The following is a 48,987-nucleotide window of genomic DNA, read 5'->3' as shown; positions in this document are numbered from 1 at the left end:
CAACCCACAAGCATTTCAAAAATGTAGATCTTACATATAATTATTATTATCCAACGTCTAATAACAATGTAATCAATTAAATAATAAATCGTTTTTAACTTGTTCCAGATTGTTAAAGAACTGAAAACACATTTAATATTACTTTATTATTCTCATTTAATTTTAGCGTCCCCTAGGGGATTCGGACCCCTGTTGCCGCCGTGAAAGGGCGATGTCCTAGGCCTCTAGACGAAGGGGACATAATTAATAATTCTTCTTCAAGAATTAATTGCAATATATTTATGTTTTCTAATTTTTTGTATGTTATCCTTTATTTATATAAGTAGTCAAGTGTTTATTTAATTAATATTAATTATTGTTTAAATGATAATTTTATTTAGATTAAATTAGATTTTAATTCCTTAAAATAATTAACAAAATTTTTTACTTGTTCCCAATCAGTATATTCAATATCGCACTTATGATTTGTTTCTCCACCTGTTAAATACATAATAAATTTAATGATATTTTTGTTAAACCAATTATAATTTGAGTATTGTAGTGAGCCTGCAAAAACAGCACAACAATTAGGTTTCCAAGGAGAATTTTTTAAGAATTTTTTAGTATAAGAATTAGTAACCGGTGAATTTTTACCAATCTTACGTGCTGTAAGATTAACAGCGAAAAACCCTGTAATTAATGTTTTTAAAATAAAAATATTTTGTTGTATGAATTTATAAACAATGGGATTAAAATTACCGTAGTAGATGGAAGCTCCTATCAAAACACGATCGTACGCTTTCCAATCTAAATCTCGACTGATAGCATCTGTTATATTTATTACATCACATATTTGTTTCATTCTAATATTGTCAGCTATATATGAAGAAATTTTTTTTGTTTGTCCGTTCCGACTATAAAAAATAATTAATGCTTTCATGAAATTATAATCCTTAATTATAAATTACTATATTTTTTTATATCATCAATTAAAGTACTAAATTGTAGATTTTATAGTTAGATAATAAATCATTTAATAATTACAAATGTTTGAAAACAAATTTTGAGTATTATAATAATTATATAATTAAATTTTATTTTTAATTAATTATTATGTAGTCATTTAATTTATGGAATTAATTGTTTTGTTTAACGATTGATTTTTTTTAAATAATTATGTGAAAAGAACAAACCAATTTCAAATAAAAAATATAAAGAAATAGCAAGTATAGTTTGAGATAAAACATCTGGTGTTAATAACATCCCGATAATAAATGTACCAACAAAAACATATGGGCGGTTATTTTTAATTTTTTCACTATTAGTCACACCAATCCAGCATAAAAACATAATAGCTATAGGTATTTCAAAAGAAATACCACATACCATAAACAACCATATTACGAAATCAAGATAATGAGTAATATCAGTAGCAATAGTTACTCCTTTTGGTAAGGCTTTAATAAAAAACTTAAATGCCATAGGTAAAATAAAATAATATGCAAATATTACTCCAATATAAAACAATAAAGTTCCACAAATAGCCATAGGTATCAATAGATTACGCTCACACTTATGAAGTGCCGGTGCAATAAATGCCCATACTTGATAGGTAATTATGGGAACTGCAATAAAAATAGATAAAATAAAAGTAAGCTTTATTGGAATAATAAAAGGAGCTGCAACTTCTGTGGCAATCATTGTTGCACCTGATGGCATTTGATGTATTAATGGTAATGCCACTAAACTGTAAATATCATTTGCAAAATATACAAGCATTAAAAAAATAATGAAAACTGTGATAATGCAATTTAATATACGTTTTCTTAATTCAATCAAATGATCTATAAATAATTGATTATTTTCAATAATCATTATTGTGGATCACTTTTAGAAGAATATCTGTTATTATCACATAAATAATGTGATCTTTTAACTTTATGTAATATATCTTTATCTGGATATATTTTTTTATTTATATTGAATAGAATACAAGTAAATTGATTAATATCATTAAGCAATATTGTTAATATATCAATATTAGATTTATTTTCCTTTCTATTTGTATAAGGGTTAGCTTCCAGATTAGTTATATTATTAATTACTTGTGTTGTTCTGTTATTTAAGTCTTGTAATCTATTGGAATCTATCATTATTATATTTTTTTTGAAAACTTTTGATTTAAGTAAAAAAATAATTTCATATTGTATAATTGACTTTAGATAATTGAATAATTTAAAACATTGTTTAACTATTTTTAAAGCAATCGCCAATTGCAAGGGACTTAGCACAATTAATCCAATTATAAATACTAATATAAATTCTCCTAAACTAAATTGTAACACAATTTATACCTTATCTTTATCTTTTATTTCTTCACTAAATGATTTTTTTAATTTATCGTCTATAATATTTTTACCAATATCATTAAGCTCTTCTTGTTGTACATCATCATTCATTGCTTTTTTAAATCCTCTAATAGAAGAACCTAAATCTGAACCGAAATTACGTAACTTATCAGTGCCAAATAACAGTACAACAATCATAGCAACAATTAATAATTGCCAAACGCTTATGCCATCCATTAAACACCTACCAATTTTGTAAAAAAAAGATTTTATTGATTATTTTAATATTACTCAATATTTATAATTAACAAATAATTGATTTTGTATTGATTATTAATAAGATATTGTTCTCGGCTTAATAATATCTATTAATAATAAATTATAAAAACTAAAAAATATAATAAATATATGTTATATTTAATCATTAAAATTATATGAAATATTAATTACAATTATTTTAGTTCATGGAAACATATAAATTTAAATAACCAATATTATTGTATAAGTTCAATATAGTCATTTTCTATACTAATTATTATTAAATAATATCAGTTATTTTTTAATAAATTTATATTGATATACTATAAATATAGTAACATGTATAATAAAAATTATATTTTAGTTAAAGTATTTTATATTTTTCTGAAATTAATTTTATGTATATAATATTAATTATTATTAATAAATATGGATTATAAATAAGTTAATATATAACAAATAAATTGATAATTTTAATCGTTCATGTTATACAATTATAAATCAATATCAAATAATATTGATTATATTATTTATATTAGTTGTTTATTCTTGAGAATTATATTTACGGTGATTCGATTTTTTTGAAATATTACAATCAATAGAACATTTAACATTAACTCCTAATTCACGAAATTTTTCAGCTTGTTTGATAATATTACCCCTACCTTCTGCAAGTTTTTTCATTGCTTCCTTATAGCTATTGTAAGTTTTGTCTAAATTATCACCAATACTATTCATATCATCAACAAACAACCTCATTTTATCATATATCTTTGCTGCACTATCTGCTATGTGTTGAACATTTTGATTTTGATGTTCATGATTCCATAAGTTATTTATTGTGCGTAAAGCTACTAATAAAGTAGTAGGGCTTACTAACATAATATTTTGTTGCAAAGCTTCAGATAACAAATTGGGTTCATGATCTACTGCTAATAAAAATGCTGGTTCTATTGGAATAAACATCAATATGTAATCTAATGAACGCAAATTAGGCAATTGTTGATAATTTTTTTGACTCAATGATCTCATATGAACTCTTATGGCATTGATATGCTCTTTAATAGCTTTTTCACTGTCAATTTGATTTTTCGAGTTGAAATATTTTTCATAAGCTAGTAAAATCATTTTAGAGTCTATTATTATGTTTTTTCCTCTAGGTAGTCTAATGATAACATCTGGTCTTACTTTACTATTTTGGTCAGATTTAATGCTAATTTGTGTTTCATATTCATGACCTTCTCGCAATCCTGCAGATTCTAAAATTCTGCTTAAAATTATTTCTCCTAAATGTCCTCTAAATTTACTGTTACCTCTTAAAGCATTTGTAAGGTTAATAGTTTCTTGTGCCATATTAGAATTAAATTTTTGTAACTGTTTAATTTCATTAGTTAAAATATTTCTTTCTTGTGTTTCAATTTTAATAGTTTCACGTAATTGGTAAATACAGTTGTTTATCTGCTCTCGCAAAGGAAGAATAAATTGGTTAATATTTAAAGCAATTTGTTCATTTATAAAAATTTTGTTTTTTTTCCAAATATTATTTATTAAACTTTCACAGTTTTCATTGACTTCGACATGTTTGGCTTCCTCTTTTATTTCACTAAAATTGGATTTCTGTGATGATTTATCTTTACTATTAATTAGCTTATATAAGTAATTAATTTTAATTCCAAGTGTTTTAAAATTTTGTTGGAGTTGTTTTATATCTTTTTCTAATTTGTTTGTTTTAACTAAAATACTAATAATTTTATTATTACATCTAAATATTGCAATTAGAAAACCTATCATAAAACCAATTAATAATAGATATAAATTTATAAAGTATTGACTTATGAATTTAATTAGTTGTTCCATAAAATATATTACTTTATTGATGAATTTATTTGTTTTCTAAAAAATCAAAATGGATATTAATAATAATTATTTATTAGAATTTCTAGAATAGAAATTCTAATGTCTTCAATAAATATCATAGATAATTTATCATTATTTTAATAATATTAAACATGGTATCATGTTAAATTTATTATTGCATCATAATAAATTTAATATTATTATAAATTATTCAACAATGTATATTGATCATTATATAATATTGTAAATATAGTTTATCTATCAGAAAAACCAACTATTATAATAGTTCATTTTGATATACTAAAAATATATTAATATAATAATTTATCTAATATCTTTTTTCATATGTTCATTACGTAAATGCATTGCTGCTTCAACCATATTCTTTAAAGCTTGACGTACTTCTATCCAATCGCGAGTTTTTAAACCACAATCAGGATTAACCCATAAACGTTCTTTCGGAATGTACTGAGCAGCTTTTTTTAATAAAGTTGTTATAGACTTTATACTAGGTATGTTAGGAGAATGAATATCATATACTCCGGGTCCAATTCCATTAGGATACTCAAACGATTCAAAAGATTGCAGTAATTTCATATTCGAACGCGCAGTTTCAATAGTAATTACGTCTGCATCTAATTCTACTATAGAATCTATAATATCATTGAACTCACAATAACACATATGTGTATGTATTTGTGTGTTATCTTTTACAACTGAAGAAGATATATGAAAGGAATCGATAGCCCATTTTAAATAATTTTGCCAATTTGATTTATGTAGAGGTAAACCTTCACGCAATGCCGGTTCATCAATTTGAATAATTCCAATTCCAATTTTTTCAAGAGATTCTACTTCATCTCTTAAGGCTAGAGCTATTTGTTTAGCTACTGTAGCTCGAGGTATATCTTCTCTTACAAAAGACCAACATAAAATAGTTATTGGACCGGTTATCATGCCTTTTACCGGTCTTTTGGTCAGTGATTGCGCATATTTTATATATTCTATAGTAATATCTTTTGGACGAGAAACATCCCCTATAATTATCGGAGGTTTTACACAACGTGAACCATAACTTTGTATCCAACCATTTTGTGTAAATATAAAACCATCTAAATGTTCACTAAAATACTCAACCATATCATTTCTTTCTGATTCACCATGAACTAATACGTCTATATTTAATCTTTCTTGTTCAAGAATGGTGTTTTTTATATTTTTAAAAATATTTTTTTGATAATCTTCATTATTTAATTTTCCCTTTTTAAGGTTTAGACGCAAATTGCGAATGTTATCAGTTTGAGGGAAAGAACCTATTGTAGTAGTTGGCCAGTTTGGTAAATTAAATCTTTTATGTTGTAATTTAACACGATCTTGATATGGCATAATGCGTTTCATAGTTTTTTCAAGAATGTTTTTAACACGTTTTTGTACAATGTGATTACTAACTTTCGTTGAAAAAGGATGGGAAATAATAGGTTTACTCCAAATTTCTAATATTGATTTGTCATTTTTATTGAGAGCATCTCTTAATAGAGTAAGTTCTTTGCATTTTTGTAATCCAAACGCAAACCAATTTCTTACTTCTTCTTCTAAATGTTTTTCATAGCTTAAATCTATTGGGATATGTAATAATGAACATGAAGTTCCAATCCATAAAAACTGACGTTTATCAATTAGACCTTTTAGACGATAGAACCAATTAGTTAAATTAGAACGCCAAATATTACGTCCATTAATGACTCCTAATGATAAAATCCATGATTCAGGAATTATATTATTTAACATTTGAATATCGTCTTTTCCATAAACGACATCAACATGTACACCCTTTACTGGAAGTTGAGTAATTAATTTTATATTTTGACTGATCCCATCAAAATAAGTAGTTAATAATAAATGATCTTTCAAGTATAATTTTTCATAAGTTATTTTAAATGCATTACTCCATTCTTTTGATATTTCCATTGATAATATAGGTTCCTCAATCTGAATCCATTTCACTCCTCTTTTAATAATTTCAGATAAAATACATTGATAAACAGATATAAGATTTTCTAGTAAAGAAAGTTTATTAAAGTTATCAACTTTAGTCTTTCCTAACCACAAATAAGTGATTGGACCTAATAATACAACTTTTATTTGATAATTTAATGATAACGCTTCATCTATTTCTTCAAATAATTGAGTCCAAGTTATTTTAAAATTTTGATCTTTTTCAAATTCTGGTACTATATAATGATAATTAGTGTTAAACCATTTTGTCATTTCGGATGCAATAGAAGATCTTCCATTAGGAGCAACACCACGTGCCATAAAAAACAAAGTATCCAAATCTACAGTGTCATCCGTATTTTTATGCCGTTTCGGTATATTACCCAATAATAAGCTAGTAGTTAACACATGGTCATACCACGCAAAATCACCTACAGGTAATATATCTATACCAGCTTTTTTTTGTTGTTCCCAATGACGTTTACGTAATTCAAATCCTATTTTTAATAATTCTGTTTTATCTATATTTCCTCTCCAATAATTTTCCAGAGCCTTCTTTAGTTCTCGACGCGCACCAATCCTAGGAAAACCAAGAGTATGGTTTAAGATAGCCATTTAAATTTCTCCAAAAATATCTTCATTATCTATTTATATTTAATTGTTCAATTGTTTATATTAATAATTATTTTCACTTAATTTTATTCAATATAAAAAGTGAAATTTTCTGCATTTAGCTAAAATGTATAATTTTAATTACTGTATTACAAAAGTGGTTATGTTTTACATAACATAATTATTAAACAGTAGATTTATATCTAACAAACAAATTTTAAATAACATGCTTGAATTTTACTTAAAAATAATTCTTTTAATTTTGTAATATCGATTTATTATATCAATATATTTTTAATCAACTTGATATAATTTTTTTATTTATATTAATATTTTTAATTTTTTAAAATATTAATATCATATAAACTTTATATGATTTATTTATATCATTTAAATAAATATTATTATTAATTTAGTAAATGACAGTATTATTAAATTATATTTTTATATATTGTAATTAATTTATATTTCATCTAAATGATAAAGGATACAATTAATATAATTTTTTGGATATGAGCTGTTAATTGATATATTAATGTAAGCAATACAATTTTTAAGAAAACAGAAATTTATAACCAATTTTTATGCTTAAAATAAAGATATGGCGCTACACCTACTATAATCATCAAGCAAATTACTGCTGGATAACCAAAACTCCATTTTAATTCTGGCATAAACTCAAAATTCATTCCATAACTTGACGCTAAAAGTGTAGGAGGTAAAAACATTACTGAAACCACAGAAAATATTTTAATAATGCGGTTTTGTTCAATATTAATAAGTCCCATAGCAGCTTGCATTAAAAAATTAACTTTTTGAAATAAAGATTCATTATGAGGTAACAGGGATTCAATATCTCTAAGAATTTCACGAGCTTGTTCTAGCTGATTAGTAGGTAAACGACCTTTCCTTAATAAGAAATTCAATGCCCTCTGAGTATCCATTAGACATAATCTTACTTTCCAGCTAACATCCTCTAGTTCAGCTAAACAAGACAATGATGAATTGTACTCTTCACCTTGTTGTCCTTCCATTACCACGCGACTTAACTTTTCTAATGCGCTATAAATGCTCTCTATTTCATCTGCTAGCTGCTCAATTTTAGTTTCAAACAAATCTAGTAAAAGCTCAAAAGCGTTCCCATCAATGAGTGTTTGGTTTCGAGCTCGCATACGATATAAACGGAAAGCTGGCAATTCTCTTTCACGCAATGTATACAATCGTCCTTCGCGAACAATAAAAGCTACAGTGGAGTTTCCGGCATGATATTCAGCATCTTCATAAAAAAAGAATGAATGTATGTGCAGACCATCTTTATCTTCAAAAAAACGAGCAGATGCTTCAATATCTCCTAATTCAGGACGAGTAGCTAAACTTTGTCCTAGTTCAGATTGTACTAATTGGCGCTCATTTTCTTCTGGTTCAACAAGATCCACCCAAATAGATGATGTTAATTTATCATTGCCTTCTTCAAATTCTAATTTCGTAAGACGACTAGAATCTAATTTAAATGCGTTTAGCATATCAACCCTACACTACAAATTTTGTTGATTAAATTTTATATTTTAGTGAATTAGATAAAATAATTAGACTTATTATGACTTTAATAATTTACAATTATAAAATATTTTTCCACTATATAGTGGACATATATTCACTATGATATGTTTATATTTTATTATGAAATTAACTATAGTTATAAAAATATTAATTATTACAATATTGAACTTAATAATTACTATTTTAATAAATATTGTATAAGTATAAAATATATTATATTTTCTTAAGACTAACAAAAAACATATTTCTAACAAGTAGTTAATTTCTTATATGAGTAAATTTTTTCTATGCAATTAAAAGGTAATTCCTTAATGAAACGCGATGGCTGACAATTTATTTCTTTTCCATATAATCGACGAGTTCTAGCATAAGTTAATGTAAGTTTAAACATTGCTCTGGTGATTCCTACATATGTTAAACGGCGTTCTTCTTCTAACTTGATGTCTTCATGTATGGACATTCTACTTGGTAACATACCTTCTTCCATACCAACTATAAAAACTTGACCAAATTCTAATCCTTTTGCAGAATGAAGTGTCATAAGTTGTACTACATTAGTATTTTTCCTTAATGAGTTAATTTGGTTTTTATCATCTTCTAATACGTAATAAGACAGGAAAGATTGCAAAGGAGTTAAATGTTTATCTGTATGATTGAATTGCTGAGTAGCATTTACTAGTTCTTTAAGGTTTTCAATCCTATCATAGGATTTTCCTGTTTCATTTTCATACATTGACCATAAACCAGATTCTTTAATTACTTTATCTGTTTGCATGTAAAGAGGCAATTCAGAAATGCCATTTACTAAATCATTAATTAATTTAAAAAAACACTCTAATGAAAAAATAATACGCTTTGATAGTAATTTAGATGTTATTAAATTATTAGTAGCTTGCCATAATGTTAATTTTTCTTTCTTAGCAAATTCACGTATTATATTAAGCGTACGCTCTCCTATTCCTCGTTGTGGAGTATTGATTATACGTTCAAAAGCGATATCATCATTATGATTGTTTATAATACGTAAATATGCAATTACATCTTTGATTTCTTGACGTTCAAAAAATCTCATTCCACCATAAACACGATAAGGAATGTTTTTATATAATAATGCTTCTTCTAATATACGTGATTGAGCATTACTACGATAAAGAATTGCACAATCTAAAAAAGTATTGTTTTCTTGGTGGGAATTTTTTATACAATTTGTCACAAAATCAGCTTCATCCAATTCATTAAAAGCAGTATAAATAGAAACAGGTGCTCCTGCTGTCCTATCGGTCCACAATTTTTTACCCATACGTATATTATTGTTAGAAATGAGAGCATTAGCTGTTTGTAAAATTGTGTTAGTAGATCGATAATTTTGTTCAAGTCTGATAATTTCTGTATTAGGATAATCAGATAAAAAGCGCTGAATATTTTTAACTTGTGCACCTCTCCATCCATAAATAGACTGATCATCATCACCTACAATGATCACTTTTCCATGCTTACCTGCTAATATACGAGTCCATTTGTATTGGATATGGTTAGTGTCTTGAAATTCATCAATTAATATATTATTGAAACGATCCTGATAGTGATCAAGAATATCAGGTCTATTAATCCATAGTTCATAACTACGTAAAATAATTTCTGCAAAATCAACTAAACCTATGCGATCACATTCTTTTTGATATTGCTGATAAATATGCAACCAAGTTTTTTCCAATATATTATTGATATTAATATTTTTTGGGCGAATTCCTTCATCTTTTTTGTTGTTGATATACCACATAGCTTTGTTTGCTGACCATTTTTTTTCATCAAAATTCATGTCTTTTATTAAAGATTTTATAAACCTTAATTGATCTTCATGATCTAAAATTTGAAAATTTTGAGGTAAATTAGCTTCTGTATGATTTATTCTAAGTATACGATGTGCTAAACTGTGAAAAGTACCAATCCACATCTTGTTTTTATCTAAATGAATTAACTTATCTATGCGGTTACGTATTTCTCCAACAGCTTTATTGGTAAATGTTACAGCTAAGATCGAACTAGGAGCACACTTGTTTATTAATAGTAACCAAGCAATCCGATGAACTAGTATTCTGGTTTTTCCACTACCTGCACCTGCTAATACTAATAAATTACTTCTAGGGGCTGAAACAGCTGCACGTTGTTTATCATTTAAACCTTCTAGAATTTTAATGGTTTTCATGTTTAATAGTAAATTAGTAAATTTAATAAAAAATTAATTTTGTTATTATTTTAAATAATATCTGTATATAAGGGAAATAAATGCAAATAATTTAAATATTTTTAATAAAATTAGTTATAATAAGTAACATATGATATATAAAATAATAATAAATATTATTGTTTATATATGAATACAACCATCATACACATGTATAGCGGGTCCTGTCATGTGAATTGGTTTACCAATACCTTTCCAAGAAATATATAATGTACCTCCTAGAAGTTCTACTTGTACTTCGGATGATAATAGTCCTTGTATAATACCACAAGCTACAGAAGCACAGGCACCGCTACCACATGCATATGTTTCTCCTATACCTCTTTCATATACTCGTAAACGAATACGATTAGGATTGATAACTTCCATAAAATTTACATTTGTTGATTGTGGAAAATAATCATGTTTTTCTATTATCGGACCCAATACGTTTACTTGGGTAGTTGTTATATCTTGTACTTGTATGACACAATGAGGGTTTCCAACTGATACCATTCCAAATTTTAAGTTTATTCCATTAACTTTAATTGAGTAAAATTTTTTAAACTTATCCATTCTAATTGGTATTTTACTTGGTTCAAAATTTGGTGCATCCATGTCTACACGTACTAAATTATCTTTAATGATATTCAATATCATGCTTGTGGTTTTCGTACTTACGAAAATACTATTTTTATCTGTTAACCCTTGTAATTTTACAAAAACAGCAAAACAACGAGCACCATTACCACATTGAAATGCTTCGCTTCCATTAGAATTAAAAATTTTATAGTGAAAATCAAATCTCGGATTATGAGATGATTCAACAATTAATAGCTGATCAAATCCTATGCCTAAATGACGATCAGATATTTTTTTAATATTTTCTGATGATAAACTAACATTTTGTCTTGTTGCATCTATAATGACGAAATCATTACCTAAACCATGCATTTTGGAAAATTTAATTTTTTGTAACATCAATATACCAAAGAAATTAATTAGTTAATTTATATTTGTTTCAATATTATATGTTGGTAGACATATTGTGAATATTGATCATTATTAATTTTTAAATAAAATTTATGTTAATAATTATATTATTCAAATAATAGTAGTTTTTATTTAACTGTCTTATTTAGATTATTAATATCAGACATCTTAATTAAATTATTACAACTTTTTATTACTATATTTGATATTTCATTTTGTATTTCATATATATCATTTGATTTCTGATTAATACTTTTATCAAGCTTATTTATTTGTTCTTCCTTCCAACCCCAATCTTGAACTAGCCTAACTAAAATTTTACGACGCCAGTTAACTAGGTAACTGTTTTTTTTAATAGTAAGTTTTTCACATACTTTAAAATAAAAACAACGACGAACCAGATCAAGGCGCGTAATATCTTGTATAGTAATTAAATAATTAGTTATACGATCTAGCATCATACAATATGAATCAAGACCAAAACCAATCATTTTGCCTTTATGTAAACATTCTTTGACATCTATCGATAATAATTTTGTATTTGGATATTCTAAACTATAAGCTTCAATTAAAAATATTTTAAGTAATGATTTATAAGGGGAATTGACACTTTTATAAATTTGCAATTGAATTGCATTCAAATATTCTTCTATTTTCAAGGATCTAAAACCACCCAAATCTAACCATTCTTCAGGAAGCAAAAAACCTTTTTTGTATAATGATATAATATATTCTTCATATTGATGTTCTTGCTTGTTTGGTATTACTAGCCATAGAATTCTTTTACCAGCTATTCGAACTGATGTACGATAGAATTCATCTAATAGAAATATATTTTTATTATAATTAAAATTTTCGTTATTAAAATAATTTGTTCTTTTGAATTTAAAATAATTCTCATCAATTAAAAAAAAATTAACTTTTACTCCAACTAAATGACACCAATTCTGTAAAATATTGCATTTACTTTTTAAATTTATAATATCTTGATGATTTAACCAATATTTATGAAATACCCAAATATCCAAATCAGAATTTTTATTCTGACAAATTGAAGAAGTACTTCCCATAGAGTAAACACCTGTAATAGGCATTTCTTTTTTTTGTATGTTTAATTTAATATTGCCTACAAAACTAAGTAATAATTGGTGTTGATTTTTATTTAGTACAAAAGAAGTAATTCCATATGGTACTTTATCTTCTATATAACCTGGTATTAATGGATGCTGATAATGCAAAAAAATAGGTATTAACTGATAAATCTGTTGAAAATTTAATCGTGTATTAGCTAACGTGCGATTAATCCGAAGTTGATATATAGCATCTAATCTTTTTTTTACAGTAAGTATTTTATAAAAGCAAAAATCTTTTTTCACCTGTAATAAAAAACCGAAATTGGTAATTCAATAGTCCTATTATACGATTATAATATTTTCATTGCAAATTAAGGATAAACTATATCCAAATAAGTATATTTTATACTATTCTATCTAAATAGTTAATAATATTTATTCAGCCTATTGATTAATCATTGTAAAATATAACCATATGTTAAAAAATATATTAAAAATTGCAACAAGAAAAAGCCCTTTAGCTCTATGGCAAGCTACATATGTAAAAAACTGTTTAAAAAAGATATATCCCAAATTGAATATAAAATTAATTCCGGTAGTTACTCAAGGTGATATTCTATTAAATCATCTTGTTTTCAAAATAGGAGGCAAAGGCATTTTTGTTAAAGAACTTGAGCAATTAATAATAAAACATAAAGCTGATTTAGCAGTACATTCGATAAAAGATCTACCTGCTAACCTTCCTGAAGGTTTAGGTTTAGTAACTATTTGTAAGAGAGAAAATCCGTATGATGTAATTGTATCTTATAGTTATCGTTCAATTGAAGATTTACCAAAAGGTGCGGTCATAGGTACTTCAAGCATGCGTAGAGGATCTCAAATAATTTCTTATAGACCAGATTTATTGATACATCCAATAAGAGGTAATATTGGTACCAGAATTAATAGATTACATATAGGAACATATGATGCAATAATTATTGCTGCTGCTGGATTAAATAGATTAGGTATACAATATAAAACTAATCAGATAATTTCTGCTAATATCTTATTACCAGCAGTTGGGCAAGGAGCTATAGGAATTGAATGTCGCCTAGACGATAATAATTTAATTAATCTTCTTGAAGCGTTACATGACGAGGATACAGCTGTATGCATAAAAGCAGAACGTGCAATGAATAAACACCTCAAAGGAGGTTGTGCTCTACCTATTGCTAGTTTTGGTGTTCTGGAAGGTGATAATATATGGTTACGTGGATTAATAGGAAATCCTGATGGAAGCATTATCATTAAGAATGAAATTCGTGGTCCCAGATATAAATATAAAGAAATAGGTATTTTATTAGCAGAAAAGCTACTTAGTAGTGGTGGCAAAAAAATATTAAATACATTACATAAAAACAATTAGATGAAAATTTTAATTACTCGTCCAGAACCTGATTCTCAAGAACTCATTTTACATTTACGTCAATTAGGAAAACAGGCATGGAGCTTACCTTTAATTGAATTCTTTCCTGGAAGTGATTTATGCTGTTTGCCTTATTATATAACTAATTTATTATACGCTACTGACTTAGTATTTATACTATCAAAACAAGCTGTATATTTTGCTGACTATACACTTAAAAAAGCTAATATACCATGGCCAGATTACTTAAATTATTACGCAATTGGTTATACAACAGCTTTAGCTTTCAAGAAAGCTAGTAATTTAAATATAAATTATCCTAAAAACAAAGAAAACAGTGAAGAATTAATTATATTAACTAAATTATATGAAATAAAAAATAAAAGAGCTATAATATGTGGCGGAAATTCTAGTAGAGAGCTTTTAAAAAAAACACTTTTAGATCTAGACATTAAGGTATGCTTTATTGAATGTTATAAATCAGTTAGAAAAAAATATGATGGAGAAATTGAGGGCAAGAGACTGCGCAAATTAGGCATTAATACTTTAGTAGTAACCAGTGGTGATATGTTAGAACAAATATTTTATTTATTTCCAAAAAATGATAGAGAAGAATGGTTACTTAAATGTAAATTGCTAGTTGTTAGTGAAAGACTATTTAAAATAGCTAGAAGGTTAGGTTGGAAAGATATACATATCACTGAAAAAGCTAATAATAAACACATACTAAAAGTATTACTATATTCTTAATGATTGATTTTAAATTGATCGGCGAGAGAGGATTTGAACCTCCGACCCACTGGTCCCAAACCAGTTGCGCTACCAAACTGCGCTACCCGCCGTAATGTTTGGGGTGACTAGTGGGACTTGAACCCACGACTACTGGAATCACAATCCAGGACTCTACCAACTGAGCTATAGCCACCAATAATCAACTTATTATTATATCATGTTTATATCATATTGTATACTCATTCATAAAACATCATGGTGCGCCCGACAGGATTTGAACCCGAGTCTTCTGTCTTCGGAGGACAGCGCTCTATCCAACTGAGCTACAGGCGCATAGAAAAATTATTTCAAATATTTGCTATTAATTGCCAATTATGACAAATTAATAACTTAGAATATCAAATTACAATTATAATAACATAAAATATGTTTATTAATAATGATTATATGTCAATAAACTTATTGAGATATATATGATATCCAATAATATGACTAATTTATAATAAATATCTTTAACAATATTGGTTAATAAAAATATTGTTTATGATTTTTAAGAACGTTTCATCATATCAAAAAAATCATCGTTAGTTTTAGTCATAGCTAATTTATTAATTAAGAATTCCATTGCATCTATTTCCCCCATAGGATGCATGATTTTGCGTAAAATCCACATTTTTTGCAATTCTTCTTGTAAAGTTAACAGTTCTTCTTTACGTGTACCTGAACGATTATAGTCAATTGCTGGAAATACTCTTTTTTCAGCAATTTTTCTCGATAGATGTAATTCCATGTTTCCTGTTCCTTTAAATTCCTCATAAATTACTTCATCCATTTTGGAACCAGTATCCACTAAAGCAGTTGCAATGATAGTTAAACTGCCACCTTCTTCTACATTCCTTGCTGCTCCAAAGAATCTTTTAGGGCGGTGTAATGCATTTGCATCTACACCGCCAGTTAACACTTTGCCAGAAGCTGGCACTACTGTATTATAAGCACGAGCAAGACGAGTAATAGAATCAAGTAATACAACCACATCTTTTTTATGTTCCACTAAGCGTTTAGCTTTTTCAATAACCATTTCAGCAACTTGAACATGTCTAGAGGCTGGTTCATCAAAAGTGGATGCTATTACTTCACCTTTAACTAATCTTTGCATCTCAGTGACTTCTTCTGGTCTTTCATCTATAAGAAGTACCATTAACACACAACTAGGATAATTATGGGCTAAACTCTGAGCAATATTTTGTAATAACATTGTTTTACCTGCCTTAGGAGGAGCGACTATTAATCCACGTTGACCTAAACCAATCGGTGAAGCTAAATCGAGCACACGAGTTGTCAGGTCTTCCGTAGAACCGTTTCCACGTTCCATCCTCAAACGGTGATTAGCATGTAGTGGTGTAAGGTTTTCGAACAAAATTTTATTACGTGAATTTTCAGGTTTATCATAATTAACTTCATTAACTTTTAATAATGCAAAATAACGCTCTCCTTCTTTAGGAGGACGAATTTTACCAGAAATCGTATCTCCTGTACGTAGATTAAACCTACGTATTTGACTGGGAGAAACATAAATATCATCTGGACCAGCCAAATAAGAACTATCTCCAGAACGTAAAAATCCAAATCCATCTTGTAATATTTCTAACACTCCGTTACCAAAAATATCTTCACCACTTTTTGAATGTTGTTTTAAAATTGAAAAAATGATGTCTTGTTTCCGCATTCGAGCCTGGTTATCTAGACCCATTTTTTCCACTAACTTTATTAATTCAGAAACGGGTGTGTTTTTTAATTTGGTAAGATTCATATTGATGGGTTCTTAAAATCAGAGGAGGGCTACAATATTACTCGAAATAATATTCGAGATCAATATAACAAATAACCTATTACACCTTATGGCCATTACTTATATAATAATCCTAAAACAATAATCATCCGGGAATATAAATATTAAAAATAACGACACTGAAATAGGAAAATACTAATTTATCAAATAATTTATCATTGGATAAAAACTATCAATTAAAGTTAAATATTATTTTGAATAAGTTATGTTTATCATGATAATAAATCTCTTATACATTATTTTTAATTATTTTATCAACTTTTTATCTAAAAAGTCTTTTAATTGAGATTTAGATAGAGAACCTACTTTTGTTGCTATAGTTTTACCATTTTTGAACAACTGCAATGTTGGAATACCACGAATTCCATACTTTTGTGCTTTTTCAGGATTTTCATCAACATTAAGTTTGGCAACAATTAAGCTATCTTTGTATTCTTCTGCGATTTCATCGATAATTAGCGACATAGTTTTACACGGTCCACACCAATCAGCCCAAAAATCAACTAACGCGGTAACGCCATCTTTTAAAATAGTTTCATCAAAATTACTATCGTTTAGATTTATAATTCTATCGCTACTCATTTACAACTCCAAATATAATAGTAATGTTTTGTATATAAGAAAAAAAGAAATACTGCCAAAAAAATATTACCAATAATTATATTCCAAATATTAATATAAAAACAACCAATTTGAAATTAATTTGATTAAAAATTAGATAATACTTGAATATTAATTAACTCTTCTTAAGTCTTAACATATAGTTGAACAGTGTGTAATTTCGTTGAACAATGTTATCTTATATATATCCCAATATCTGAGATATGTCTGATAGATTATAATAAATTAATTAAAAAAAATCAATACTAAATTTATATTTATTACCTATCAACAAAACTAATTAAGTATAATTTCTTAATTAGAAAACGATTATAATATAATTTTGTAATGATAATTTATCATACAATAAAAATACAAATCGTTATTTAATAATAAAATAAAACAGCTTTATTTAAGTAATAATTATTATATAACTAAACTAAACAATTAGTACCACAAATTATTACAATAACATATTACAGATAAGTAATTTGCGTTGTTTTAAAATGTGGTACATTATTTTTTTATAATAACTTTATATGTTTTAAATTAATTATTAATTTTATCGATTATGTTGCTTTATATTATTTCTACTCTTAATATCTTGTTTTAACTGTAATATTAATCAATATTTAAATTAGGAAAAAAACTACATTATTACTCATTAAGATCAACGCTATCAAAATGGTGTTTACCTAGTGGATCAACTAAGTAACCTACAACTTTTTTATTCACTGGTTCAAATGTTTGTGCATGTGCGATTATAAAGATAGGTGTTTGACTATTCATAATCATTTGTGCATGTCTATAAAAATCAATGCGTTTTTTAATATTAGTTGTAGAACGAGCTAAATCAATTTTTTCAATAAAAGGTCTATAGCACCAATAACAATAATTATAATGTGATTCTCTAGATAAATCACAATTAAATATTGAACTAAATAAATGGTCAGGATCTCCATTACTACCATTCCAACCCATTATCATTGCATGGTGTTCACCGTCTTGTGCACGTTTCAAATATTCATTTAATTTATAATTAACTATTTTAGTTTTAACTCCAATTTTTGCCCAATCCGCTTTGATCATGTCAGCCATGCGATTTATATCATAAGAAGTATTTTTTTGTTCTTCAGGTATTGTCCATAAATTAATTGATAAACCATTTTTTAATCCTGATTGTTTTAACATCTTTTTAGCTTTTACAGGATCATATTCATTATTTTTAATTGATTTGTTATAACCCAAAATCATTGATGGTACAATATTTTCTGAAATTTCTCCATTATTTTTGTAGATAGAATGTAAAATTGCTTCTCTATTTATAGCAATAGATAAAGCTTTACGTACCTCCACTTTATTAAGCGGTTTTTTCACAGTGTTAAATGCAATAAAATCAACATTTAATCTATTTTGTTTCATAATATTTATGTTTTTATCTTTCTTCATACTTTCTAAATCAGATGTCTTTGGATAAGACATAATATGACATTTACCACTTTTAATTTTTTGATAACGAACTGAAGGATCTGGCGTAATAGAAAATATTAAATTATCAATCTTTGGTTTAACTCCCCAATAGTCAGGATTAGCTTTATATATTATATTAACATCCTTTTGATAATCTACTAGTTTAAAAGGTCCTGTTCCTACTGGATTAGTATCCATTTTTTCAGGTTTCCCTTCTTTCAGTAAATATTCTGAATATTCTTTTGAAAGAATAGATGCAAAATCCATAGCTAAATTGGAAATAAAAGATACTTCTGAAGAATTCAGGTAAAATCTTACTTTATTGTCATCAATTTTTTTAATTTTTTTGATTAATCTAGACATTCCAGTTTTTTTGAAATATTTGTAATCACCTCCAGAAATCTTATGATATTTATTTTCTTTATTAAGTTGACGATCAAAGGTAAAAATTACATCATCAGCATTAAATTCTCTAGTTGGCTTAAAATATTCAGTAGATTGCCATTTTACCCCTTTACGTAAAGTAAAAGTATAGATCTTGCCATCTGGACTAATCTCCCATGATTCAGCTAGTCCTGGTTCAAGATCAATAGTACCTTTTTTAAACTCAACTAATCTATTATATATAGGAACAGAACTAGCATCATAAGTAGTATTTGAAGCAAATAATTGCGGGTTAAAACCTTCTGGTGAACCTTCAGAACAATATATTAAAGTTTTTGCTTGAATATTAGGAGATATTATTAAAAAAAATACACCAATAAACTTTAAAATAATTCTAAATTTAATCATATTAAAATGATCATTAATACTGTTGTAATAATTACTATTCTTTTTGCAATGCAATTTTGCGAGCATTAATAGATCTCCATTAGAGATATGTCATTGCTTTAAAAGGAAAAATAAAATATAAAATATAACTTTAATAAGTTATCCTTTCTTCAGCTGCTAATATAAAATAAAATTTATTAAGATATGATTAATAATTTACTTGAATATTATTATCATTAAGATGACATTTAAATTTAAATAAATCATAATGAAAGTAAAGATAATTAACTTCTATTTGTCAAAAAAATATATTTGAAATTTATTGTTGATTAAAATTTTTTAATATTTTTTTGTTTTTAATCACATTAAAGATAGGTTGTTCTTGATTTTTATAGAAAACCGTGAAATTTCTTTCAACGGTTTATATTTTTAATATTTATTTCACTAAATTTGTAATTCAAATCTTTCTCCTGCTTTACTCCAATCAACTATATTCCAAAAAGATTTTATATAATCAATTCTTCTATTCTGATATTTAAGATAATATGCATGTTCCCATACATCTAAACCTATAATTGGATAACCAGAAACACCAGAAATTAATTTTCCCATTAAAGGATTATCTTGATTTGCGGTAGACACAATAGATAATTGATTGTTTTCCTTTATTAACCATACCCATCCAGATCCAAAACGTGATAAAGCAATTTTTTCAAATTCTTCCTGAAATTTCAAAATGTTATTAAATTTATTTTCAATCGCGTGTTTTAAATTTCCTGTTAAAATACTATTTGGTTTTAAAGTATTCCAAAAAAAAGAATGATTAAAATGACCACCAACGTTATTGATTATAGTCCCTCGTATACTAACAGGCAGTTCATGTAATTTAGTAATCAAATCTTCAACTGGTAGTTCAGCAAATTCCGTACCTTGTAATGCAATATTAGCATTGTTTATATAAGTTTGATGGTGTTTAGTATGATGAATTTCCATGGTTTTTTTATCAAAAAATGGTTCTAAAGCATCATATGAATAAGATAATTGCGGAAGCGAATAACTCATATTATTAATCTCCAAATAAATTACTTTTTATATAAAAATATATTTTTTATAACGTTAATAGTAACGTTAAGATATTTTTTATCTTGGTTTAGATCAAATTATATTAATAATCCGATTTAATAAAATTTAACTGTTTTAAATTAAGGAACATTAATTATGTGTTAATAATATTAGTACAATAAATATAATTATATTATCACTTCATCCGTATAGCTATTGTATAATAAGTCTCTGAGGATTAGAATATATAGTATAACATCCAGGTTTAGAAAAACCTACTAGAGTAATATTGTATTTTTCTGCCAGGCTAACTGCCAATGCTGTGGCTGCAGATAAAGCAAATAATATTTCAACACAACACATAGCAGATTTTTGTACTATTTCATAACTAGCTCTACTAGATATTAAAATTGCACCACTTTTACTTTCTGTTTTGCTCATATATCCTAATACTTTATCTAAAGCTACATGACGGCCTATATCTTCATATCCACATATTAATTCACCTATACCATTAATCCATAATGCAACATGAGTGCAATTAGTTACTATTCCTATTGGTTGATGTTTGTTAAGCTTTTTTATTGCAAGATCAATATGTTTAAGATTTATTTTTTGACTAAAAGGTAGGGGTTTAATATTAGAATTAATAACTTGGTCTAATTGTTCAACACCGCATATACCACATCCTGTTCTACCTAGCATTCCTCTTCTTTTTATTTTAAACTCTTCAAAACAACGTGAAGAAATATTAATTTGAATTTCAACTCCATACACATTAAATATAATATCTATACTTAAAATATCAATATAAGAACGAATGATACCTTCTGAAAGAGAAAATCCAATTGCGAACAGATCTAAATTTTGAGGAGTGACCATCATAACAACATAAGATATACCGTTATACACTAACGCAACAAACGTTTCTTCTGCTAGAAAATCAGTTTTCACATTACAGCAGTGATTATTTTGTTTCCAAATTTTTTTTTTACTATTGTTTTAATATTAATTGCATTTATTTTATTATGTGTTTCATTTTTATGCATAGTAAAATTCCAATAAAATAATAATAACATAAAATTATTGTAATTTTTATGATTGTTTCATTTTGATTTTAATAAAGATATATCTGCAATCTGAAGAAAAAGAGATCTTATTTTTGATAATAATGTTAAACGATTAATATGCACATTGTTATCATGTGTATTAATTTTCACTTTATTAAAAAAGTTTTCTATCGTTAATCTTAATTTAGATAATTCTATTAAAGCTTCTATGTATAAACCCTTAGTAAAATATGGTTGTAACCTAACTGTTAATTTTGCTATATAATCTGTCAATTCTATTTCTTCTTTCTGTTTTAGTAGAGACGAATTTATCAAATTGGATGCTAGTCTAGTATTAGATTTTATTAAACAATTAGAGACTCTTTTGTTTATAACTATTAATTCATTAGATTCTTTAAGAAAAAGAAAATTTGATAAAGCTTGCATGCGAAGATCAAAATCTAATGGATATAATGGGCGTACAGATAAAACCGCTTTAAAAATATTGATATCATATCCAGATTCAACATAAAAATTTTGAAGACGCCTAAACATAAAGTCCAAAATGTTATTAACGATGTTATTAACAACAAATTTATCTTGATAAATTGTCACAGATTCTTGAATAAGATCTTGTAAATTTAAAGGCAATTTTTTGTCTATTATAATACGTAGTACTCCAAATGCAGCACGACGAAGAGCTAAAGGATCTTTGCTTCCTTTTGGAGGTTGTTGAATCCCAAACATTCCTACTAAAGTATCTATTTTATCAGCAATTGATAATGTACATCCTATTACACTAGAAGGTATCTCATCCTTAGAAAAAGATGGTCTATATTGTTCGCTGATTGCAAATGCAACATCTTTATGTTCACCATTACAAAGTGCAAAATGCATACCCATTATCCCTTGCATTTCAGGATATTCAAATACTACTCTAGTGAGCAAATCACATTTTGACAATAAACTAGCACGTAAAGAATATTCTACATTAGCACTTATTTTTATAGCAATCCATTTAGATAATAACATAATTCTTTCCGTTTTATCCTTCAAAGAACCTAATTCTTTATGGAAAACTACCTTTTCTAATAATACTACATTATCTGCTAAGAAATGTTTTCTGTCATGATTGAAAAAAAATTCAGCGTCTTCTAAACGAGAATTTAATACTTTTTCATTACCAATAACTATGTTTCTATCGTTAGATTCTATATTACTAATCAAAATAAACTTAGATAGCAATTTACCTTTAGTGTCGTATATTGTAAAATATTTTTGTATATTTTCTATTATATGAATTAATAGTTCATGTGGAATATTTAAAAATTCTTTTTTAAAGTTAGCATTAAGAATAACAGGCCATTCAACTAAAGATGTAACTTCATGCAATAATTTATCATTAATATATACTTGGCCTTTTAACTTTTCTGCCATAAATTCTATTCCAGTTTTTATGATTTCTTTACGTTTTATATAATCTGCAATTACTTTGCCTTTCTCTGCAAGTATATCAGGGTATTGATCTGCATTAATCAAAGTAATTTTACTATTACCCATGAAACGGTGTCCATAAATAATTTTTTTGGATTTGATGCCTAACAATGAACATGGAATTAACTTATCTCCAAATAATATAGTAATAGTATGAATTGGACGAATAAACTTTATATTACTTTCTCCCCATCGCATTAATTTCGGTAAATCTATTTTTTTTAATGCTTTTTCAATTATCACGGGTAATAATAAATTTACTTTTTTCCCTTTAATTGTTTTACGATAAATTAAGCATGCACCTTTAATAGTATATAGAGTTTCTAGTTCAGAGATAAGTACTTTGTTATTATGTAACCATGATTTTGCTGTTTCAGTTATATAACCTTTAGCATCAAATGATTCTATTAATTTAGGTCCTCTTATTTCAAGAACTCTATTAATTTGATAAGGATATAAATTTATTATTTTTAAAGCTAAACGTCGAGGAGAGGCAAACCAAAGAACTTGTTGATACATCAATTGAGAAATATTTAATTCTATCATCATATTTTTACAAAATAACTGTGCTAAGCTATATAGCATCTTTGGTGGAAGTTCCTCAGTACCGATTTCTACTAACAAAGTTTTTCCATTCATTATAATACCCTTAGACTTTTTTTAAATTACACATTGGAAATCCTAATGTTTTACGATAATTATAATAAGCTTCAGCTACAGATTTGGTTAAATTGCGAATGCGCAAAATATAACATTGTCGCTCAGTTACTGACATAGCTTTACGAGAGTCTAAAAGATTAAAACTATGAATTGCTTTTAGAACACATTCATAAGCAGGGATAGGTAAAGGATCTTTCAAGCTTAATAGATATAAAATTTCTTTTTCATATTGTTCAAAACGAATTAGCAAAAAATCAGTATTTGCGTATTTAAAATTATAAGCTGATTGTTCTAATTCATTTTCATAAAAAATATCTTTATATGTAATTGTACCATATAAGCCGTTATTCCATACTAAATCATATACATTATCCACATGCTGTATAAACATTGCAATTCGTTCTAAACCATAAGTAATCTCACCAGTAACAGGTCTACAATCCATACAACCAATCTGCTGAAAGTAAGTGAATTGAGAAATCTCTAGACCATTAAGTAAAATCTCCCAACCTAGACCCCAAGCTCCTAAGGTTGGATTTTCCCAATCATCCTCTACAAAACGTATATCTTGAACAGTAGGATTTATATCTAGTTTCTTTAGTGAATTTAAATATAGTTCTTGAATATTTTTTGGAGAAGGTTTCATAATAACTTGAAATTGAAAGTAGTACTGTAAACGATTTGGATTGTTACCATAACGACCATCAGTAGGTCTACGTGAAGGTTGGACATAGGCTGCTGCAATTGGCTCAGGACCCAGTGCATGTAAACAAGTGATTGGATGAGAAGTTCCAGCTCCTACTTCTATATCTAATGGTTGTATAAGAATACAGCCTTGCCTCATCCAATATTCTTGTAATGTTAAAATTAACCCTTGGAATGTTTTTATATCGAATTTCTTCATATACATTTAAAATTTATTTGATATTGGATAAAAAACAACTGACATACGTTGTTTTAAAGATAAATATTTTATAGATATACACTATTAAAAATAGATTATCACTCTATATTGTGATTAATTGATGATATTAGATATATTTTATAAGAGTGACTCTTATGTACTAATAAAATTATTTGCCTATACAAAAACTAGAAAATATTTTATTTAATAAATCTTCAGAAGTAAAAGAACCTGTAATTTTGTTTAGTTCCTTTTGCGCAAGTTGCAAATATTCAGCTATAAATTCTTCATTATAGTAATTAATTAATAGTGCTTCATTACTTTTTATCAAATAATTATAAGCTATTTCTAAAGATTGAAGATGACGGCGTCTAGCCACAAAATTACCTTCTACAGTATTTTTAAAACCTATTGTTTTCCTAAGATGTTTAAGTAAATATTGCATGCCATCATTATTCAATGCAGATAAATGAACTACTGTAAATCCATTGATTTTAGTAATACCTATAGATTCTCCTGTAATATCAGATTTATTTCTTACAATTGTAACAGGTACTTTTATTGATAAATCAGATAAAAATTTTGATAACATTTCTATAGATTGTTTTGGTGTGACATGTTTTCCATCTACTATAAATAAAACATGATCTGCTTTTTCAATTTCACATACAGCTCGTTTGATACCAAGATATTCAATTTCATTTTGAGAATCACGCAATCCCGCTGTATCGAGTATACGCAGAGGTATTCCGTCGATATTAATGTACTCATGTAATACATCACGTGTTGTACCAGCTATATTTGTAACAATAGCTGTTTCCTTTTTTATTAAAGAGTTAAATAAACTAGATTTTCCAGCATTAGGATATCCAGCAATTACAATTGTCATTCCTTCATTTAATAAGCAACCTTGATGTGATTGTAAAATCAGTTGTTTTAAATTGTAAATAATAGAACCCATTTTCTTGGAAAGATCATTTTTAGAAATAAAATCAACTTCTTCATTAGGAAAGTCAATAGCTGTTTCTATAAATATTCGCAAGTTAACAAGATCTTCTGTTATTTTACTTATGCGCTTTGAAAACATACCTTGCAATGAATTAACTGCTGAACGAGCTGCCTGTTCTGAACTTGCATTAATTAAATCTGAAATTGCTTCTGCTTGTGTCAAATCAATTTTTTCATTTAGAAAAGCTCTTTCAGAAAACTCACCTGGATTTGCAATACGTACTTTAGGCAGACTTATAATGCATTTTAATAATAAATCTAAAATTATTGGCCCTCCATGACAATGAAGCTCTAAAACATCTTCACCAGTAAAAGAATGTGGACTAGGAAACCATAAAGCAATACCTTTATCCAATATTATACCATTAAAATCATTAAAGGGTAAATAATCAGCATAACGAGGTTTTGGAACTTTACGTAATACTTTTTTTGCAATTTCTAAAGCTTTAATTCCGGAAACACGTAAAATACCTATACTACCACGTCCGATAGGAGTTGCTTGTGCAACAATAGTATCACTTTGCATATTAGACCATATTAACCAATACTAAAAATTAATAAAATTTTTATTTCTAATATTTAAATATTAGAAAACTAATTATTCGATTCCATGTTTTTTTAAGCTTCGATATATTATTTGTTGTTGTATAAGTGTTACTAAGTTACTGATAATATAATATATCACTAAACCAGATGGAAACCATAAAAAGAAAACGGTAAATATCATAGGCATATAATTCATGAATTTTTGATGTACTGGATCAGTATTATTTACTGGTGATGTCTTTTGAATAAAAAACATAGTACTGCCCATTATAATTGGTAATATATAATAAGGATCTTGTGAAGATAAGTCATGTATCCAAAAGATAAATGGCGCTTGTCTTAATTCTACACAACTTGAAAGCATGTAATAAAGAGCTAAAAAAATAGGCATTTGAATTATGATTGGTAAACATCCTCCTAAAGGGTTAACTTTTTCTTTTCTGTATAGAGCTATCATTTCTTGACCTATTTTTTGCTTGTCATCCCCTAGACGATCACGTATATTTTGGATTTTTGGTTGTAAAGTGCGCATTCTTGCCATTGATACATATTGAGCTTTACTAAGAGGATACATAATTACACGTACAATACAAGTGATAATTATAATAGAAAACCCCCAATTGTGTACAAAACTATATATAAGCTTCAATAATTTGAATAATGGTTTTGAAATAAACCACAGCCAGCCGTAATCCACTGTTGAGTCAAGATTAGGAGCAAGGAGAGCCATTTTATCTTGAAGTTCAGGACCCAGCCAAATAGTGCTGAACAGATCTTTTTCAGTATGAGCTGGAATAGTTATAGGAGAGGATAGATAACCTATAGTAACAGTATTATTACCAATATTATTGGTGTAAATAGTATTAGTGATTTCATCGTTATTGTTGTCAAGTATTAATGCTGTTGCGAAATACTGTTGAAGCATTGCGACCCAACCGTTTATTGTTCTAATATTTAAATTGTTATTGCTTATAATGTCATTAAATTTGTATTTTTTATATTTTTGGTTGTCTGTGGAATAAGCAGCACCACGGAAATTATGTAAAGCAAAGCTACTATTAGCTTCATAGTTATGTGGCAATGTAAATGATTGTTTTATTTTACCAAAAGATGATATTTTTATGGATTTATTACTAAAATTACTAATGTTATGAAGTACATTTATTGAATACTCACCTCTCTTAAAAATAAATGTTTTTGTATATTTAGTTCCATTATTACTGAGATAAGTAATTGGTACTTTTAATTCATTTTGTCCTTTTTTCATTTCAAAATAATGATTTTGTGTAATAAATTTAGGTCGTATATTTTTATCTATGTTATCAGAACCATCAACACCATTTAATCCAGTTTGTATCTGATATATAAATGTATCACTAGTTTTTAGTAATTTTAATGGTTTATTAGAACCAATAGTTTCCGGAAAATTTAATAATTCCGCTTGACAGATATCTCCTCCGTAAGTGCTAATATTTAATAAAAAAACATCAGTTTTTACAAAAATATTTTGATCTTTATTTTGGATCAAAATATTTTTGTCATCATTATTATTATTAAATGTACTATTTTCACTATTTTTGTTATTACTGTTATTTGTTATTTTTTGATTATCTTCTGAACGTAAATTATAATCTGTTTGCCAAGCTTGCCAAAAAACAATAAACAATAATAAGAAAACAATCAAAAGAAGATTACGTTGTGAATCCATCTTTAATATTCTCTGATATGAAAAGGTCTTGGTGGCACGGGATCGTACCCGCTTTTGCTAAAAGGTTGACATCTTAATATACGTTTTAAAATCAAAATACCTCCTAATGTTATTCCAAAACTTTGTAATGATTCAATAGCATATTGAGAACAAGTTGGATAAAATCTACAATGAGGTTTTAAAGATGAACTTATGAAAAATTGATACATGCGTATCAATGTAACTAATAATCTTAGGACAATTGACAATAACGCTGCCATAATTTCTCCAGTTTTTTCAACAGAACAACATTATCTAAATCAACACTTCTTTTTCTAGCTACTGCTACAAAATCCATAAACGGTAATTTATGTTGATTTAAACGAAAGCTTTCTCTAATTAATCTCTTGATTCTGTTACGTTCATGAGCAAGTCTAACATATTTTTTAGCAATAGTAAGTCCGATACGTGGATGTTGTAGTTTATTAATACGACCAAATATATTAAATTGTAATGAGTAAATACATTTAGGTTCTCGAAATATAAAAAAAAACTCGCTAGATTTTAATAATCGCAATTTTTTTGGAAACTTAAAGCTGTTCATAATATATCAAAAAAAATACTAACAATGTTTAGAAATAGTCAAATTAATTCTACCTTTTGCTCTCCTATAAGATAGGATCTTACGACCATTTTTAGTAGACATACGAACGCGAAAACCATGCGATCTATTTCGTTTAATTACAGAGGGTTGATAAGTTCTTTTCATAAATAATTTTACCTTATAGATCTTCACTCAGAGTACATCTTCAATAATAGCAAATTGATTATTATTTTCTCAACTATTTAGAGTAAAACAAAAAATTTTCCTTAGGATACTATCACAAAAATAATTAATCTTATTTGCAAGTATCATTAGAAAACTTAACTTTAGTTTTCCAATGAAATTGCTGTTTTATTATTGTTGAAGTTTTATGTTTAAGTTATAAGCATTTTAGTGTTTGTTTATATTTTAAATCAATTTTTAATATAGATATAGAATTTTTGTTAAAATTTTAATTTTTTAGCTAGACAGCTTTATAAAAAAAATATTATTAATATTAGTATTTTTTATTTATGTTAACAAATCATTTTCTCATGTTTAGTCTAAATTTTATATAAAATTATAAGATAAGATTGGAGTATTTAAAGTGTCAATTGCTCTTTGGCAACAATGTCTCATTAGATTACAAGATCAGCTAACTGCTACTGAATTTAGTATGTGGATTCGTCCATTACAAGCTAAATATAGTAAAAATATTCTTGCATTATATGCACCAAATAGATTTGTACTTGACTGGGTAAAATATAAATATTATGGAGACATCAATGAATTAATGCAAGAACTTTGTGGAATTGATGCACCTTCATTAAATTTTAAAGTCGGTATTTGTAATCTACAAAACAAGACTATCAAGACTACAAAGAATATTGCAATTCCTATTACATCAATAAGAAAAAATTTTGTAAACAAACAAATTGAAATATCTTCTTGGGATAATCTATTAACAAAATTAAATATTATCCGTAGCTCAAATTTAAACAAGAAATATAATTTTGATAGTTTTGTAGAAGGAAAATGCAATAAATTAGCACGTACAGCAGCATACCAAGTTGCTAATAACACAAATATCAAATATAATCCATTGTTTATCTATGGTAATACCGGACTTGGTAAAACTCATTTACTCAATGCAGTAGGTAATAAAATCACTACTAAAGAACCAAAAATAAAATTAGTTTACATAAATTCAGAACTTTTTGTTCAAAGTATGGTTAAGTCACTAAAAAATAGTGCAATAGAAGATTTTAAATGTTATTATCGTTCAGCTGATACTCTATTGATTGATGACATACAGTTTCTTGCTAACAAAGAAAGATCACAAGAAGAGTTTTTCCATACTTTTAATATATTAATAGAAAATAACAAACAAATAATAATTACTTCAGATCATTATCCAAAAGATTTGCATGGTATTGAAGATCGGTTAAAATCACGTTTTGGATGCGGTTTAACTATAGCAATTAAACCACCAGAATTAGAAACTCGCATAGAAATACTAATGAAAAAAGCTAATGAAAATAATATTCTTTTACCTAAAGAAGTTGCTTGTTTTATTGCTAAAAATTTAAATTCTAATGTACGTGAATTGGAAGGAGCCTTAAATAGAATAATTGCTAACGCTAACTTTATAGGATGTACAATTAATATTGACTTTGTAAATGAAGTATTACAAGATTTATTAGCTTTGCAAGGAGATGTAATTACTATTCCTAATATTCAAAAAAAAGTAGCTGAATATTATAGAATAGCAGTTGTAGATATTATTTCTCAGAATAGATCACGTTCTTTTACATATCCTCGTCAAATTGCTATGACAATAGCTAAAGAACTAACTAACTATAGTTTATCAGAAATAGGAAATGCTTTTGGTGGACGTGATCATACTACTGTACTGCATGCTTATCGAAAAATTAAACTATTATGTAAAAATAATTATAATTTTGAAAAAGATTTTTATAAAATTATTAAATTATTATCTTTATAGAAATATTTATAATTATGAAACTACTTATTGAAAGAGAAAAAATAATTAAGCCATTACAACAAATTAGTTCTGTATTAAATAGCCGTCCCGTACAACAAATTCTTGGAAACATATTAATAAAAGCAAATGATCGGATGCTATTTTTGACTGGAACTGATCTAGAAATAGAGATGATAGCATGCGTAGAATTGTTAAAATTATATGAACATGGATCTATTACAGTACCAGCAAGAAAATTTTTAGAGATTTGTCGCAATATTCCATCAGGGTCAATTATAGATATTCTTGCTAAACAGAATCGAATGTTAATAATATCTGGTAATATTAATTTTTCGTTGTCAACATTACCATCTTCAAATTTTCCAGATATTAATGATTGGAATATTGTAATAGAATTTGATTTATTACAAGATAATTTAAAGAAATTAATAGAATTTACACAATTCTCAATGGGTAATCAAGATATTCGTCACTATCTAAATGGAATTATGTTTGAAATAGGGAATCAAGAAATTCGTACAGTAGCAACAGATGGACATCGTTTAGCAACTTATTTTATTAATATTAACAATAAATTACCCAAATATTCGATAGTGTTACCACGCAAAGGTGTAACTGAATTGTCACGTATATTAAACGGAGAAAACATAAATTTAAAAATACAAATTGGTTCTAGTAATATTAGAATTCATACAAAAAAAATTATTTTTACATCCAGATTAATTAATGGAATATTCCCAAATTACCGTCAAGTATTAGAAAAACCTCCAAATAAATCATTAGAAGTAGATTGTACTTTACTTAAACAAGCGTTATCACGAGCTTCGATTCTATCTAATGAAAAATTTCGAGGTGTTCGTCTACATATTAGTAAAAATCAATTGATTATAACAACTAGTAATTATAATCATGAAAAATCAGAAGAAAAATTAGCAGTTAAGTATAGTGGTGATAAATTGGAAATTTGCTTTAATGTTATATATATTATAGATGTATTAAACACATTAAAATGTAGCCAGGTACGTTTATCATTTATAAATTCTATATCTAGTATGCATATTCAAGATATTAATAATCCTTATGCTTATTATGTTGTAATGCCCATGAGAATATAAGTTTGTATGTATTACATGTATAAAATGCCAACGTATTGTTTGCTAGTTGAAACAAAATAAACTTATACCTTAGTTTATAATTATTTAATAGTAGCTTCCAAATAAGCTATTTGACTATGGAATATAAATTGTAATTAATAAGAAACATTGTAATAATGAGAAATATCAATGTCAAATTCCTATAATTCTTCTAATATTAAAGTCCTTCGAGGATTAGATGCTGTACGTAAGAGACCAGGTATGTACATTGGAAACACAGATGATGGCACTGGTCTACACCATTTAGTGTTTGAAATTGTTGACAACGCAATTGATGAATCTCTAGCTGGTCATTGCGATTTAATTTGTGTCATTGTACACAATGACAATTCTATTTCTGTTAAAGATAATGGTCGAGGAATACCCACAGATATTCATGTAGAGGAAGGTGTTTCTGCTGCTGAAGTCATCATGACAATATTACATGCTGGTGGTAAATTTGATAATAGTTCTTACAAAATATCTGGTGGTCTGCATGGAGTGGGAGTTTCTGTAGTGAATGCCCTTTCAGAAAAATTAGAATTACATATATATAGAGATAGTAATATATATAAACAAATTTATCATTATGGGGTCCCAGAGTCTTCATTACATGTCATTGGAAAGACTCAATCTAGCGGAACCATGATACGTTTTTGGCCAAATTATCAGATATTTAATAATATAATTAAATTCGATTATAGTGTTTTATCTAAGCGTCTGAGAGAATTATCTTTCTTAAATGCTAACATTTCTATTCACTTGATCGATGAACGAGAAGATAAAAAAGATTATTTCCATTATAGCGGAGGTATTAGGTCTTTTATTGAATACTTAAATCAAAATAAAAATCCAATACATCCAAACATTTTTTATATCAACAATGAAAAAGATAATGTTGGCATAGAAATAGCAATGCAGTGGAATGATGGTTTGCAAGAAAACATTTGTTGTTTTACAAATAATATACCACAGCAAGATGGAGGAACTCATCTTGCTGGTTTTCGTACAGCTTTAACACGCACATTAAATTCTTATATGGATAAAGAAGGTTACCATAAAAAATTCAAAATTAATGTTACTGGAGATGATGCTCGTGAAGGTTTGATTGCGGTTGTTTCGGTAAAAGTTTTAGATCCAAAATTTTCTTCTCAAACCAAAGAAAAACTAGTGTCATCTGAAGTAAAATCTGCTGTCGAGCAACAAATGAGCGAACAGCTTTTAGAATATTTATTAGAGCATCCTAATGATGCAAGAATAATAGTCAATAAAATTATTGATGCAGCACGTGCTAGAGAAGCTGCACGTCGAGTACGAGAAATGACTAGACGTAAGGGAATACTAGAATTAGTTGGATTACCAGGTAAATTAGCAGATTGCCAAGAACATGATCCAATGTTATCAGAAATTTATTTGGTAGAAGGTGATTCAGCAGGTGGTTCAGCAAAACAAGGACGTAACCGAAAAAATCAAGCCATTTTACCTTTAAAAGGCAAAATTCTTAATGTTGAAAAAGCAAAGTTTGATAAAATGATTTCTTCAGAAGAAGTTATAACATTAATAACTGCTTTGGGTTGTGGTATTGGTAGAGATGAATATAATCCTGATAAAATTCGATACCATAGAATTATTATTATGACTGATGCTGATGTTGATGGATCACATATTCGTACTTTATTATTAACCTTTTTTTATCGTCAAATGCCAGAAATTATACAAAGAGGTCATATATATATAGCGCAACCTCCTCTATATAAGATACAGAAAGGAAAGAAAGAATATTATATTAAGGATGAAGCTGAAATGAATGAATACCAAATTAAAAATGCACTAGAAGGATCATTGTTATATGATAAATCTAAATTATTAACTCTACAAGGAAAAGATTTGGCTAAGTTAGTATATAAATTTGATAAAATTAAACAAAAAATAAAAAACATCTCGAGTTTTTTTCCTTCTAATTTATTAAATTCCCTAATTAATAATAAAACAACTGATTTTAGTAATGAATTAGAAGTATATGAATGGTCAAATAGTATAATAAAATATTTAAATAAATATGAAAACAATAATAGTAAATATACTTTTAAATTACTCAAAAATGAAACAAAATGTTGTTTTAGCCTGATTTTAAATATTTATACTTATGGTATTAATACAGAATATGTAATAGATGAAGAAATTTTTAACAATATAGATTTCAAAAATATTTATGATTTAAATGATACCTTTCGTAATTTCCTAAAAGAAGGCTTACATGTTCAAAGAGGAGAAAAACATACATTAGTAGATAATTTCGAACAGGCCATTAATTGGTTAATAAATGAATCTAATAATAATATATCAATTCAAAGATATAAAGGTTTAGGAGAAATGAATCCAAATCAGTTATGGAACACAACTATGAATCCCGATACTCGACGTATGTTACGTGTAACAATTACAGATGCAATGGTTGCAGATCAATTATTTAGAACTTTAATGGGTGAAGCAGTAGAGCCTAGACGTATATTTATTGAAAATAACGCTTTAAAAGCGTCTAATATTGATATTTAATATTCAGAAAAATCAAAAACAATTAATATGTAGATCAAATACAACGTTCTACAGATTTTAAGATAAATTTAGGTTATAGTTGGATTAAAACATTATAAATTATTAACTTCAGGTTTCTTAATGCCAGTAAAAATTTTATCTTCAAGAATAATAAGCTTATATTCATTTTGCCAAAATCCAATAAGTTCTTTAAAAAAAAGTGAAGGAGGCATTTTAGCAATATTGAAAAACTATACTCCTGTGATGTATGCTATTACTCCTGAACGTTTAGCTCAATTATTAGCTTTAGAAGTTAAATCTATGTCAAAAAATAATAATATGCTAATAGAAAACACCTTGATTCATAATAAAATACATACAAATATATATACACCTGTAGGTAAATACGTCATGTATGATGGTTGGAAACCGGACTCTGATTTTATACGACAAGCTGCAGTTTGGGGTATTCCATTGACTAATCCAATAACAGATGCTGAATTATCTGGATTTATATCATATTGGCAAGCAGAAGGAAGTTTATTTCATCATATTCAATGGCAACAAAAATTTGCACGTAATTTGCAAATTATTCGTGCTAATAATTTTGATAAATCAAAAACTAATATTACACAAATATCCAATCCAAATCTTAATATTCCCGAAGGTTTTCGAGGATAATTAATGAAAACAATCAATGATCTTTTGAGTCGATTAAAACAAATAATACCAACAGGTACCAAACCAAAATTTACTAGAGGTGAAGATTTGTTAGCTTGGAACCAAGAAGAAGGTCTTTTAAATTCATCAGTTATTGTTCGTGAAAATAAAGCAATGAAAATGCAGCGAATTATGTGTCGTTCTGGAATTCGTGAATTACATATCAACTGTTCTTTCGATAACTATAATATAGAAAATGAAGGTCAGCGCAAAGCTGTTAGTTTAGCAAGGCAATATTCTATTGAATTTGATGGGAGTATTGCCAGTTTTGTTTTCTCTGGTCGTCCTGGAACCGGTAAAAATCACTTGGCAGCAGCGATAGGTAATGATTTAATTTTAAGGGGAAAAAGTGTATTAATTGTTACAGTTGCCGATTTAATGTCCAGCATGAAAGCTACGTTTAACGAAACTAGTGAGATTACAGAAGAACAGTTAATTAAGAACTTAAGTAATGTTGATTTACTCATCATTGATGAGATAGGTATACAAAGCGAATCAAGATACGAAAAAATGATTATTAATCAAATTATTGATAGAAGATCTTCCTCTAAAAAACCAACTGGCATGTTATCAAATTTAGATCATAATAGTATGAATATACTATTAGGTGAAAGAGTTATGGATAGAATGAGACTAGGGAAAAGTATGTGGATATATTTTGATTGGGAAAGCTATCGGAGTCGTATTCAAGGAAATGAATATTAAAAAAGCTTAATATTTATATCCTGTTATAATACAGTAACAGACTTATTCTACAGTAACAGACTTAGCTAAATTACGAGGTTGATCTATATTTCTATGTTTAATAACAGCAACATAATAAGAAAGCAACTGTAACGGAATTGTATAAAAAATAGGTGCTGTTACATTTTCTATATAAGGTAATTGAATGATCTTCATATTTAGTTCATTTTTAAAGTTAGTATTTTGATCAGTAAAGATGTATAATAAACCACCTCTAGTCCTAATTTCTTCTATATTGCATTTTAATTTTCTTAAAAGTTCATTATTTGGTGCAATTACTATAACGGGCATTTTATTATCAATTAAAGCTAAAGGACCATGTTTTAATTCCCCAGCTGCATATGCTTCAGCATGAATATAGGATATCTCCTTTAACTTAAGAGCTCCTTCCATGGCTATTGGGTAATGATCCCCTCTACCTATAAATAGTGCATGATTTTTATTAAAGAAATCTTTGGCGATTTCTTCTATAATATGATCTCTGGCAAGTACTTGTTCTATTCGAAATGGTAATATCTGAATTGCTTTAATAATGCTATGTTGAACTTCTAAATTCATACCATTTAAACTACCCAATTTAATTACCAACATCAACAAAACTATTAATTGCGTACTAAATGTCTTAGTAGAAGCTACCCCTATTTCAATCCCAGATTTAGTCGTTAAATATAAATCTGATTCGCGTACTATGGAAGAATGTAGTACATTACATATTGCTAATGAACCTATATAGTTTAGTTTTTTTGATAAACGTAATGCTGCTAAAGTATCAGCAGTTTCACCAGATTGTGATAGAACAATTAACAAACTATTTTTTCTTACTTGAAGTTTACGATATCTAAATTCAGATGCAATTTCAACATCACAAGGAATATTAGCTAAAGATTCGAACCAGTAACGAGAAACCATTCCAGAATTATATGATGTTCCACAAGCGATAATTTGAACATGTTTAATGTTTTTTAAAAAATTCATATTGACGCCTAATTCACTAAGATCTATTTCTTTATCTTTACAACGCCCCTTTAATGTGTTTTTAATAGCTACAGGTTGCTCATATATTTCTTTTTGCATATGATGTCTATACTTGCCTTTACTAGTTATATCATAATGAACGTATGATTTAATCTCATTTCTATTTACGATATTACCTATAACATTAAAAATGTTAATTTTATCATAGCTAATTTCTGCAACATCTCCTTCTTCTAGATGAATAAAACTATTAGCTATTGATAATAAAGCTATCTGATCGGATGCAATAAAATTTTCATCTACCCCACAGCCAATTACTAAAGGGCTGCCTATTCTTGCAGCTACAAGAGTAGATGGATTGCTTTTGTCCATAACAACTATTCCAAATGATCCTCTAATTTCCCTAATGGTCTGAAATACAACTTCTAGCAAAGATCCACCATGCTGTTTTTGTTTTAAATGGAATAAATGCGCTATTACTTCAGTATCGGTTTCAGAAGAAAAAATATACCCGTAAGATAAAAGCTCTTTTCTCAATTTTTCATGATTTTCAATAATGCCATTATGAACAATAACTATATGTTCCGATAAGTGAGGGTGAGCATTAATTTCTGAAGGAGCACCATGAGTTGCCCAGCGTGTATGAGCTAATCCAATAATACCCTTTAAATTTTTATTTTGGGTAGTATCTATTAATTTTTGTACTTTACCTAAACAACGAAAACGATTAAACTTACCAAGTTGATCTATAATAGCTAAACCAGCTGAATCATATCCTCGATATTCTAAACGTAATAACCCTTCCAATAAGATGTTTGCTATATTACGTTGTGATACAGCTCCGATAATTCCACACATAATAATGTTTTTCTTAAAATGATTATTAAATTGTAATATCAGAAAATGAATTTATTTTTCTGATGGACGTTTCCAATTTTTTTTATGAATCTGTTGTTTAGAATTTAATACTAAATTTGCATTTTTTACATCTCTTAACACTGTTGTACCTGCTGCTATAGTAACATTATCTGCTATACTTATAGGAGCGATTAATTGACTGCAAGCACCAATAAATACATTATTTCCAATAACAGTATTTAATTTATTTTTACCGTCATAGTTACAAGTTATTGTACCTGCTCCAATATTCACATTAGAACCAATTTCTGAATTTCCAAGATAAGAGAGATGTTTTGCTTTTGAAGCACTTCCTAAAGAAACATTTTTTATTTCAACAAAATTTCCTATACATGCGTTTTTATCTAAATTGACATTATTACGAAAATGAGAAAACGGACCAACATCGCATTGTATTGATAAATTTGAATTATTTATAACTGAATATGGATAAATATTACAGTCATCACCAATAAAACTGTTTTTAATAATACAACCTGGACCAATTTTAACTCTATTACCTAAAACCACATTTTCTTCAAAAATAACATCTATATCTATTACAACATCAATTCCACATATTAATGTACCTCTAAGATTAAAGCGATTAGGATCAAGTAATGTAACACCAGACAACATTAGTTTTTCTGCTTGCTTATTCTGATAAATTTTTTCTAGATTGGCTAATTGTAATCGATTATTTATGCCTTTTATTTCATCTGTATCTATTGGATTAATAGATTGAATAAAACAATTATCTTGATAAGCAATCTTAATTACATCTGTTAAATAATACTCTTTTTGAGCATTATTATTATTAATATTTCTTAACCAATGTTTCAATTTTCCAACATTAGCAATCATGATCCCTGTATTTATTTCTCTTATAGTAAATTGATGAGAAGATATATCTTTATGTTCAATTATTTCGGTGATAATACCATTTTTTCTAATTATTCTACCATATCCATTTGGATCGTCCGATACTACGGTTAATAATCCAATACTATTTTTTGGTTTTATATTACATAAACGTTTTATTGTTTCTTTAGAAATTAAAGGAATATCGCCATATAAAACTAATAAATCTTCATTATCATTAAGATATGGAAGTACTTGTGCAATTGCATGTCCTGTCCCTAATTGTTCTTCCTGTAATATCCAGTTTATCGAAGGATCATTAAAAGAACTTTTAAGTAATTCTCCTTTAAAACCATATACAATATAAATGTTATTTCTATTAATGTGTTTAGCTATATCAACAACATATTTTATAACAGGTTTTCCTGCTAACGTATGCAATACTTTTGGTAAATCTGAACACATACGTGTTCCTTTACCGGCTGCAAGAATTACTACGTTTATTAAGTTATTATACATTAAATTATTTTAGTTTGATGATCAAATTTATTATAAATAATAACTAAAGTTAAAAAAAATAACTGATACAGTATATAAAGCTAACACAAAAACAACTTATACAGTATATACAATATTATTTATTTGATTGATTTTTTAGTTAATTCAATTACACGCAATTTTGCCATAGCTTTTGCTAATTTTACAGAAGCTATCAAATAATTAATATCCTTATGTTTATCTTTTATTTGTTGTTCAGCTTTAGATTTCGCTTTTAATGCACGTTGTTCATCTAAATCTGTACCTCTAATTGCAATATCAGCTAAAACTATACTGCGACTTGGTTGCACTTCAAATATACCTCCTGAAAGATAAATAAATTCTTCTTCTCCATTTTTTTTAATTAAACGAATCATTCCTGGTTTAATAACCGTTAATAAAGGAGAATGACCAGGATAGATTCCTAACTCTCCTTCAATGCCTGATACTTGAAGTTTTTGTACAAAACCGGAAAACAATTGCTTTTCAGCACTAACTACATCCAAACGATAATTTTTAATCATAGCGTCTTATACTCTTAAAACACTTTTTAAACTTACAAAGTTTTTGCCTTGTGTACAGCTTCTTCTATAGTACCTACCATATAAAAGGCCTGTTCAGGTAAATCATCAAATTCACCTTCTATAATGCCTTTAAATCCACGGATAGTATCTTTTAGAAAAACATATTTACCAGGAGAACCAGTAAAAACTTCAGCAACAAAAAAAGGTTGAGATAAAAATCTCTCAATTTTACGAGCTCTTGCTACTAACAACTTATCTTGTTCTGATAATTCATCCATTCCTAATATAACTATTATATCTTTTAGTTCTTGATATCTTTGCAAAATAGATTTTACTCCACTAGCTACAGAGTAGTGCTCTTGACCAATAAATAATGGGTCTAACTGTCTGCTAGTTGAATCAAGTGGATCAACAGCGGGATAAATACCTAGAGATGCAATTTGACGACTGAGTGTTATAGTGGAATCTAAATGAGAAAAAGTAGCTGCAGGAGCTGGATCAGTTATGTCATCAGCAGGTACATATATTGCTTGAACTGAAGTAATGGAGCCGATTTTAGTCGAAGTAATGCGTTCTTGAAATAAACCTATTTCTTCCGCTAAAGTTGGTTGATAGCCTACTGCAGAAGGCATACGACCCAAAAGTGCTGACACTTCAGTACCCGCTAAAATATAACGATATATATTATCAATAAATAATAAGACATTACGTCCTTCATCCCGGAATTGTTCTGCTATGGTAAGACCAGTAAGAGCTACTCTTAAACGATTACCTGGAGGTTCATTCATTTGACCATATACTAAAGATACTTTATCAATAACATTAGAGGTAATCATTTCACGGTAAAAATCATTTCCTTCACGAGTACGCTCACCCACACCAGTGAAGACCGAATAACCAGAATGTTCAGCTGCAATATTACGAATCAATTCCATCATGTTTACTGTTTTGCCTACACCTGCTCCTCCAAACAATCCTATTTTTCCACCCTTTATAAAAGGACATATAAGGTCTATTACTTTAATGCCAGTTTCTAGTAATTCTTGAGAATGAGATTGATCTATATAAGTAGGTGCGGGTTGATGGATAGAAACATACTTAGGTATATTACCATCTTTTTGTTTAAATGGACCTTTCATATCTATAGGTTCACCTAAAACATTCATAATACGACCTAAAGTAGCTTTCCCAACGGGCACTTGAATTTGTCTTTTTAAATCAGTTACTATTAGATCCCTTTTTAAGCCATCAGATGATCCCATTGCTATAGTGCGCACTACGCCACCACCTAAATGCTGCTGGACTTCTAGTATTATATTTTTATCATCATTTAGAACCTCAAGAGCATTATATAGTAATGGAACTTTATCTTGAGGAAACTCTACATCGATTACAGCCCCAATAATCTGGATGATTTTTCCAGTTACCATTTTAAATCCTCAGTATGAATCTTATTATTATTAAACTGCAGAAGCTCCTGAAACAATTTCTATAAGTTCTTGAGTAATACTAGCTTGACGAACCTTATTATACAACAAATTGAGTTCATTGATTAAACTGCAACAATTATCGGTGGCTGCTTTCATAGCAACCATTCTTGCAGCTTGTTCACTTGCTAAATTCTCCAATACTGCTTGATAAAATTGTGATTCTATATACCTATATAATAAATTATTTAATAATGTTTTAGAATCGGGTTCATATAAATAATCCCATGTTGATTTAGTATTATTTTCGTTCTTTATAGGTAATAAGGGTATTATTTGATTAATTTTCGGACTTTGAATCATTGTACTTTGAAATTGATTACTTACTATATATAGTTTATCAATATTTTCATTATCATAAGCATTTAACATAACTTTAACTAACCCAATTAATTCCGAAAAATCAAAATCATCATCTATCCCACTAATTTGTGCAATAACATTAATATCACTACTAATAGAATTAAAAAAAGAAATCCCTTTAGAACCTAAAACAGCTAACACAGCCTCTATGTTTTTTTCCTGAAAACATTTTATATGGTTTAACAATTTTTTGAATAAATTGATATTCAAACCACTACATAATCCTCGATCAGTTGAAATAAGCAAATAACCAACTTTTTTAACTTCTCGTTCTATTAAATAATTGTGTTTGTATTCTAAATTACCTAAAGTAATATGATTTATAACCTGAATTATTAGGTCATGATATGGTCGGCTAGCTAACACACGTTCTTGAGTTTTGCGCATTTTAGACGCAGCAACCATTTCCATTGCTTTTGTTATTTTCTGTGTATTTTTTATACTTTCTATTTTATTTCGTATTTGTTTTATGCTAGCCATTGATTTGTTTTTATGCCCTAATTTAAATTATATCATATATAGCAATATTTAAAAGCACGCTACCATGATTTAGTTGATTGAAAAGTATTAAAGAGATTCTTTAATCTTGTACTGATGTCTTCATTGTAATTACTATTTGTATCTATTTCTTTTAATAAATCAGCATAATTTCTTTCAGCAAAATCTATTAATGATTTTTCAAATTGATATATATCTACAACTTCAATATCATCTAAATAACTATTTACAGCTGCAAATAGCAATAAACTTTGATGAGAAATAGACATTGGAGTAAATTGTTTTTGTTTTAAAAGTTCAGTGATTTTTTGGCCATGTTTTAATTGCTTTTGAGTAATTTCATCTAAATCAGAAGCAAATTGAGAAAAAGATGCTAGTTCTCGAAATTGAGCTAATGCAGTCCTAATTCCAGCAGATAATTTTTTTATGATTTCTCTTTGTGCTGAATTACCTACCCTAGATACTGAAATTCCAGGATTCACAGCTGGACGAAAACCTGCATTAAATAAGCTAGATTCTAAAAAAATCTGACCATCTGTAATGGATATTACATTAGTTGGAACAAATGCTGAAACATCACCAGACTGTGTTTCAATTATGGGTAAAGCAGTTAAAGATCCTGTTCTTCCCTTAACTTTTCCATTAGTAACACGTTCTACATAATCTGAAGTTACACGAGATGCTCTTTCTAATAATCTTGAATGTAAGTAGAATATATCACCAGGAAATGCTTCTCTACCTGGAGGACGTCTTAACAACAGTGAAATTTGTCTATAAGCAACTGCTTGTTTAGACAAATCATCATATACAATTAATGCATCCTGACCATTATCACGAAAATATTCAGCCATTGCGCAACCAGAATAAGGTGCTAGATATTGTAGTGTAGCCGATTCAGATGCAGAAGCTACAACTACTATGGTGTTTTTTAATGCCTGATATTCTTCTAATTTACGAATAACACTAGAAACAGTTGACATTTTTTGACCAATGGCAACATAAATACATTTTATACCTGAATTACGTTGGTTTATAATTGTATCTATGGCCAATGCAGTTTTACCAGTTTGACGGTCTCCAATAATTAGTTCGCGCTGTCCTCGTCCAATAGGGATCATTGCATCTATAGATTTATAACCAGTTTGAACTGGTTGATCAACAGATTGACGATCTATAACACCTGGTGCAATTACTTCAACAGATGAAAATCCTTGATGAACAATAGAACCATTTCCATCAATTGGTAGACCTAATGTATTAACTATACGACCTAATAAACCGTCTCCTACAGGTACTTCAAAAATTCGACCTGTACACCTAACTTTCATCCCTTCAATAAGATCAGAAGACGGACCCATGACTACTGCTCCAACAGAATCACGTTCTAAATTAAGAGCTATAGCGTAACGATCATTTGGCAATGATATTATTTCCCCTTGCATTACGTTCTTTAAACCGTATGCTCTTATAACACCATCAGCAACGGAAATAATAATCCCTTCTTCATGGTATTGTGTAGAAATATCAAATTGAGCAATGCGCTGTTTTATTATCTCACTAATCTCTGTAGAATTTAGTTGCATATGTTTAGCCTTCCTAATATTGTAAAATTTTTGCTAAACGAGAGATACGACCACTTATACTATTATCAATAACTAGATCCCCCAAATTAATAATAATACCTGATATTAAAGAGATGTCAGTTTTATTTTTTAACCTAACTTTACGTGCTAAACGCTTTTCTAATAAATGTTTAATATTTTTCAACTGCTCATTACTCAAATTAAAAGCTGAAGTTACAGTAGCTTCTGCTATAGATTTATAATCATCATGTAATTTATCAAATTCGCTTAATACAGCAGGTAATATGTCTAAACGTTTATTTTCAGCCATCAATTTAATTAAATTTTTGGCTGATTGACTTAGTTTATCTCCACATATTTTATCAAAAATATCGTATATATTATTAGCCGATAAACCTCGAGAAAATATTTTTTTTATTTCTTTGTCTGCAGATATTTGTGCAGTTATTATTAGAACACGATGCCAATATTCAATATTTTTATTTTCAAGAGAGATATCGAAAATAGCTTTAGCATAAGGACGAGCTATTGTGATTAATTCAAACATTAACATTTCCTTACATCAGCTCAGTAATTAACTCATCTACAATGTCATTGTTGATATTTTTGTTAATAGAACGTTGTATTATTTTTTCAGCACCAACTACAACTAACTTAGCTAATTGTTTACGTAGTTCCTGGCAAACAATATCGCGCCTAAGATTAATTTCAATTTGAGCTTCTTCTATTATACGAATACGTTCATCATTAGCTTCAGCTTTAGCTTTTTCTAAAATTTGCATACGATGCTTATTAACTTGGTCAATAATGGATTTAGCCTCCTCCTTTGCTTTGTTCAAATGATCTTGAGCATTTTTTAATGTCAAATTTGCATCTTCTTTAGCATTTTTAACAAATGTTAGATTTTCATCAATTTCTTTTTGCCTTATTTCAATTGCATTAATAATAGGAGGCCATACATACTTCATACAAAAAATAACAAACAGAACAAATGATATAGTTTGACCAAGTATAGTTGCATTAATATTCACTATATCACACACCTCATAATCATAAGTATTTAAACTATAAATATTATAGTTTATATTTTTATTAAAAATTTTTACTTGAAATCAATATATCATGCAATTTCATCTACCATGTAATAAATTAAACCTAAATTTTAGGTAAGAGCAAATATTAAATATAAAGCTATTCCTATAGTAATCATTGGAACTGCATCTACTAAACCCATGACAATAAAAAACTGCGTACGTAGTATAGGAATTAGATCAGGTTGACGTGCAGCTCCTTCTAAAAATTTACCTCCAAGGATACTTATCCCGATAGCAGCTCCAATAGATGCTAATCCCATCATAATAGCTGCGGATAAATAAAGAAAATCCACATTTAATTTTTCCATATTAGTCCTCAATATATTAACAATTATAAATTAAAAATCTTAATGTTCCTCTGATGCCATGGATAAATAGACAACTGTAAGGACCATAAAAATAAAAGCCTGTAATACAATAATCAAAATATGGAATATAGCCCATGGTACATTAAGCATCCATTGTATCCACCATGGTAAAAGACCATTAATAAGAATAAAAATTAATTCTCCAGAATACATGTTACCAAATAATCTTAAGCTAAGAGAAATTGGTTTAGCAAAAAGACTAACACTTTCTAAAATAATGTTTATAGGAATAAATATAGGATTCTTAAAAGGAAATAAAGTTAGTTCTTTAGTAAAACCACTAATTCCTTTAATTCTTAAGCTGTAATATATAATCAAAATAAACACACCTAACGCCATAGCTGTTGTAATATTTATATCTGTGGAAGGAACTATACGAATCGTAGATAAACCTATAGTACATTTACTAATATAAGGAAATAAATCTGTAGGAATTAAATCCATTAGGTTCATTAATAAACACCAAACAAAAATCGTTAATGATAAAGGACCAATAAGTGAATTTTTACTACGATAAATATCCTTAATATTTTTATCTACAAAAACAAAAATCAGTTCTACACCTGATTGAAATCTTCCAGGAACTCCAGTTGTCACTCTATTGGCTATTTTATAAAAAATCATTAAAAATAACAATCCTAGTATCAAAGAGAAAAACATAGAATCAATATTTAATATCCAGAAATTTTTATAAATTCCAATATTGTTAGGGTTCACCAACTTAAAAGTACGCAGATCTAATTGAAGATTCGTAAGATGGTGACTTATATATTCCTGGATATTAGGAACTTTATCTATGGCCATAGGGTTATTATACCTTATGTTATTGTTAATTATTACCAGTTTTCATATGTTTCACAAAACACTGTGAAAGCAATCTTCATAAATATTGAGATTAATACTAACCAAAATATAATCTTAATAAAATATCTAAACATAAATTATTGTATATATCAAAATTTACAGACTAAATAGCATTAATTTAAACAATTTAAATTAATATTCATTTATGAAATCATAACGAGATAATTTTAATGAAAAATTATAATTAATTTAATAATTCTATATGTGAATGATATTTCCATTATTATCTTATCATATATAAATTATTATATGTTATAATGCATATTAAATTTTATTAACATTCTCACAAAACATACACAATATTCGCTACTAAATCAATACTTGATTATTTATTTAAATTTAAAATGTATTTAATACATGAAAACAATTTTAAATTGTTATAATCAAAAGTTACTATCTTAATTTTTCTTTATTAGATATATTAATAATCTAATCTTTCTAACATCAATTAAAAAATATACCAATATGCTCAATTGATAACTAAATAAAAATTTACTAGTTATTCTAATATCACAAATCTAGTATGTTCTCATATTTATATGTTTTTTTAAATAAATCAATAAAATAGAAATTGCTGAAGGAGTAATACCTGAAATATTAATAGCTTCACCTATCGAAGATGGTTTATGGTTGTTTAATTTAACAACTACTTCGTTAGATAATCCTTTTACTTTACAATAATCAATATTTTTAGGTAAAGATAGATTTAAACTTTTCTGTTGACGATAAATTTCTTCCATCTGGTGCACAACATAACCTTCATATTTTATTTGGATTTCTACTTGTTCAGCTACTTGCTGATCTAAAATAGCAGGACCAATTGATCTGATTTTCATTACATCTAAATATTTTACTTCCGGTCGGCGCAATAAAGATTCTAAATTTGTCTCTTTTGTTATTGGATTTTTAAGCATTAGATTTATATCTTTAATTATAGGAGATTTAAAATTTATATTAATGGATTTAATACGTTTACGTTCCTGTTCTATTGATTTTGATTTTTGATTAAAAATTTTCCATCTAGTATCATTTACTAAACCTAAATTGCGTCCTATTTTAGTTAAACGCAAATCGGCATTGTCTTCGCGTAAAATTAATCTATATTCAGCACGAGAAGTAAACATTCGGTAAGGTTCTTTAGTGCCAAATTGGCAAAGATCATTAACTAATACGCCGATATAAGATATAGAGCGACAAGGGATCCAACTTTCTAAATTCGCTGATTGACGAGCAGCATTTAAACCAGCTAGTAATCCTTGTGCAGCAGCTTCTTCATAACCGGTAGTTCCGTTAATTTGACCAGCAAAAAATAAACCTTTAATGTTTTTATTTTCCAAAGTTTGTTTCAAATTTCTTGGATCAAAAAAATCATATTCTATCGCATATCCAGGTTGTATTATTTCTGCATTATGCATACCCTTTATTGATCTAATCATTTGAATTTGTACATCAAGTGGTAAACTAGTAGATATGCCATTGGGATAGATTACATTACTAGTTAATCCTTCTGGTTCAAGGAATATTTGATGTGCAATACGATCTGTAAAACGCATAACTTTATCTTCAATTGACGGACAATATCGAGGACCAATGCTTTTTATTTGTCCATTATACATAGGACTTTTATTTATATTGTTAAGTATGATTTCATGAGTTTTTTCGTTTGTATGAGTTATCCAACATGGTAATTGCTTAGGATGTTGCAATATATTGCCAATAAAAGAAAAAACAGGCAGTATATCATCACTAAACTGAGGAATTAATGAATTATAGTCTATAGTTCTAGCATCAATGCGAGGTGGCGTGCCAGTTTTTAAACGATTAGTATTTTTTGATAAATCACGTAATCGTTCTGCTAAAACAATAGATGGTAAATCACCAGATCGACCACCATCATAATTTATTGATCCAATGTGAATTTTACCATTAAGGAAAGTACCCACTGTTAGTACAACAGCCTTTGTTTTTAATTCTAAACCAGTATTAGTAATAACACCGATAATTTTATTATTTTTGATCATTAAATCATATACTTCTGACTGAAATAACGTTAAGTTATTTTGAGATTTTAATAAACCTAGAATTACATTACTATATAATAAGCGGTCAGCTTGTGCACGAGTAGCCCGCACTGCAGGTCCTTTACTAGAATTTAGTATTCTAAATTGTATACCAGCAAGATCTATAGCATGAGCCATTATCCCACCTAAAGCATCTATTTCTTTCACTAAATGTCCTTTGCCGATTCCACCAATTGCAGGATTGCAAGACATTTGTCCAATTGTATCTATATTGTGCGTAATTAATAATGTTTTTTGACCTATCCTAGAAGCTGCCATAGCAGCTTCTACTCCTGCATGTCCACCACCTACTACAATAACATCAAAATTATTTTGTCGAGTCATCAAAATAACACTCCATATTACATAATCCTATGTAATTTATTAAAATCAATTTTAAATTTAATAGTATAATAACTCAATATAATTAATAATATGTTGTTAATTATTAATATTATATTTTATTAATTTTCTTGATAAATTATATTAAGTAAAAAATTACAAATTTCACGAATTAATATTACATTGTTATTGATTTTTATATAGTTCAGATTAACTAAAAGTTAGTATGAGCTTACAGAATAAAAAAATATTTATAATATATATTAAGTAATTAAGTTATTGTTATTATTCTTTTATTGTTATCATTATTCAATGAGAAATATTATCTCTTTTTTACATAAACACTTGACTACTTATATAAATAAAGGATAACATACAAAAAATTAGAAAACATAAATATATTGCAATTAATTCTTGAAGAAGAATTATTAATTATGTCCCCTTCGTCTAGAGGCCTAGGACATCGCCCTTTCACGGCGGCAACAGGGGTCCGAATCCCCTAGGGGACGCTAAAATTAAATGAGAATAATAAAGTAATATTAAATGTGTTTTCAGTTCTTTAACAATCTGGAACAAGTTAAAAACGATTTATTATTTAATTGATTACATTGTTATTAGACGTTGGATAATAATAATTATATGTAAGATCTACATTTTTGAAATGCTTGTGGGTTG

General features: G+C 27.6%; 38 protein-coding genes, 5 tRNA genes and 2 pseudogenes. 8 read left to right on the top strand and 37 right to left on the bottom strand.

Annotated features, from left to right (window positions below; translation table 11 throughout):
• Window positions 1-166 precede the first annotated feature (166 nt).
• From CRV11_RS03655 to CRV11_RS03605, 11 genes and pseudogenes are all read right to left on the bottom strand, one after another.
• Window positions 167-239: transfer RNA gene (locus tag CRV11_RS03655), tRNA-Glu, on the bottom strand.
• Window positions 240-376: 137 nt separating this feature from the next.
• Complete coding sequence (hemG, locus tag CRV11_RS03650) at window positions 377-919, bottom strand: menaquinone-dependent protoporphyrinogen IX dehydrogenase (RefSeq protein WP_136131976.1); 543 nt, start codon at window positions 917-919, stop codon at window positions 377-379.
• Between the two features lie 209 nt (window positions 920-1,128).
• Window positions 1,129-1,854: a twin-arginine translocase subunit TatC gene (gene tatC, locus CRV11_RS03645; RefSeq protein ID WP_136131975.1), complete on the bottom strand. Its 726-nt coding sequence runs from the start codon at window positions 1,852-1,854 to the stop codon at window positions 1,129-1,131.
• Window positions 1,854-2,324: a hypothetical protein gene (locus tag CRV11_RS03640; RefSeq protein WP_136131974.1), complete on the bottom strand. Its 471-nt coding sequence runs from the start codon at window positions 2,322-2,324 to the stop codon at window positions 1,854-1,856. The genes tatC and CRV11_RS03640 overlap by 1 nt, the downstream gene beginning before the upstream one ends.
• Window positions 2,325-2,425: 101 nt before the next feature.
• Window positions 2,426-2,564 (bottom strand): annotated as a pseudogene (tatA, locus tag CRV11_RS03800) (twin-arginine translocase TatA/TatE family subunit); the annotation flags it as partial.
• Between the two features lie 564 nt (window positions 2,565-3,128).
• Complete coding sequence (gene rmuC / locus CRV11_RS03630; protein ID WP_136131972.1) at window positions 3,129-4,442, bottom strand: DNA recombination protein RmuC; 1,314 nt, start codon at window positions 4,440-4,442, stop codon at window positions 3,129-3,131.
• A 324-nt stretch (window positions 4,443-4,766) separates the two neighbouring features.
• Window positions 4,767-7,052, bottom strand: coding sequence for a 5-methyltetrahydropteroyltriglutamate--homocysteine S-methyltransferase (metE, locus tag CRV11_RS03625; protein WP_136131971.1), 2,286 nt, complete (start codon window positions 7,050-7,052; stop codon window positions 4,767-4,769).
• Between the two features lie 566 nt (window positions 7,053-7,618).
• Window positions 7,619-8,572 (bottom strand): magnesium/cobalt transporter CorA, encoded by a 954-nt coding sequence (gene corA, locus CRV11_RS03620; protein WP_136131970.1) that lies wholly within the window; start codon window positions 8,570-8,572, stop codon window positions 7,619-7,621.
• Window positions 8,573-8,886: 314 nt separating this feature from the next.
• A pseudogene (uvrD, locus tag CRV11_RS03615) lies at window positions 8,887-10,815 on the bottom strand (DNA helicase II); the annotation flags it as partial.
• Between the two features lie 162 nt (window positions 10,816-10,977).
• Window positions 10,978-11,802, bottom strand: coding sequence for a diaminopimelate epimerase (gene dapF, locus CRV11_RS03610; RefSeq protein WP_136131978.1), 825 nt, complete (start codon window positions 11,800-11,802; stop codon window positions 10,978-10,980).
• A gap of 152 nt (window positions 11,803-11,954) precedes the next feature.
• Window positions 11,955-13,202, bottom strand: a complete 1,248-nt coding sequence (locus CRV11_RS03605; protein WP_136131968.1) for a class I adenylate cyclase — start codon at window positions 13,200-13,202, stop codon at window positions 11,955-11,957.
• Window positions 13,203-13,374: 172 nt separating this feature from the next.
• Here CRV11_RS03605 and hemC point away from each other — a divergent pair, with 172 nt between their 5' ends.
• Window positions 13,375-14,307 (top strand): hydroxymethylbilane synthase, encoded by a 933-nt coding sequence (gene hemC, locus CRV11_RS03600; protein WP_136131967.1) that lies wholly within the window; start codon window positions 13,375-13,377, stop codon window positions 14,305-14,307.
• Window positions 14,308-15,057 carry a uroporphyrinogen-III synthase gene (locus CRV11_RS03595; protein ID WP_136131966.1) on the top strand — a complete coding sequence of 250 codons (750 nt, stop codon included), beginning with the start codon at window positions 14,308-14,310 and terminating at the stop codon, window positions 15,055-15,057. It begins immediately after the preceding gene.
• Window positions 15,058-15,075: 18 nt separating this feature from the next.
• Here CRV11_RS03595 and CRV11_RS03590 read toward each other — a convergent pair.
• The 15 genes from CRV11_RS03590 to rpmH form a co-directional block, all read right to left on the bottom strand.
• Window positions 15,076-15,149 (bottom strand) — tRNA-Pro (locus CRV11_RS03590).
• A gap of 7 nt (window positions 15,150-15,156) precedes the next feature.
• Window positions 15,157-15,232: transfer RNA gene (locus CRV11_RS03585), tRNA-His, on the bottom strand.
• 63 nt (window positions 15,233-15,295) lie between these two features.
• Window positions 15,296-15,372, bottom strand: a tRNA-Arg gene (locus tag CRV11_RS03580).
• Between the two features lie 217 nt (window positions 15,373-15,589).
• Complete coding sequence (gene rho / locus CRV11_RS03575) at window positions 15,590-16,849, bottom strand: transcription termination factor Rho (protein WP_136131965.1); 1,260 nt, start codon at window positions 16,847-16,849, stop codon at window positions 15,590-15,592.
• A gap of 285 nt (window positions 16,850-17,134) precedes the next feature.
• Entirely contained in the window at window positions 17,135-17,470 is a 336-nt protein-coding gene (gene trxA, locus CRV11_RS03570; RefSeq protein WP_136131964.1) for a thioredoxin TrxA, read from the bottom strand.
• A gap of 675 nt (window positions 17,471-18,145) precedes the next feature.
• The gene (locus tag CRV11_RS03565) at window positions 18,146-19,750 is read right to left on the bottom strand and encodes an ABC transporter substrate-binding protein (protein ID WP_136131977.1); all 1,605 of its coding nucleotides are present in this window, start codon (window positions 19,748-19,750) and stop codon (window positions 18,146-18,148) included.
• A 423-nt stretch (window positions 19,751-20,173) separates the two neighbouring features.
• Window positions 20,174-20,791, bottom strand: a complete 618-nt coding sequence (locus CRV11_RS03560) for a Fe-Mn family superoxide dismutase (protein ID WP_136131963.1) — start codon at window positions 20,789-20,791, stop codon at window positions 20,174-20,176.
• A 213-nt stretch (window positions 20,792-21,004) separates the two neighbouring features.
• Window positions 21,005-21,745, bottom strand: coding sequence for a formate dehydrogenase accessory sulfurtransferase FdhD (fdhD, locus tag CRV11_RS03555; protein WP_241974181.1), 741 nt, complete (start codon window positions 21,743-21,745; stop codon window positions 21,005-21,007).
• Between the two features lie 152 nt (window positions 21,746-21,897).
• The gene (gene glyS, locus CRV11_RS03550; RefSeq protein ID WP_136131961.1) at window positions 21,898-23,973 is read right to left on the bottom strand and encodes a glycine--tRNA ligase subunit beta; all 2,076 of its coding nucleotides are present in this window, start codon (window positions 23,971-23,973) and stop codon (window positions 21,898-21,900) included.
• 10 nt (window positions 23,974-23,983) lie between these two features.
• A complete protein-coding gene (gene glyQ / locus CRV11_RS03545; RefSeq protein WP_136131960.1) occupies window positions 23,984-24,898 on the bottom strand; it encodes a glycine--tRNA ligase subunit alpha in 915 nt (304 codons plus the stop codon).
• Window positions 24,899-25,067: 169 nt separating this feature from the next.
• The gene (gene mnmE / locus CRV11_RS03540) at window positions 25,068-26,432 is read right to left on the bottom strand and encodes a tRNA uridine-5-carboxymethylaminomethyl(34) synthesis GTPase MnmE (RefSeq protein ID WP_136131959.1); all 1,365 of its coding nucleotides are present in this window, start codon (window positions 26,430-26,432) and stop codon (window positions 25,068-25,070) included.
• Between the two features lie 72 nt (window positions 26,433-26,504).
• Window positions 26,505-28,160 (bottom strand): membrane protein insertase YidC, encoded by a 1,656-nt coding sequence (yidC, locus tag CRV11_RS03535; protein WP_136131958.1) that lies wholly within the window; start codon window positions 28,158-28,160, stop codon window positions 26,505-26,507.
• Window positions 28,161-28,162: 2 nt separating this feature from the next.
• A complete protein-coding gene (yidD, locus tag CRV11_RS03530) occupies window positions 28,163-28,420 on the bottom strand; it encodes a membrane protein insertion efficiency factor YidD (RefSeq protein ID WP_136131957.1) in 258 nt (85 codons plus the stop codon).
• Complete coding sequence (gene rnpA / locus CRV11_RS03525; protein ID WP_136131956.1) at window positions 28,393-28,743, bottom strand: ribonuclease P protein component; 351 nt, start codon at window positions 28,741-28,743, stop codon at window positions 28,393-28,395. Before rnpA ends, yidD begins: the two co-directional genes overlap by 28 nt.
• Before the next feature lie 18 nt (window positions 28,744-28,761).
• The gene (gene rpmH, locus CRV11_RS03520) at window positions 28,762-28,908 is read right to left on the bottom strand and encodes a 50S ribosomal protein L34 (RefSeq protein ID WP_136131955.1); all 147 of its coding nucleotides are present in this window, start codon (window positions 28,906-28,908) and stop codon (window positions 28,762-28,764) included.
• 421 nt (window positions 28,909-29,329) lie between these two features.
• On the opposite strand from rpmH, the gene dnaA reads away from it, so the two are divergent.
• From dnaA to dnaC, 5 genes are all read left to right on the top strand, one after another.
• Complete coding sequence (gene dnaA / locus CRV11_RS03515) at window positions 29,330-30,727, top strand: chromosomal replication initiator protein DnaA (RefSeq protein WP_136131954.1); 1,398 nt, start codon at window positions 29,330-29,332, stop codon at window positions 30,725-30,727.
• Between the two features lie 14 nt (window positions 30,728-30,741).
• The gene (dnaN, locus tag CRV11_RS03510) at window positions 30,742-31,842 is read left to right on the top strand and encodes a DNA polymerase III subunit beta (protein WP_136131953.1); all 1,101 of its coding nucleotides are present in this window, start codon (window positions 30,742-30,744) and stop codon (window positions 31,840-31,842) included.
• A gap of 168 nt (window positions 31,843-32,010) precedes the next feature.
• Entirely contained in the window at window positions 32,011-34,416 is a 2,406-nt protein-coding gene (gene gyrB, locus CRV11_RS03505; RefSeq protein ID WP_136131952.1) for a DNA topoisomerase (ATP-hydrolyzing) subunit B, read from the top strand.
• A gap of 120 nt (window positions 34,417-34,536) precedes the next feature.
• Window positions 34,537-35,076 carry a primosomal protein DnaT gene (dnaT, locus tag CRV11_RS03500; RefSeq protein WP_136131951.1) on the top strand — a complete coding sequence of 180 codons (540 nt, stop codon included), beginning with the start codon at window positions 34,537-34,539 and terminating at the stop codon, window positions 35,074-35,076.
• A gap of 3 nt (window positions 35,077-35,079) precedes the next feature.
• Window positions 35,080-35,820 (top strand): replicative helicase loader DnaC, encoded by a 741-nt coding sequence (dnaC, locus tag CRV11_RS03495; RefSeq protein WP_136131950.1) that lies wholly within the window; start codon window positions 35,080-35,082, stop codon window positions 35,818-35,820.
• 42 nt (window positions 35,821-35,862) lie between these two features.
• On the opposite strand, the gene glmS is transcribed toward dnaC, so the two are convergent.
• From glmS to mnmG, 11 genes are all read right to left on the bottom strand, one after another.
• A complete protein-coding gene (gene glmS / locus CRV11_RS03490) occupies window positions 35,863-37,692 on the bottom strand; it encodes a glutamine--fructose-6-phosphate transaminase (isomerizing) (RefSeq protein ID WP_136131949.1) in 1,830 nt (609 codons plus the stop codon).
• A 51-nt stretch (window positions 37,693-37,743) separates the two neighbouring features.
• Window positions 37,744-39,111 carry a bifunctional UDP-N-acetylglucosamine diphosphorylase/glucosamine-1-phosphate N-acetyltransferase GlmU gene (gene glmU / locus CRV11_RS03485; protein WP_136131948.1) on the bottom strand — a complete coding sequence of 456 codons (1,368 nt, stop codon included), beginning with the start codon at window positions 39,109-39,111 and terminating at the stop codon, window positions 37,744-37,746.
• A gap of 119 nt (window positions 39,112-39,230) precedes the next feature.
• Window positions 39,231-39,653 carry a F0F1 ATP synthase subunit epsilon gene (locus CRV11_RS03480; protein ID WP_136131947.1) on the bottom strand — a complete coding sequence of 141 codons (423 nt, stop codon included), beginning with the start codon at window positions 39,651-39,653 and terminating at the stop codon, window positions 39,231-39,233.
• Between the two features lie 32 nt (window positions 39,654-39,685).
• A complete protein-coding gene (gene atpD, locus CRV11_RS03475; RefSeq protein ID WP_136131946.1) occupies window positions 39,686-41,083 on the bottom strand; it encodes a F0F1 ATP synthase subunit beta in 1,398 nt (465 codons plus the stop codon).
• Between the two features lie 30 nt (window positions 41,084-41,113).
• Complete coding sequence (atpG, locus tag CRV11_RS03470; RefSeq protein ID WP_136131945.1) at window positions 41,114-41,983, bottom strand: F0F1 ATP synthase subunit gamma; 870 nt, start codon at window positions 41,981-41,983, stop codon at window positions 41,114-41,116.
• A gap of 59 nt (window positions 41,984-42,042) precedes the next feature.
• The gene (gene atpA, locus CRV11_RS03465; RefSeq protein ID WP_136131944.1) at window positions 42,043-43,584 is read right to left on the bottom strand and encodes a F0F1 ATP synthase subunit alpha; all 1,542 of its coding nucleotides are present in this window, start codon (window positions 43,582-43,584) and stop codon (window positions 42,043-42,045) included.
• A gap of 13 nt (window positions 43,585-43,597) precedes the next feature.
• A complete protein-coding gene (locus tag CRV11_RS03460; protein WP_136131943.1) occupies window positions 43,598-44,131 on the bottom strand; it encodes a F0F1 ATP synthase subunit delta in 534 nt (177 codons plus the stop codon).
• A gap of 10 nt (window positions 44,132-44,141) precedes the next feature.
• Complete coding sequence (gene atpF, locus CRV11_RS03455; RefSeq protein ID WP_136131942.1) at window positions 44,142-44,615, bottom strand: F0F1 ATP synthase subunit B; 474 nt, start codon at window positions 44,613-44,615, stop codon at window positions 44,142-44,144.
• Window positions 44,616-44,746: 131 nt separating this feature from the next.
• Window positions 44,747-44,986, bottom strand: a complete 240-nt coding sequence (atpE, locus tag CRV11_RS03450; RefSeq protein ID WP_136131941.1) for a F0F1 ATP synthase subunit C — start codon at window positions 44,984-44,986, stop codon at window positions 44,747-44,749.
• 39 nt (window positions 44,987-45,025) lie between these two features.
• Window positions 45,026-45,850 carry a F0F1 ATP synthase subunit A gene (gene atpB, locus CRV11_RS03445; RefSeq protein ID WP_136131940.1) on the bottom strand — a complete coding sequence of 275 codons (825 nt, stop codon included), beginning with the start codon at window positions 45,848-45,850 and terminating at the stop codon, window positions 45,026-45,028.
• Between the two features lie 578 nt (window positions 45,851-46,428).
• On the bottom strand, window positions 46,429-48,315 hold the full coding sequence (gene mnmG, locus CRV11_RS03440) for a tRNA uridine-5-carboxymethylaminomethyl(34) synthesis enzyme MnmG (RefSeq protein WP_136131939.1): 1,887 nt from the start codon (window positions 48,313-48,315) through the stop codon (window positions 46,429-46,431).
• Window positions 48,316-48,748: 433 nt separating this feature from the next.
• Between mnmG and CRV11_RS03435 the strand changes: the two genes are divergently transcribed.
• Window positions 48,749-48,821 (top strand) — tRNA-Glu (locus CRV11_RS03435).
• Window positions 48,822-48,987 lie beyond the last annotated feature (166 nt).

This window comes from Candidatus Pantoea edessiphila, assembly GCF_002933335.1.
Classification (GTDB): Bacteria; Pseudomonadota; Gammaproteobacteria; order Enterobacterales; family Enterobacteriaceae; genus Pantoea_C.
The sequence above is the reverse complement of the archived record's forward strand: the minus strand, read 5'-3'. Positions and strand labels throughout refer to the sequence as shown.

What these genes read in the sequence shown, in the direction of transcription:
- trxA (WP_136131964.1), bottom strand. Translation starts at nt 17,470, where the DNA reads ATGAGTAGCGATAGAATTATAAATCTAAACGATAGTAATTTTGATGAA.
- CRV11_RS03560 (WP_136131963.1), bottom strand. Translation starts at nt 20,791, where the DNA reads ATGAGTTATTCGCTTCCGCAATTATCTTATTCATATGATGCTTTAGAA.
- atpA (WP_136131944.1), bottom strand. Translation starts at nt 43,584, where the DNA reads ATGCAACTAAATTCTACAGAGATTAGTGAGATAATAAAACAGCGCATT.
- glmS (WP_136131949.1), bottom strand. Translation starts at nt 37,692, where the DNA reads ATGTGTGGAATTATCGGAGCTGTATCACAACGTAATATAGCAAACATC.
- atpD (WP_136131946.1), bottom strand. Translation starts at nt 41,083, where the DNA reads ATGGTAACTGGAAAAATCATCCAGATTATTGGGGCTGTAATCGATGTA.
- rnpA (WP_136131956.1), bottom strand. Translation starts at nt 28,743, where the DNA reads ATGAACAGCTTTAAGTTTCCAAAAAAATTGCGATTATTAAAATCTAGC.
- tatC (WP_136131975.1), bottom strand. Translation starts at nt 1,854, where the DNA reads ATGATTATTGAAAATAATCAATTATTTATAGATCATTTGATTGAATTA.
- glyQ (WP_136131960.1), bottom strand. Translation starts at nt 24,898, where the DNA reads ATGAAGAAATTCGATATAAAAACATTCCAAGGGTTAATTTTAACATTA.
- atpE (WP_136131941.1), bottom strand. Translation starts at nt 44,986, where the DNA reads ATGGAAAAATTAAATGTGGATTTTCTTTATTTATCCGCAGCTATTATG.
- mnmG (WP_136131939.1), bottom strand. Translation starts at nt 48,315, where the DNA reads ATGACTCGACAAAATAATTTTGATGTTATTGTAGTAGGTGGTGGACAT.
- glyS (WP_136131961.1), bottom strand. Translation starts at nt 23,973, where the DNA reads ATGAATGGAAAAACTTTGTTAGTAGAAATCGGTACTGAGGAACTTCCA.
- hemG (WP_136131976.1), bottom strand. Translation starts at nt 919, where the DNA reads ATGAAAGCATTAATTATTTTTTATAGTCGGAACGGACAAACAAAAAAA.
- yidD (WP_136131957.1), bottom strand. Translation starts at nt 28,420, where the DNA reads ATGGCAGCGTTATTGTCAATTGTCCTAAGATTATTAGTTACATTGATA.
- corA (WP_136131970.1), bottom strand. Translation starts at nt 8,572, where the DNA reads ATGCTAAACGCATTTAAATTAGATTCTAGTCGTCTTACGAAATTAGAA.
- rmuC (WP_136131972.1), bottom strand. Translation starts at nt 4,442, where the DNA reads ATGGAACAACTAATTAAATTCATAAGTCAATACTTTATAAATTTATAT.
- dnaC (WP_136131950.1), top strand. Translation starts at nt 35,080, where the DNA reads ATGAAAACAATCAATGATCTTTTGAGTCGATTAAAACAAATAATACCA.
- rho (WP_136131965.1), bottom strand. Translation starts at nt 16,849, where the DNA reads ATGAATCTTACCAAATTAAAAAACACACCCGTTTCTGAATTAATAAAG.
- CRV11_RS03595 (WP_136131966.1), top strand. Translation starts at nt 14,308, where the DNA reads ATGAAAATTTTAATTACTCGTCCAGAACCTGATTCTCAAGAACTCATT.
- dnaT (WP_136131951.1), top strand. Translation starts at nt 34,537, where the DNA reads ATGCCAGTAAAAATTTTATCTTCAAGAATAATAAGCTTATATTCATTT.
- CRV11_RS03480 (WP_136131947.1), bottom strand. Translation starts at nt 39,653, where the DNA reads ATGATTAAAAATTATCGTTTGGATGTAGTTAGTGCTGAAAAGCAATTG.
- glmU (WP_136131948.1), bottom strand. Translation starts at nt 39,111, where the DNA reads ATGTATAATAACTTAATAAACGTAGTAATTCTTGCAGCCGGTAAAGGA.
- CRV11_RS03565 (WP_136131977.1), bottom strand. Translation starts at nt 19,750, where the DNA reads ATGATTAAATTTAGAATTATTTTAAAGTTTATTGGTGTATTTTTTTTA.
- rpmH (WP_136131955.1), bottom strand. Translation starts at nt 28,908, where the DNA reads ATGAAAAGAACTTATCAACCCTCTGTAATTAAACGAAATAGATCGCAT.
- gyrB (WP_136131952.1), top strand. Translation starts at nt 32,011, where the DNA reads ATGTCAAATTCCTATAATTCTTCTAATATTAAAGTCCTTCGAGGATTA.
- atpG (WP_136131945.1), bottom strand. Translation starts at nt 41,983, where the DNA reads ATGGCTAGCATAAAACAAATACGAAATAAAATAGAAAGTATAAAAAAT.
- CRV11_RS03460 (WP_136131943.1), bottom strand. Translation starts at nt 44,131, where the DNA reads ATGTTTGAATTAATCACAATAGCTCGTCCTTATGCTAAAGCTATTTTC.
- dnaN (WP_136131953.1), top strand. Translation starts at nt 30,742, where the DNA reads ATGAAACTACTTATTGAAAGAGAAAAAATAATTAAGCCATTACAACAA.
- mnmE (WP_136131959.1), bottom strand. Translation starts at nt 26,432, where the DNA reads ATGCAAAGTGATACTATTGTTGCACAAGCAACTCCTATCGGACGTGGT.
- yidC (WP_136131958.1), bottom strand. Translation starts at nt 28,160, where the DNA reads ATGGATTCACAACGTAATCTTCTTTTGATTGTTTTCTTATTATTGTTT.
- metE (WP_136131971.1), bottom strand. Translation starts at nt 7,052, where the DNA reads ATGGCTATCTTAAACCATACTCTTGGTTTTCCTAGGATTGGTGCGCGT.
- atpB (WP_136131940.1), bottom strand. Translation starts at nt 45,850, where the DNA reads ATGGCCATAGATAAAGTTCCTAATATCCAGGAATATATAAGTCACCAT.
- hemC (WP_136131967.1), top strand. Translation starts at nt 13,375, where the DNA reads ATGTTAAAAAATATATTAAAAATTGCAACAAGAAAAAGCCCTTTAGCT.